Raw genomic sequence first — 56209 nt, 5'->3', positions numbered from 1 at the left:
GCCGGATGATCTCGGCGACGCGCTCGCGTAAGGTAATGCCGCGCCGCTCGGCGTATTCGCGGGTCGGATCGGCCTTGGCATAATCGCTCGCCATGTCCTTGCCGCGCTCGCGCGACAGCGTGCGGGTGAGCCGCCCCTGATCGGCGAAATCGTCGCGGCCATAGTGGAGGTCCATGCCGTCGCGGTGGCGTGACAGCGCAACATAGGCCCCGTGCGCGTCCATCCCCGGCGTGGCGAGGACATGGGCGCGATCCACGGTCATGCCCTGCGCCTTGTGGATCGTGGCGGCGTAGCCGTGGTCGAGGTCAGCATAATCCTTCAGGTCGAACGACACCGCATGGCCGGTGTCGGTGCGCACCGTCATCGCCTTGCCATCGACCTGCTCGATCGTCCCGAGCGTGCCATTCTTAACGCCCAGACCGCGTTCGTTGCGCAGGAACATCACGCGGTCGCCGCTGGCGAAGTCGCGAGCACCGCGCGTCACGGTGAGGAACACGTCGTCGCCGAGTTCGCCCGCCTGCCGCATCAGCCCGCGCGCGGTCTCGTTGAGGTCGCGGACCTCGGCATTGGTATGGGTGAGGATGATCCGCGTCGCGTCCGGGCTCGCGCGACGCTCGCGGTCCCAGCGCTCGGCCAGTTCGCTTCGCGCCGCCTCGCGCGTAGCAGCGGCATGGACCATGTCGTGCTCGGCATAGGCATGGACGGCCTGACCGGTGCGACCGGTGGCGAGATGGCGGGTGGCGTCGCGCTGCCAGCCTTCGCGTTGGCGGCGGACCTTGGTAATTTCGATACCGCCATGCCGCTCGTGGATGGCGCGGAACGCCGCGCCGGCCTCGATCGACTGCAACTGCTGCGGGTCGCCGACCAGCACCACCTTCGCGCCCGCCTCGGCGGCATGGGACAGCACGCGCTCCATCTGGCGGGTGCCGACCATGCCGGCCTCGTCGATCACCAGCACGTCGCGGGCGGAGAGCATGTCGCGGCCCTGCGCCCAGCCATGTTCCATGCTGGCGATGGTGCGCGACGCGATGCCGGAGCCATTCTCCAATCCTTCGGCCGCGATCCCCGACAGGGCCGCGCCGCGTACGTTGCGGTCGGCCAATTCCCATGCCTCGCGCGCCACGCCCAGCATCGCGCTCTTGCCGGTCCCTGCATATCCCACGACGACGCTCAAGCCGCGCTCGCCCGTGACATGCTCGAACGCCGCGCGCTGCTCGCCCGTCAGCACCAACCCGCCCACATCCGCGCGCGCCAATGCGGCAGCGCGCTGGTTCTCATCCACGCGGTGTGGCGCGCGCTCGGCCATCAACGCGGCAGCGCGCTGCATCCTCTGCTCGGCCTCGATCATTTCGCGACTGGTGAAGCGCTCGTCGCCACGCCCGTCCGCGCCCAGCACGATCAGGTCCGGCGAGGCGCGCACCGCCGCCGTCGCCGCGTCGAACTGAGTCTGCCCGTCGCTGTGCCGGTGGACGAACATCGCGAGGTCGCGCCGGGTGAACGTCGCCTGTTGGTGCGTGATCGCGTCGAGCGCGACGCGCGGCTCGGCGATGATCCGTTCGCCATTGCGCCGCGCGATTTCGCGGTGCTGCTCGATTCGCTCGGACTCCAAGTCACGCGCGCCCATCCGCGACGCGGCCGGGCCGATCTTGTCCTGCGGTTCGAGGTCGATCCCCTGCGCGTGCAACGAGCGGTGATCGATGCGGGCGTCGATATCGAGTTCGGCCAGGCGGGCGTTGACGTGATCGGCCCAGCGTTCGCGCCACTGCTCGACCAATTCGGTGCGGTTCCAATCGCGCACCTTCTGCCCGAACCCGTCCGGCCCGGCCTCGCGCATCGTCAGCATGACATGCGCGTGCGGCTTCGGCTGGCCGTCGCTGCCGATATCCCAATGGACGTTGAGGTCCGCGATCATGCCGCGCGCGACGAACTCCGACGCGGCGAAGTCGCGCGCCAGCGCGATGCCGTCCGCCTTGCTCATCTCGCGGGGAATCGCGAACTCGACCTCGCGGGCAAGCTGCGCGTCCTTGCGCTTCTCTTGCCGCTCGACATCGTTCCACAGCCGTTCGCGGTCGCGCCATTGCTCGGGCGCGTTCGCCGGCAACAGGATTTCGCTATGCTCGACGCCGGCCTTGGCGCGGAAGTCGTGGTCGCGGTCCAGCCGCTCGTCGTGGAGCAGGTCGCCCGCGCGGTAGGCGGCAGCAGCGACCGCGCTGCGCCCGCTCGACCGGCTGATGACCTGCACGCTGAAATGGTAGATCGCCATGGCGGCGACACCATCTACACTTCTGAGCGCACGTCGGAACGACGTATAAGCGCGCCCTTCCTGATAAAATCCGGGAAGGGATCGGGTGGTGTCAGTCAGTCCCGCTGTCTCTACTGCGCCAACGTCACGGCTCCATTATCATCGTCGTACTACATCAACAATGGAGACCGTTATGCGCAAGGCGCGTGACTATGATTCAGAGCTCAAAGCGCTTGCCGACAAGGCGCGACAACTAAAGGACCGCCGCTTGCGCCAGCTCGGCGAACTGGTCGCCGCGACGGGCGCCGATGCACTCGACGCCGACCTGCTCGCGGGCGTCCTGCTCCAAGCCGTGGCGACCAGGGATGACGCGACGAAGGAGGCGTGGCGCGCGGGCGGCGCGGCCTTCTTTCGCAGCCGGCAGCGCAAGACTGCGCCGGCACCTCAACGTCAGCCGGGCAGCACTCTACCGCTCGACGGTGGCGCGGCATCGGCTTGAGGCAGGAAAGGCACGCACCGACATGCGCGACTGGCAGGTCAAACGACGCGAGCGGACACGCCACCTGATCGAACTCGGCGGCCTCGTCGCGAAGGCCGGTCTGGTCGATCTCACCGACGATGATCGCGCCACGCTCTACGGCGCGTTCCTCACCCTCGCCGACAGGCTGCGTGGCGACGAACGCGCCACCGCGCTCACTCTGTGGCAGCGCCGGGGCAAGCGGGCGTTCAACATGGAAGGAGAAGTGGGCGGCCCCCCGCCTGCTAGGGCGTAATGGAGATCGGATTGCAGCGGCTACCAGCCCCATTCGCGTGTGATCCCAGTCGCACGAGTTGCAGCGTGTCGTCGTCGGGCTTCCGGTAGATCAGCACGAGATCAGGCTTGACGTGGCAGTCGCGATGATCGCGCCAGTCGCCGGTCAGCGCATGGTCGCGGTGGCGCGGCTCCAGCGGATCGTCGTTCGCCAGCGTCTCAATCACCGGGAACAGGTCGGCGTCGAGCTTGACCCGATGCTGCTCCTTCTTCTCCCGCTTGTAGTCGCGCTCGAACTGGCGGTGCGCTCAATTGTCCGCATCGAGGTCGGCCATCAGCGCCGCCATCGTGCCGACGCGCTTGGTCTTGCCTTCGCGCGCCTCGCGCATCGCGGCGATGGTCGTGGCGTTCGGCACCAGCGGCTCGAACGGCAGCGCCTTCGCGTGCGACGCGGGTCAGCATCAGACGCACCGCATCCGACACGGTAAGCCCCATCGCCGCCAGCACGGCGGCCGCCTCCTCCTTCACGGTCCCGTCGATCCGGAATTGCCACAGCGGCGTCACTGTCAACAGCAGGGGAGGCAGACGCTCCCGCTTGACAGCATATCCCATTCAGTCCGACCATATGCGCGCTTCATCACCACCGCGCGGGCGTCCTTGTGAAAGGCTCGTCCCATGAACGACTCGACCTGACGACGATCGAGCGCCAGCGGATGCGCTCGATGGCAGGTGCTTCACGGCGTCGTTCTGACACAAGGTGAGACGAAAGTTTCGCCGATTTCGCGCAGAATGATCGTCCGCCCATTGCCGCCGGTAGCTGCCTATTGCCGCCGATCCCCGCCGGTCACCCGACCTGTCGCACCCGACATAGCCCAACAGCGCTCAAGTGGTTCCTTGTCTTCGACGGCCATGCCGCCGATCCTGCCTTCTTGTCAGCGCCACGCGTCATCTGGAAAACCGACATGCAGAACCTAGACCGCATCATTCGCTTGAGAACCGTACTTGCCCGCACCGGACTGTCCCGATCGACACTTTACCGCAAGATCGCGGACGGTACTTTCCCCCGCCAGTTGTCGATCAGCACTCACGGTGCCGGTTGGCGGGAGTCTGCGGTCAATCGCTGGATCGCCGACCCCGCCGGGTACCGCGAAGACCAAACCGCCTGATGCGCCTGTCGCCACGTCCTCGTATTTGCTGGCGAGGGCGTGGTGACGGCATCGGCTGCGAAATTTGGGCGCGCAGCGTTTATGGAGTGGCAAGTTCGAGCGGCCTGAAAGCAGGATTTATCGTGGGTCGAAAATAAAACGACGCAAAACGTCTATCACTCCCTTCCGGTTTAACGCGTTACTTGCCTCGAACAATCCAGCTCTTCCTATAGTCCGTATCGGATGTACCACTTCGAGTATCGCTCCATATGCGCGATCTCGCGTCATGAAATCGTCGATCATTATCATGCAACCGGCATTGACGTGCAGAAAAGCCGTCATAAGCGTCGCGACGCGAAAGCGACCATCGATGAGGATAAAGTCGGGTGTGAAGTCGCTCGGCATCTGATCCCAGATGCCGAGCGAGTAATTCGGCCACTTCACCCGATCACATGAGGTTGTCGGATATCCCCAAGCGCCGGTGTTCCCGATATCTGCGACCAAGACATCAAGCCGTGATTTTGTCAGAACACGGTCTCGATACGTCCGGACAAGCTCCGCATATGCTCTGCTGGTCTCCACGCTCACGATATGTGGAACATTGATGTCCATGGCGAGGCGTGTGCTGCCTCCGCTACCGAACTCCAGATAGTTTCGTGAACCCCGAAGCAAATCCGCGAGTGCGAGGACTTCCGCCTCCGGCATGAAGGGCCGATCGGGGAGGGTATCTTCGCTGCCGCCCGGTTGGCTCTCTTCAGCCACCGGTATCTCCATCGGCATGACGGGCGTGAATTTCCGTGATCTGTCCGCCATCGATCTGGAAGAGGCGGTTCGCGCGCTGGATCGTCTCGGGACGATGAGCGATCACGATGCGGGTGCAATCGAGAGCGCGCACCGCTTCGCCGACATTGCGTTCCGTTTCGATATCGAGATGGGCAGTCGCTTCATCGAGGAACAATGCGGCAGGCTGACGGTAAAGGGCGCGCGCCAGCACTACCCGTTGCCGTTGCCCACCTGAAAGCACCGATCCCATGTCGCCGACCGCTGTGTGATATTGCATCGGCATTTTCTCGATATCGTCATGAATGCTGGCTGCTTTGGCGACCGTCACGATGCGAGCATTGTCGGGTTCGGGGTCGAACAGGCATATGTTGTTTGCCAATGACCCGGCGAATAGCGTGTCATCCTGGGCGACGGAGCTGATCTCCCGTCGCCAGCGGGCAACGCCATAAACGCCCAGGGGCTGGCCCTCGATCAGGATTTCTCCGGCGGTAGGATGAAGCAGACCCATCATCATCTTCATCAACGTCGTCTTGCCCCCCCTGAAGCCCCGACCAGCGCGATCATCTCTCCGGGTGCGATACGAAGGTTGATCCCCCGAATGATCTCCGGTTCGTGGGGAGCGTAACGGAAGCGGACGTTTCGAAGCTCGATCGATACCGGATCCCGATGGTCGGCGGGCGCAATCAACCCCCTCGGCGGAGATAACGCCTCGGGATGGCTGAGCGCGATATCGCCGATCCGCGACAAGTGCATATCGAGGAGTCTGAAGCTGACCGCCTGTTGCAACAAGCTGGTGCCTGCGGCGATGAACTGTTGGCGATAGGCTTGCAGGGCGAATATCATTCCCAGCGACAGCGTGCCATTCATGGCAAAACGGATGGCGATGTAAACGAACAGAACACGTTCGAGACTGAGTACAAGCTCCTCGCCAGCGGTGAAGCCCGCCGTGATCCGTCCGGCCTTGATCTCGGCATTCGCGACATCGGCCTTCATCTGCTGCCAGAGCCGCTGGCGATTTCCTTCTTCGCCGAACGCCTTGATCGTGGCGGCACCGCGGATCGTCTCGATGAACGCACTGGACTCGCGGGCGCTGGCGGCGATGAGATCGATATTGGCCTGCTTCAGAACCGAGAAGAAGGCGAAGCGCAAGCCGACGGTCAATGCGAGAGCGAGCACCGCAAGCGCGGCGAGTGCCGGCGAGTAGAGGAACATCAGCCCAAGCGTCAGGAGGGCCATGATCCCATCGACCAGTGACGCGATCAACCCCTGGCTCAGGATATCCGATATGGGCTTCGTCGAGCCGAAGCGCGATACGATATCGCCGACATGTCGTCGTTCGAACCAGGGCAGCGGCAACCGCAGAAGATGCCGGAAGAGGTTGACCGTAACCTGATAGGACAGCGACGTCCCAAGACGGATCAGGACCAGCGATCGTACCCACGAGGTGACCATCGAGATGACGGCGAGTCCGGCGAATGCCATGTCGACCGGCGACGCTGCCGATCGGGATGTCAACGAGATATTCGTGTATTCCTATCGAACGGTTCCGGCCAAGAGCCCTTTCTGGGCCGCTCTGTCTACGGCAGGCTGTCCGGTTCGCATTTTCATGGATAACCCTTCGCCAGAGCATCTTGCCCAATGGGCAGTGGCTGGTCACATTGTAGAGCCTCGACCGCTTTCATTCGAGCGGATCGCAAGGCAGGCCAAGATGGTCGTCTGTCACGGGGGGCATGGGTTCATCTCTTCGTCCATGATGGCCGGCTTGCCCACCTGTGCTGTCTATTCCGATCTTGAAAAGCGCCTTAATGGCGAGGCCGTTGTACGCACTGGTACAGGCGCGGCAGTCAATCTGTTTGGCGTGACGGCGAATGAAATCGCCAACGCAATTCATGCGGTTTATAATTATGATATTTACTCGCAACGCGCGAGAACCATTTCGAATGAGATTGATCGCAGGCAATATCCCAGTTTGCTATCGGCGTTGGAAAGCGCGTGGTACAGCCTTTAGGAACAAGTCACTCAGTACGATTTTCATCGTCCGATATGGCCCATTTTCGTCAAAATTGGTTTGCGCGCTCGCAAGTGATGCTTTCCGCCGCGTCCGAATGGTCGATCCGGCATATCCAGATACGCGGCGGAGTCGGGTTAGGCTGCTCTCTTCGTAATCTCCCTGAATACGCCTGTGACTACCTTCTGCTCTTGACGCAGCGAATCGAGATGGTCGGACCAATGCTGCATCATCCGCACCCGCTCATCCCAATATTCCCCCCGCGTATAGGCGCGGCGGACGGCATTGTTGTCGCAATGGGCCAACTGGCGCTCGATCGCGTCAGGGTGCCAAAGCCCCATCTCGTTGAGCAACGTCGCTGCCATCGCCCGGAAGCCGTGGCCGGTCATTTCGTCCTGCGCGAAGCCCATCCGACGCAAGGCGGCGTTAATGGTGTTCTCCGACATGGGCCGATCGACCGAACGCAGCGACGGGAATAGGTAGCGGCTGTAGCCGGCGTCATGCTCGATGGTGGCGAGGATCGCCAGCGCCTGCCGGGAGAGGGGGACGGTATGCGCGCGCCGCATCTTGGACTTGTGCGGCGGGATCGTCCACAGCGCCCTGTCCAGATCGAAGTCCGCCCATTCGGCGTGGCGAAGCTCACCGGGGCGGACGAACACATGGGGCAGCAGGCGCAGCGCCGCCTTGGTGTTGGCGAAGCCCTCGAACGCCTCAATCGCGCGCAGCAGGCCGCCCGCACTTTCGGTGCTGGTGATCGCAGCGCGGTGGACCGGCTGGGGGGCGATCAGCGCCCCGCGCAGGTCCGCCGCCACGTCGCGCTCGGCGCGGGCCGTCGCGATGGCGTAGCGGAATATCTGGCTGCATGTGCTGCGCAGGCGCTTGGCCGTCTCGTACTTGCCCTTGCCCTCCATCTTGCGGAGCATGACAAGAATTTCTTGGGCGGTGATCGAGGCGATGGGGCGTTTGCCGATCGACCCATTGATAAAGGCCAGCAGCCAGCGCAGTTTCCTCATCGTGACGGCGGAACGGCCTTCGCGCTCGACCTTCGCCAGCCATTCGTCGGCCACGGCCTTGAAGCTGTTGGCGGCGGCGACAGTCGCGGCAAGCCGGTCCAGCCTGGCCTTCTCGGCGGGATCGTCGCCCTTCGCCAGCACCTTGCGGGCGGCGTCGCGCTGCTCGCGAGCATCGGCAAGTCCAATGTCAGGGTAGACGCCGAACGCGAGCGTCTTCTGTTTGCCGAGGTGACGGTAGTTCATCCGCCAGTAGCGCCCACCGTTGGGCGTCACGTAGAGGAACAGGCCGTCGCTATCGGTCAGTTTATAGGGCTTTTCCCGGCCCCTGGAGTTCTTGATGGCAGCGAAGGTGAGTGCCACGATGGTATCTCCGGCTCGGGGAGGGCCGCGCTACCATCAGACATACCATCAGCATGGTGGTATCCGGTGGTGCGAGACCGCTCCGCATGGGATACCTGTACCACGAAAAACCGCAGATTTCCGCCGTTCCCGGCACCATCTGGAACCCTCTGGGAGAGGATTTTGGTGACCCCTACGGGAATCGAACCCGTGCTTCAGCCGTGAAAGGGCCGCGTCCTAACCGCTAGACGAAGGGGCCGTCAGGCGTGGAGGTGCGCCTAGAGGACTTGTCGGACTCCGTCAAGCGGTCAATCGACCCATGCCGCATCATCTACATGCAATTCTGCAACATTGCGGCCGGACCAGTCATCGAGCTTGGGGCGCCCGGCCAACCACAAGGTGCGCGAAGGGCCGGCGCTGAGAAGCGCCTGGCCGAGCGCGGAGGCGGCGGAGCGCCAGGCCATCGCCTTCAAACGCGCGCCGTCGGGACCTGCCACAATAGCGCGGACATGATCGGTTCCGACCAGGTCGGCGCGGATGACGCGGAACGGGCCGGCCGCCACGCGGGGAGCAGGCCAGCCGACGCCGTAGGGGCCGCCAGCCTCCATCGCCTCGACAAGGGCAGCATTGACCCCGGCCGGGGACAGAACCGCATCCAGAAGCAGGGCGCGACCCTCGCCGGCCCGGTCCACCGCGTCGCCCAGGCGTTCCTCGAGAAATACTGCCAGATCGTCCAGCCGGTCCTCGGCGATCGTCAGGCCGGCGGCCATGGCATGACCGCCACCCGCGGTGAGGATGCCCTGTTCCTTGGCGGCCAGGATCGCAGCGCCGAGGTCGACGCCGGTGATCGAGCGGCCGGATCCCTTGCCGATGCCGTTCTCGTCCAGCGCAATGACGACGGCAGGTCGGCCAAGCTTTTCCTTGAGGCGGCCGGCAACGATGCCGATCACGCCGGGATGCCAGCCGTGTCCGGCCACGACGGCCACGCGGCTGCCGGTTGCGGCAAGCGTCTCGGCGGTCGCCTGAACACCAGCCTCGATCTGGCGGCGCTCATCGTTCAAGCGATCGAGTTCGATCGCGATCGCCTGTGCCTCGGCGGGATCGCGTGTGGTGAGCAGGCGCACACCGAGATCCGCCCGGCCGACCCGGCCTCCGGCGTTGATACGCGGCCCGAGTGCGAAGCCGAGATCGGCGCAGGTCGGCGCACGGGTAAGCCGCGACGCCTCGATCAATGCGGCGACGCCAGGATTGCGGCGCTGGGCCATGACCTTGAGCCCTTGTGCCACAAAGGCCCGGTTCAGGCCGCGGAGTTGCGCCACATCCGCCACGGTGCCGAGCGCAACGAGATCGAGATGGTCGATCAGGCGTGGCTCGGCACGGTCCCCGAAATGGCCACGCATGCGCAGCGTTCGGATCAGCGCCGCGGCGAGCAGGAAGCACACCCCCACCGCTGCCAGATGGCCATGGGCTGCGCCCTCGCCCTCGTCGAGGCGGTTCGGATTGACAAGGGCATGGGCATGCGGAAGCGCGGCGGCGCATTTGTGGTGATCGATCACCACGATGTCGATCCCGGCGTCGCGTGCCACGGCCAGGGCGTCGAAAGCTTGCGCGCCGCAATCGACCGTGACGATCAGCGATGCGCCTTCGTCCTTCAGTCGAAGAAGCGCAGGTCCGGACGGACCATAGCCTTCCAACAGACGATCGGGAATATAGGGGCGGGCTTCCAGCCCGAGATCGCGCAGCACGAGCAGCAGCAGGGCGGCAGAGGTCGCGCCATCGACGTCGTAATCACCAAAGATCGCGATCGGCTCGCCCGCCTGTACGGCATCGGCGAGCCGCTCCGCGGCCCGGTCCATGTCGCGGAACATCGAGGGATCGGGCATGAAGCCGCGAATGGACGGCGATCGATGGTCGTCCAGCGCTTCGGGTGGGCATCCCCGCGCGAGCAGTAGTTGCGTGACGAGATCGTCCGGGGCCATGCCGTCGCGACCGTCCGCCGCGGTGGCGCGCCACTGCCAGGGCTGGCCGAGGATCGAGGATGCGATGTTGAGAACGTGGGTCATGGCCGGCGGGCTGGCCCTGACCGGACGACGGGCATTTGGCAGGATGGGAACGTCACGCGAACGCTTTGCCATAAGCGGCGCCGACGCGACAGGGGTTTCGCGCCATCGATCCCCCCGTAGACGTCCGTCGGCTGAACACCGTGACCGCTCAGTCCGACAGCGGCTCCAGCAACACGGTCGTGCCTTCCACATGGGCGATCCTCAGCCGGGCGCCGGCTTCCGCATCGGGGCCGCGCGCCGGCCATTCGCCGTCGCCGATACGAGCGCGACCCTCGCCGCCGCGGATCGGGGTGGTGACGGTCGCGATCTGGCCGATCATCCGCGCCGCGCGATCGTTGAGGCGCGGGTCCGTCGATTCGACCGGATAGTCCCGGTACCAGCGCCGCCCGATCAGAACGGCGACACCGCTCCATAGACCAAAGGCACCCAGTTGGGCCGCGATGGGCAGGTCGGGGAGTGCCCAAGCGAGTGCTGCCGTTATGCCTGCCGCAATGGCCAGGAAGATGAGGAAGACGCCGGGGACGAACAGCTCGGCGATGGCGAGAACAAGCCCCGCCGCCGCCCAGATGCCCGGCGCCCCGATGTCGCTCCCAATCATGTGCGCGGCACCGTGACGTTGCCGGACCGGTTCGCCTTTTCAGGCGTGGAGGCCAGTGCTTCCTTGGCGAGTTCGCCGATGCCGCCGAGCGTGCCGATCAGCTGTGTCGCCTCGACGGGGAACAGGATCGTCTTGGCATTGGGACTGGTGGCGAACTTGCCCACCGCCTCGACATATTTCTGTGCGACGAAATAGTTGATCGCCTGCGTGCCACCGGCGGCGATCGCCTCCGACACGACAAGCGTCGCCTTGGCCTCCGCCTCCGCGGCGCGCTCGCGGGCTTCGGAGTCGCGATAGGCGGATTCGCGCCGGCCCTCGGCCTCCAAGATGCGGGCCTGCTTCTGCCCCTCGGCGCGCAGGATCTCGGAAGCACGCGAGCCTTCGGCCTCCAGGATGTTGGCGCGCTTTTCCCGCTCCGCCTTCATCTGGCGGGCCATGGCGTCGACGATATCGCGGGGCGGGCGGATGTCCTTGATCTCCACGCGCGTGATCTTGACGCCCCAGGGGGTGGTCGCATGATCGACGACGTTGAGCAGCCGCGCGTTGATCTCGTCGCGCTTCGACAAGGTTTCGTCCAGATCCATCGCGCCCATCACGGTGCGAAGATTGGTGGTCACCAGGTTCAGCAGCGCAACATAGAGGTCGGAGACTTCATACGCCGCCTTGGGCGCATCGAGAACCTGGAAGAAGACGACCCCGTCGGTCGAGATCATCGCATTGTCCTTGGTAATGATCTCCTGCCCAGGAATATCGATCACCTGCTCCATCATGTTCACCTTGCGGCCGACCCGGTAGAAGAAGGCGGGATAGAAGTTGAAACCGGGCGCCGCGGTGGTCGTGTAACGGCCGAAATGTTCGATCGTATATTGATAACCCTGCCGGACGATCTTGATCGACGACATCAGGTAGAAGAGCACCAATAGCAGCGCCAGTGCGGCGATCGTCAGTCCCATCTCGGTTGCTCTCCCTGTTGGCCGTGGCGGTACGGTATAGCACGCAGCCGAAGGGCGCGCGAGCGACGCGCGACAGGCTTGCGGCGAGCCATGTCATTCCACCCTAGCGGCCGCGCGCCTCTTTGGTTACATGGCCCGCCACTTGTTCCCCTCGCAGGAAATGGCAGCCCCCATGGACATCCGCCTCGGCCTCACCTTCGACGACGTGCTTCTCGTACCGCAGGAGTCCGACGTCCTGCCGAGCGGCGCCGACACGCGGACGCAACTGACGCGCGAGATCGCACTGAACATCCCCGTCCTGTCCGCCGCGATGGACACGGTCACGGAGGCTGACATGGCGATCGTGATGGCGCAGCTCGGCGGGATCGGTGTGCTGCACCGGAACCTGACCGTCGAGGAACAGGTGGCGGCGGTGCGGCAGGTGAAGCGCTTCGAAAGCGGCATGGTGGTCAATCCGATCACGATCGCCCCGGATGCGACGCTGGCCGACGCACAGGCGCTGATGGCGCGGCACCGGATCAGCGGCATCCCCGTGGTGGAATATGACGGCCGGCTGGTCGGCATCCTGACCAACCGCGACGTGCGCTTTGCCGGCAATCCGCAGCAGCCGGTGTCCGAATTGATGACGAAGGACAATCTGGCGACCGTATCGGTCGGCGTCGGTCAGGAGGAAGCCCGCCGTCTGCTCCACCAGCGTCGGATCGAGAAGCTGTTGGTGGTGGACGACGCCTATCGCTGCGTCGGCCTGATCACGGTCAAGGACATCGAAAAGGCGGTGACCTACCCCGACGCCACCAAGGACGCCGCCGGGCGGCTGCGCGTCGCGGCTGCGACCACGGTCGGCGAAAAGGGCTATGCCCGCACGCGCGCTCTGGTCGAGGCCGAATGCGACTGCGTCATCATCGATACGGCGCATGGGCATAACCGGGATGTGGCGCGGGCGGTCGAGCAGGTGAAGAAGCTGTCGAACACGGTGCAGGTGATTGCAGGCAACGTGGCGACGGCAGAGGCGACGCGGGCGCTGATCGATGCGGGGGCGGATGCGGTGAAGGTCGGCATCGGGCCGGGTTCGATCTGCACCACGCGCGTGGTGGCCGGCGTCGGCGTGCCGCAGCTGACCGCGGTGATGGGTTGCGCCGAGGAAGGGCACAAGTCGGGCGTGCCGGTGATCGCCGATGGCGGCCTGCGCACCTCGGGCGATCTCGCCAAGGCGCTGGCGGCCGGCGCGTCGACCTGCATGGTGGGATCGCTGCTGGCGGGCACCGAGGAGGCGCCGGGCGAGACGTTCCTGTATCAGGGGCGGGCGTACAAGTCGTATCGTGGCATGGGGTCGGTCGGTGCGATGGGGCGTGGTTCGGCGGATCGCTATTTCCAGGGCGATATCAAGGACCAGATGAAGCTGGTGCCCGAAGGCATCGAGGGGCAGGTGGCGTTCAAGGGCCCGGCTCGCGACGTGATCCACCAGCTCGTCGGCGGGATCAAGGCGGCGATGGGCTATACCGGTTCGGCGACGATCAAGGACCTGCGCGAGCGGGCGCGCTTCGTGCAGATCACGGGAGCCGGGCTGAAGGAAAGCCATGTCCACGACGTGACGATCACCCGCGAGGCACCGAACTATCCCACGCGCTGATCCGGAGACGAAGGCATGACCCCGGCCGCACGAACACAGGCGGCGATCGAGCTGCTGGATGCGATCATCGGCGCGGCACAATCCGGCGGTGCGGCGGCGGACACGCTGATCGCGCGCTATTTCGCCGAGCGGCGCTATGCCGGATCGAAAGACCGGCGCGCTGTGCGCGAGCGGGTCTATGCGGCGATCCGTGCCGCCGGCGACGTGCCGGCGTCGGGGCGCGCGGCGATGGTGGCGCTGGCGGATGCCGATGCGGAACTGGCCGCGACCTTTGACGGGTCGCGCCACGGCCCGGCGCCGATCGCGGCGGACGAGGCGCGCGCGGCAGGCGGCGTGGCGCCGGCCTGGCTGGAGGCCGCGCTGCTGGCATCGGGGCTGGAGCGGCAGGCGTTGCCGGCGCTGGTCGAGCGGGCACCCCTCGATGTGCGGGTCAACCGGCTGATCGCGACGCGCGACGACGTGCTGCCCGCCTTTCCCGATGCGGCACCGACGCCCTTTGCCGAACACGGTCTGCGCCTGCCGACAGGGAGTGCGGTGGAGGCGAGCACGCCATTCGCCGAAGGCGCGATCGAGGTGCAGGACGAGGGCAGCCAATTGGTCGGCTCGGCGCTGCAAGCGGTGCCCGGCGAACGCATCGTCGATCTGTGCGCGGGCGCGGGCGGCAAGACGCTGGCCTTGGCGGCGGCGATGGACAATGCGGGCGCGTTGCTGGCGTGCGATATCGATCGGGCGCGGTTGCAGCGCCTGCCGCAACGCGCGGCGCGGGCGGGGGTGACGATCGCGGAAACGCGACTGATGAACCCGGCCCGCGAAACCGAGGCGCTGGCGGACTGGCTGGGGCTGGCGGACGGCGTACTCGTCGATGCGCCTTGTTCGGGGACGGGCACCTGGCGGCGCAATCCGGAGGCGCGGTGGCGGCTTACCGCCGAGCGGCTGGCCCGGTTGCAGGCGACGCAGGCGCATGTGCTGGACGTGGCGGCGGCGCTGGTGCGGCGGGGTGGACGGGTCGTCTACATCGTCTGCTCGCTTTTGGACGAAGAAGGCACGGACCAGGTTGCGGCGTTTCTGGCGCGCCACCACGGCTGGCGCGCGGAAGAACCGTCGCTCCCCGCCGGGCGGGGGCATGGCCAGGGCTGGCGACTGGACCCGGCGGCGGACGGCACCGACGGCTTTTTTGTCGCGCGGTTGCGGGCCCCATGCTAGCGTTCCGTTCCGTGCCCCAGTTGGAGACGATCATGCGCTTCTCGTCCTTCACCCTCGCAGCGGCGCTCGCGGTGGTGTCGGTATCGACCTCGCTCAGCGGGCAGCGGCCCGATGACCAGATCGATGCGCGCTCGTTGCAATTGCTGGCGGAAGGACGTGCGTTGCGCGCCGCCGGCAATCTTGATGGGGCGACCGATGTGCTGGAAACCGCGGTGACGGTCGATCCGCGCAATCGGGCAGCCTTTGTCCTGCTGGGTGAACTGGCGACGCAGCGCGACCTGCCGGGCAAGGCGATCCGGCTGTACCGTGAGGCGCTGTTGCTGGAGCCGAACGACCGGTCCGCGCTGGAAGGGCAGGGCGAAGCGCTGGTGAAGAAGGGCGCGGTAACGCGGGCCAAGGAAAATCTGGCGAAGCTGCGGACGCTCTGCAAGGGCGAGTGCAGCGAAGTGACGACGCTGGCCGCGGCGATCGCCAAGGGGCCGCCGGTGACGACCGCGGCGGTGGAAAGCAAGGCGGCGGTCGCCAAGCCCTGACTTTTGGGGCGTTTACCCGCATCGGCTGATTACGGTCGAGCGGGCTTGCTAGAGCCGGAACGGGTGCTTGTATGCGGCACTGTTTCGTGCGGCAACGCGTTTTTCGATACACCGTCTCGACACGCGGCTTTGCCGCTACTCGACGGTTACTCGAGACGAACGGGTGGGGCCCGACGAGCGGGCAGGTGGGCTGAGCAAGCCCCGGCCTGCCTCAGCCCAGTGCGCGGGCCAGTGCGATAAACTCTGCGACCGACACGGTTTCCGCCCGGCGGGTGGGGTCGATGCCGGTCGCCTCCATCGCGGCGTCGGCACCCGCGACGGCCTTCAGGCTTTGGCGCAGCATCTTGCGGCGCTGGCCGAAGGCGGCGGCGGTCAGGCGTTCGAGCGTGCGGAAGCGGATGCCCTCCGGCGCCTCCTGCGGAACGAGGTGAACGACCGCGGACATGACCTTTGGCGGTGGCGTGAAGGCGGAGCGATGGACCGGCATCGCGATCTTCGCGCTGCATCGCCACTGTGCCAGGACGGCCAGCCGCCCGTAAGCCGATGTATCCGGCATGGCGACGATGCGCTCCGCGACCTCTTTCTGGAACATCAGCGTGCAGGATTGCCACCAGGGCAACCACGCCGACGACAGCCAGCCGACGAGCAGCGCCGTGCCGACATTATAGGGGAGGTTGGAGACGATGTGCGGCTTGGTCGTAAACAGCGCGGAGGTATCGACCTGCAGCGCGTCGCCCTCGATCACCTTCAGCCGATCGGGAAATGCCTCGGCCAGTTCGGCAAGCGCCGGGATGCAGCGGCGGTCGCGCTCGATCGCGGTGACGCGGGCGCCGGCCTGAAGCAGCGCGCGGGTAAGGCCGCCGGGGCCGGGGCCGATTTCCAGCACTTGCGCTTCAGACAGATCGCCGGGAATGGCCGCGATGCGGGCGAGCAACTGGCCGTCGAATAGGAAATTCTGGCCAAGCGCCTTTGACGCGGCGAGGCCGTGGCGTGCGATTACGTCGCGCAAGGGGGCAGGGGATGCAGCGGTGTCATGTCAGAGACCGAGGCGCGCCCGGTGTGCCGCCGCTTCGCTGGCCATGCGGATTGCCGCGATCATCGCGCCGGGTTCTGCCGCATCCATGCCGGCGATGCCGAAGGCGGTGCCGTGGTCCGGCGAGGTGCGCACGATCGGCAGGCCGAGCGTGATGTTCACGCCTTCATCGAAATGGAGCGTCTTGAGCGGCACGAGCGCCTGATCGTGATAGCAGCACAGCACCGCGTCATAGCGGGCACGGGCGCGCGGGTGGAACAGCGTGTCGGCGGCGAGCGGGCCGGTGATGTCGATCCCCTCTGCCTGCAACTGCGCGATCGCCGGCTCGATCACGTCGATTTCCTCACGCCCGATCGCGCCGCTTTCCCCGGCATGGGGATTGAGCCCGGCGACCGCGAGGCGAGGCTCGGCGATGCCGAAGTTGCGGAACAGACCGCGCGCGGTGGCACGTGCCTTGGCGAGCACGAGATCGACGGTGATGAGGCCGGGCACCTGGGCAAGCGGCACATGCGTGGTCATCGGCACGACGCGCAGCGAAGGGCCGGCGAGCATCATCACCGCATTGGCACCGGCAATGCCGCAGCGTTCCGCCACGAACTCGGTCTGTCCCGGATGGGTGAAGCCGATCTGATAAAGCTGCGCTTTCGATACCGGTCCGGTCACCAGCGCGCTGGCGGCGTTGGAGCGGACGAGGCCGACCGCCAGTTCGAGCGCATGGAGCGCGCAGCGGGCACCCTCCACATCCGGGCGACCGGGCGTGATCTCGCCCGCGTCCTCGACCGACAGGACGGGCAACGCGTCGGGAAAGGCGACGACGGCGGAGCGGATATCCTGCACCACCGTGATCGGCCCGTTCCAGACGCGGGCGATGGCCCGGTCGTCGCCCACCGCCACGAAGGGCGGCAGGCCGTGTTCGTCACGCGCGGCCCAGGCCTTGGCGATGATCTCCGGCCCGATGCCGGCAGGATCGCCCATCGATACGGCCAGGGGCGGGATCACGCCGTCAGCGCCGATCAACGATATTCCACCACGGCGTCGCGGCGGAGATCGCGCATCTTCTGCTGCGCGCGCAGATTGACGCGCTGCTGTTCCAGTTGCTGCTGGACCTGATCGGGGCGGGGCAGCGAGCCGGTGGCGGGGGGATCGTCGCGACCGCACAGCACAAGGGCGCGCACGCCGCTCTCGGCCGAGCCGAAGGGCGGGGTCGACTCGCCGATCTGCATCTTCAGCAGAATGTCCTGCAACTGGGGCGGCAATTGCCGGGCCGGCACGCCGTCATTGTCGACGACCTCCGCACCGATCGTCGCCGCGGTCTTGTTCACGTCGCCGCAGCCGCGGATCGTCTTGGTCACCTCGGCGAACTTGGCGGCGCGGGCGGTGGCCTGTGCCTGGGTCGTGCCGGCAGGGAACTTGATCGTCAGCTGCTTGAGTGCCAGACGCGCGTCGCGCGGGTCGGAGGTCAGCACCTGGCGCTTGTCGACGAGGTACAGGATCGAGAAGCCGCCGGGGATCTCGATCGGGCCGGCGACCTGACCGATCTGCATCGACTGGGCCGCCTGGGCGAGCTCGGGCGGCAATTGCGCGGCACGCACCCAGCCCAGATCGCCATCGACGCCGCGTGTCGACGCCTCCGAGAAGGTGCGGGCGAAATAGCCGAAGGGCTGCTGCCCCTTCTGGATCTCGGCCAGGATCTGGCGGGCATTGGCGAAGACCTGCGCCGAGGTCGCCTGGTTGGCGGACAGGTAGATTTCGCGGAGGTTGAACTCCTCGGTGCCCTTGGCGGCTTCGAGGCGGTCGAGGATGCCCTTCACCTCTTCCTCGCCGACATTGACGAAGGGTTCGACGCGCTTGCGCAGATAGCGGCTCCACGCCAGCTCGCCCTCGATCTGACGCTTCAGCGAACGCTCTGACGAGCCCACTTCGCGCAGATACTTGTTCATTTCAGCCGGCGTGCGGTTGAAGTTGCGCGAGACGCGGACATAGCTCTGGTTGATCTCGTCGGGCGTGACCGCGATCTCGGCGCTCTTGGCCTCCTGGATCTGCAGCGTCTCGTCGATCAGCTGGCGCAGCACCTGGAGACGCAGGCGCTCCTTTTCCTCGGCGGGCAGGTTGCCGGCCTGGTTGGCGGCCATGATCAGGCCCATGCGCTGGTCGACGTCGGTGCCGGTCAGCACCGTGTCGTTGACCACCGCGGTCGGCTTGCGGACATTGGGATCGAGCTTGCCGAAGATCTGGAGGTTCGACGGAATGTCGAGGCCGCCGGTCTCCGGCACCGACCGGTCGGGCACCGTCTGCGCAATGGCGCCGGTCGCGGCCGCCGCCAGCATCAGGAGAACTGCGCCGCGCATGCCGCGAACGTTGGAACGAATTGGCTGCTTCACCGTGTCTGCTATCCTTATCGCACCCAGGCAGACGCCCTTACCCGCAAGGTACGTCGCAATTGTGACGCGCTTTGCCTGCATCTTGCTGAATAGCGGCTTAGCGGCCGAGATTGGTGAACGCCAGCGTCAAGGAGTAGCTGTTGCCGCTGCGCGCGTCGCCGGTGTTGTTGTAGAAACGCTGCCACGCAAAGCCGAGCCGGACGCAGTCGTCCTCATATTGGAAGCCGACGCGGTGGCGGACGGGATCGAAGCCGCTGGCGGTCGACAGGGGGTCCTCGCGCCGGTTGGTCAGATCGATCACCGCCGAGCCGAAGGCGGACCAGAAGCGGGCGAACTGGACCCGGCCGGCGACACGGGCTTCCTCGCGGTCCTGCAGATCCTCGATGGCGGGGAAGATGTTGCGGTCGAGCCGGAGATAGCCGATCTGGGCATAGGTCGCGCGCGAGCCGACGACCGCGTCGATCTCGTTGCGGCGAACGGCGAAATTGTCCTTGTCCAGCCGGTAGCGGTGGATGACCGAGACCAGATCGCGGAAGCGCAGCTCGGTGCGCCCGACAAAGTCCGACCAGCGATCCGACAGGCCGGTACCGTCGTAAAAGATCGTCGGGCGGCTGTTCAGGCGGTAGCTCTGGCCGATCACCGTGTTGATGGTGAAGCCGGGCAAGGTGAGCGCCCATTCGCCGCCATAGGTGACGCGGGTCGAATCCTCGAACCGGTCATAGCCGGGGAAACGGTTGAGTGCGAAGAGGTTGGAATCCTCCAGGTCGACGGCGCGGGCATCCTCGTTGGGGATTTCGATATTCTTCAGCTTGGGGCTGGCGACCACCTGCACGCGCGGGGTGAAACGCTGCGTCCCGCCGAACAACTCGCCGATGAACGGCCACTTCACGTCGGCGGCCACCGCGCCGATCGCGCGGCCCTGGAACCCCTCCATGCCGCGATAGATGAGCGGGCTGCTGGCGATGTCCTGCGCATTGTACGCATCGGCGCGGCCATAGGCGGTCAGCGTCACCTCCTGCCCCCAGTTGGTCAGGCGGCGCAGGTCCCAGCGGGCGCTGGCAAAGGCGCGCTGCGTGTCCTGCCCGTCCGACCGGCTGATCGCGAGCGAGTTCAACTGGACCTGCACCTTGCCGCCGACCAGCCCGTCGTCGAAACGGTAGCGCCAGTCGATCTCGGGCAGCGCGATCGGTTGCAGCCCCTGCCGGTCGTTCACCCGCAGCGTCTGCACGTACCAGCCAGTCAGCGCGAAATAGCTGTTGGTGCCGATCCGCTGGAGGCTGGCGGTGGTGCGCAGCCGGTCGTCGCGGGAAATGTCGTAGCGGCGCAGGAAGGTACGGTCGCTGGCCAGGCGCAGCGATCCGCTGAGGCTCCATTCCGGCGAGAACTGGTAGCGCCCGGTGCCGTCCAGATAACCGCGAAGTGCCATCGAGGTGTCGGTCGGGTTGGCGGTGGTCAGGTCGTCGCTGCGCCGGCTGACGGTGGCATAGCCGGTGACGCGGAACGCACCCTGCGTGTCGAGCGACTCGTAGGTCGCCTGCATCATCGGCAACACGTCGCTGAACACGTGCGGCGCGACCATCAGGCCCTTGTTGGGGGCGAGGCGCCAGTAATAGGGGGTCACCACCTCCAGGCCGTTGACCCGGTCGAGGCGGATGTCGGGCGCCAGAAAGCCGCTGTCGCTGCCCTCACCGATCGGAACCGACAGCTTGGGCAGCGGCACCGCGGGCAGGCCGAACAGGTTCATCCGCGCCCCGCTGAAATAGACGCGCTGCCGTTCTGGGCGATAGGTGACACGAACCGCGGTGATCTTCCACGACGGGTTCTTGGGGCAACCCTCCGAGGTCTGCACCGCGCAGGGCGTATAGGCGGCGCGATCGAGGTTCAGCGTGCCGTCCTCCTGCCGGGTGCCGCGCACCGCGGCAAGCCGGCCGCCCTGTTCGAGAACGACCAGCATGTTGTCGACCACGCCGCCTTTCAGCGAGTCGGTCAGCTCGATCTGGTCGCCATAGGCAATGTCGCCTTCGGGATTGGTGATCGCAACATCGCCGTCCGCCACGACCTTGCCGGTCTTGCGGTTCCAGGTGACCGTGTCGGCGCGCAGCCGCTGCCCCTGGCGCGCCATGCGCACGTCGCCGGTGGCCGTGACGATGTCGGCCTCGGTGTCATATTCGAGCTGCGCCGCGCTGAACCGCACCTGATCCTCGGGCGTCGGCGCGCCGGGCGAGGCGGGGGCTACCGTGCCCTCGGCCGGTGGGGGAACGGCACGATCCTGCAGATCCTGCCCCGCAGCCGGCATGGCCGCCAAAAGGACGAGTGGGAGGGAGCAGCCAGCCAGGAGGTCGATACGCAACACGATTCAGTCGGTTCCATCTCTTGGCAGCATCGAGACGGAGCCGCCCTGACCGGCCCCGTGGCAAGCGACGCCTATCGCAAACCCGGAGCGCTCCTGCAATCGTGCGCTTGCCGTTAGGCGCAGACGCCCTAGATGGAGGCGCATCTTCAACGAAAGGTCCCCCATGCAGATCGCATTCGCCTCTTCCGTACCGAACGAGGGTGTTCTCGTCCTTCCCGTGGCGACGGACGGCGTCGCGCAGGTGCGTTCGGATGCGGCGGGCGAGGGGCTGGCGGCGTTGGCCGCGACCGCGGCCGAGGCTGGGCGCTTCAAGGGCGAGGCGGGCACGCTGGTCGAACTGTTCGTGCCGCGGGACGGCGCGGTGCGGCAGGTGGTCCTGGCGGGCGTCGGCGCCGGCAGCGAGACGGAATGGGCCAAGGCGGGCAGCGCGCTGTCCGCGCGGCTGCTGACCTCCGGCACCACCGCCCTGACGGTCGATCTGGGGGGCGCGCAGGCGACCCCGGCGGCCGTGGCGGCGTTCGCGACGGGCGCGGTGCAGCGCGGCTGGCGCTACGACGTCTATCGCACCACCCAGAAGGAGACGGCCAAGCCGACGCTGGGCACGGTGACGCTGGTGAATGCGCCGGATGGCGCCGAGGCGGCATGGGAAGTAGGCCTCGCGCTCAACGGCGGGCTGGCGCTGACCCGTACGCTCGTCACCGAGCCGCCGAACAAGCTGTACCCGGAAAGCTTCGTGGAGCGCGTGCTGCGCGAGGTGGAGGGGCTGGGCCTCGAAGTCACCGTGCTCGACGAGGACGCGATGCGCGACCTGGGCATGGGCGCGCTTTTGGGCGTGAGCCAGGGCTCGACGCGCGAGGCGCGGCTGCTGGCCCTGAAGTGGAACGGTGCGGGCGAGGGCGATCCGGCGCTGGCGCTGGTCGGCAAGGGCGTGACGTTCGACACCGGCGGCATCTCGATCAAGCCGGCCGCCGGCATGGAAGACATGAAGTGGGACATGGGCGGCGCGGGGGCCGTGGCCGGTGCGATGAAGGCGCTGGCCGGCCGCAAGGCGAAGGCCAACGTCATCGGCGTAATGGGCCTGGTGGAAAACATGCCCGACGGCAACGCCCAGCGCCCCGGTGACGTCGTGACGTCGATGTCCGGGCAGACGATCGAGGTCATCAATACCGACGCCGAAGGGCGGCTGGTGCTGTGCGACGCGCTGACCTGGGTGCAGAAGACGCACCGCCCCAGGACGATCATCGATCTCGCCACGCTGACCGGCGCGATGATCATCAGCCTGGGTCACGAACATGGCGGCCTGTTCTCCAACGACGATGCGCTGGCGGACAAGCTGCTGGCGGCGGGCAAGGCGAGCGGCGACACGCTGTGGCGCTTCCCGCTCGGCGATGCGTACGACAAGCTGATCGAAAGCCATATCGCGGACATGAAGAATGTCGGTCCGCGCGGCGCCGGATCGATTACCGCGGCACAGTTCCTGAAGCGCTATATCGACGAGGGTGTCGCCTGGGCGCATCTGGATATCGCCGGCATGGTGTGGGCCGACAAGCCCGGCACCTATCATGACAAGGGCGCGACCGGATACGGCGTGCGGCTGCTCGACCGGCTGGTCGCCGAGCATTTCGAAGGCTGAATGGGGGAGCGGCGTCGATGCAGGTGGACTTCTACCATCTGACCGCGGCGCCGCTCGACCGCGTGCTGCCGGCGATTGCCGAAAAGGTGCTGGCCGGCGGCGGGCGATTGCTGGTGGTGTCCGGCGATGCCGAACAACGCGGGGCGCTCGACCGGGTGCTGTGGCTCCATCCGGCCGAAAGCTTCCTGCCGCATGCCCAGGCCGGCGACGGCGACGACCATGCGCAGCCGGTGCTGATCGCGGGTGACGTATCGCCGGCCAATGCCGCCCGGCACGTGGCATTGGCGGACGGCATCTGGCGTGACGAGGCGCTGGCGTTCGACCGGGTGTTCCACTTTTTCGACGAGGATCGCATCCGCGACGCGCGGGGCGCATGGAAGGCGCTGGCCGAACGCGAGGGGGTGCAGCGCCGCTATTGGAAGCAGAACGAGGCGGGGCGCTGGGAACAGGCGGCCTGAGCCACCCTCAAGCGCGGTTGCCAAGCCGGCGCGGGACGATTAGGGCGGCGCCACTTTTTCCCCGACCATCACAGGAGCAGCGTGACCGCCATGGCCGCGAACCGTACTTTCTCGATCATCAAGCCCGACGCCACCCGCCGCAACCTGACCGGTGCGGTCACCAAGATGCTGGAGGAAGCCGGCCTGCGCGTCGTCGCCTCCAAGCGCATCCAGATGACCAAGGAGCAGGCCGAGGGCTTCTACGCGGTCCACAAGGAGCGTCCGTTCTTTGCCGATCTGGTCAGCTTCATGATTTCCGGCCCGGTCGTCGTGCAGGTGCTGGAAGGCGAGAACGCCGTGCAGCGCAACCGCGACATCATGGGCGCGACCAACCCCGAGAATGCCGAGCCGGGCACGATCCGCAAGGAACTGGCCGAGTCGATCGAGGCGAACTCGGTGCACGGCTCGGACTCGGACGAGAATGCGGCGATCGAGATCGCCTATTTCTTCAAGCCGGAAGAGCTGGTCGGCTGATGCACTGGCGGCTGCGACGGGCGGCGGCGGCGGATGCCGATGCGCTCGCGATGGTCGCAGCCGCCAGCTTTCTTGAGACCTTTGCGGGCGTGCTCGCCGGACCGGACATCGTCCAGCATTGTGCGGTGAACAGCGCGCCCGCCAAGTTCGCCGCCTGGGCGAACGACCCCGCCAGCGCCGTGACGCTGGCCGAGCATCCCGAGGGTGCCGCGCCCATGGGCTATTCGGTGCTCACCGTGCCCGATCTGCCGATCCCGTCGGAGCCGGGGGATATCGAGCTTCGCCGCATCTATGCCCTGTCGGTTACCCGTGGCACCGGGCTGGGGGCAGCGCTGATGACGCGCGCCATCGCCGATGCGCGAGCGTTGGGCATGTCTCGGATGCTGCTGGGGGTGCTGGGCCGTAACCGGCGCGCGCGGGACTTTTACGAGCGGCAGGGCTTCGCGCTGGTGGGCGAGCGGCGCTTTCTCGTCGGCGAAACCTGGTATGACGATGTCGTCTACGGGCGGGCGATCTAAGCGCTTTTTCCCTGTAGGGACGTGGCCTTACGGTGCCGGCTTTTCCCGCGCCCAGATTGCGTCGAGTGCCTTCTGGTCGCCGCCCTTGCGATGCAGGCGCAGGTCCTCCAGCTTCAGCGTGCGGCCGCGCAGCATGCGACCTTCGGTGCGCCAGATGATGTCGTAGATGCCGGTCAGGCGGTGCGGTTCGTCGCCGGCGAAATATTCGACGGTCAGGAGGATGGGCAGGCGCCCGGTCTTGCGATCGTCGCCGCCATCCGTCGCCTTGAGCAGGGGATCGGCAAACCAGTCGGCCTGGATTTCATGGCCTGTCATCTCGACCCGCGGCTGGATGCCGAGCGCTGTCGGGAACCGCACAGCTATGTCGCCAAGGCTATGCGTGTCATCCTTCAGCAGCATGAGCATATTGCCTTCTTCCGAGGCGACCGCCCGAACGACGAAATGTGCCTTGCCCGCCTTCTCGTCGGCCGCCGCCGCTGCGCGGGCGGCCCGATCAGCGCGCTTGTCGGACCAGTTGGTGTAGAGCGTCAGCCCGGCGATCAACAGGCCGATGACGGCGACCGCCTCCGCCAGCGTGATCCAGCGGCGGCGGGTGCGGGCCTGATCGGGTGTTTCGCCGCTCACCGGCCGCCGGCCTCCAGCAGGCGGGCAGGGGCGGTGAGTTCCCAGCCACGCGCCACCCGGTCCTCGATCAACGTCGCATCGCCATTTTCTAGGCGATGCCAGCCATCGTCGGCCCGCACCTCCACCGTCTCGCCATCGCACCGGACGAAGGGCGTGCCATCGACCAGGAAGGCGACCTGGCGGTCATCCGCACCTTCCTCGACCTCTGGCAGCAGCAGCGCGACGGAACGGACCTTGGCGAGAATGTCGGTCATGAGCGGACGAACTCCGATAATATCCGGGGGTACAGGCGATGTTCCTCGATCAGCACGCGCGCGGCAAGGCTGTCGGCATCGTCGCCGGGATGGATCGGTACCTCGGCCTGCCCCAGCACCGCTCCCGCGTCCAGCTCCTCGGTCACCACATGCACCGAACAGCCCGCCGCTGCATCCCCCGCCGCGATCGCCCGCGCATGCGTATCCAACCCCTTGTATTTGGGGAGAAGCGAAGGATGAATGTTGACGATCCGGCCGCGCCAGTCGCTGACGAAGCGATCGGACAGCAGGCGCATATAGCCGGCGAGCGCGACGACCTCGACCTCCGCATGGCGGAGCATCGCGGTCATCTCCGCTTCGAAGGCAGGTTTGCCGATGCCTTTCGGGGAAAGTGAAAACGTCGCGATCCCCTGTTCGGCCGCCCAGGCGAGACCGGGCGCGTCGGGCTTGTCGGAGGCGACCAGCGCGACCTCATAGGGGCAGTCGGCCCCTTGCGCCGCGCGGACCAGCGCCTGCATGTTCGAGCCGCGGCCCGACAGCAGGATGCCGACCTTAACCCGCATGCGTGCCCGTCCAGTCCGCCTTCGCGCTCCACGTGCCTGCCGATCCGCGCACCGTGCAGCCGCGGGCACCGTGTTCGATATGGCCGATCCGCTCGACCGTCTCGCCGGCATCGGCCAGTGCCTCGGCCACCGCCTCGGCCTCCTCGGCGGCCACCACCACGGCCATGCCGATGCCGCAGTTGAAGGTCCGCGCCATCTCCTCCGGCTCGATCCCGCCCTGCGCCTGCAGGAACGCCATCAGGCGCGGCTGCGCCCAGGCGTCTGCATTGATCACGGCATGCGCCTCGGCGGGCAGAACACGCGGAATATTCTCCAGCAAGCCGCCGCCGGTGATATGCGCGAGACCCTTGATCCGGCGCTCGCGCAGCAGCGGGAGCAACGACTTCACGTAGATGCGCGTGGGCGCCATCAGCGTGTCAATCAGGAGGCGGTTCTGGTCGAAGATGGCGGGGCGGTCGAGCTTCCAGGCTTTGTCCGCGGCGAGTCGGCGTACGAGCGAGTAGCCGTTCGAGTGGACGCCGGAAGAGGCGAGCCCCAGGATCACGTCACCGCGCGTGATATCACGCCCGGTCAGCACGTTGTCCCGTTCCACCGCGCCAACGCAGAAGCCGGCGAGATCATAATCGCCGCCCGCGTACATGCCGGGCATTTCCGCGGTTTCGCCGCCGATCAGCGCACAGCCGGCCTGCTTGCACCCTTCCGTGATCGAGGCGACGACACGCTCGGCAACTGCATTGTCGAGCTTGCCGGTGGCGTAATAGTCGAGGAAGAACAGCGGCTCGGCACCCTGCACGATCAGGTCGTTGGCGCACATCGCGACCAGATCGATGCCCACGCCCTCGTGCCGGTCGTGCTCGATCGCCAGCTTCAGCTTGGTGCCGACGCCGTCATTGGCCGCGACCAACAGCGGATCGGTGAAGCCCGCGGCCTTCAGATCGAAAAAGCCGCCGAATCCGCCGAGATCGGCATCGGCGCCGGGGCGGCGCGTCGCCTTGGCAAGCGGGCCGATGGCGCGAACGAGCGCGTTGCCGGCGGCGATGGAAACGCCGGCATCGGCGTAGGTGTAGCTGGGCGTGCTGTCGGTCATCCGCGCCCGTTAGCCACATCGCGCTTGGATTTCCACGTCTGGTTCGCCAAAAGGCCGCGATGCGCCTGCGTGCCCCCGTTCTTCTCGCCTGCTGCGTGGCCGTCATGGGTCCGGCGGCCGTCCTCGCCCAGATGGAGGGGCAGGACCGCGGCGTCGCGCCCGTTGCCAACACCGGTGACTACGAGGTGAGCGGCGTCAGCGTCGACGTGGCGGGCAAGACCGCAGAGGCCGCGCGGCTGGGTGGCTGGCGCGTGGCGCAGCGCAAGGCGTGGGTCGTGTTGTCGCGCCGGCTGGGCGGCGGCGGTGCGATGGTGTCGGACGGAACGCTCGATTCGATCGTGTCCGGGATCGTCGTGGAGAACGAGCAGATCGGCCCGACGCGCTATGTGGCCAAGCTGGGCGTGACCTTCGACCGGACGCGGGCCGCCTCGATCCTGGGCATCTCCGCCTATGCCGACCGGTCGCTGCCCATGCTGGTGGTGCCGATGCAGATCTCGGGCGGCGTGTCGCAGGTGTTCGAGGGGCGTTCGCCCTGGCAACAGGCCTGGGCGCGGTTCCGCACGGGCAACAGCACGATCGATTATGTGCGGCCGGCGGGCACCGGCCCCGACGCACTGCTGCTCAATGCCGGGCAGATCGGCCGGCCGGGTCGAGGCTGGTGGCGGACGATCATCGACCAATATGGCGCGTCGGACATCCTGATCCCGACGGTTCGCCTCTATCGGCAATGGCCGGGCGGGCCGGTGATCGGCGTTTTCCAGGCACGCCACGGTCCCGACAACCAGCTGTTCGGTACCTTTACCTTGCGCGTCGGCTCGTCCGCCGGGCTGGCGCAGTTGCTGGACACCGGCGTGCAGCGGCTGGATGCGATGTATCAACGCGCGCTGTCGAGCGGGGCGCTGCACCCCGACGCCAGCCTGAGCCCGCCGCCGGCGCCCGAGCCGGTGATCGACGACGATGCGCTGGGCGACGAGCCGATCGAGGGGCTGGACGCCGCAATCGCCGCGACCACGGGGGCGGGCATCGCGGTGACCGTGCAGTTCGACACGCCGAGCGCCAGTGCGGTCGCCAATACCGAAAGTCTGGTGCGCTCGATCCCCGGCGTGCGGCAGGCGGCGACCTCCAGCCTGGCGCTGGGCGGCGTTTCGTTGATGCGCGTGACCTATGACGGCGACCCCGCCGCGTTGCGGACGGCGCTGGAAAGCCGCGGCTATCAGGTGATCGGCAGCGGCACGACGCTGCGCATCCGCCGGGCCGCACAGATACCGACGCCGGCGGTGCCGGCCGATAACGGAATTACCGGATGAGTCAGATGGCCCTTCCGCTGGCATGGCCGGCGGACCCGCGTTCGGACGCGTTTCTTATCACCCCCTCCAACGCGCATGCCGCGCAGATGCTGGACCGTTGGGAAGGCTGGCCGACGCGCACCGCCGTGCTGACCGGGCCGCGCAAATCGGGCCGGTCGCTGCTGGCGCGCATCTTCGCGGCGCGCAGTGGCGGGACGATCATCGACGATGCCGAGCGTTTGCCCGAAGCTCAGATCTTTCACGCCTGGAACCGGGCGCAGGCGGAAGGACGGCCGCTGGTGATCGTCGCGGATGCCGCGCCACCGGTCTGGGCGGTCAAGCTGCCCGATCTCCGCTCGCGCCTCGCCAACTCGACACTGGCGGAAATCGACGCCCCCGACGACGAACTGATTCCGCTGCTGCTGGACCAGTTGTTCACGCGCCGTGGCCTGTTCGCTGGCCCCGACCTGATCGAATGGCTGGCGACGCGGATCGAGCGCAGTCATCTGGCTGTCATACGCACCGTCGATATGCTCGACCAGCAGGCCATGGAACGTCAGAAGCGTTTGTCCATTCCCCTTGCACGAGCCACCCTGACGGAGGCCGGCCTGATCGCCGACCCCTGACCCGACAAGCGAGACCCGATGACCCGCCCCGCGCATATAGCCAAGATGGCCGAACCGGACGACGATCCCTTCGTACCGGAGCCGAGCGGGCGGTACTTCAACCGGGAGCTGTCCTGGCTCGCCTTCAATCGCCGCGTGCTGGAGGAGGCCTGCAACAGCGCGCATCCGCTGCTCGAACGGTTGCGCTTCCTGTCGATCTCCGGGTCCAATCTCGACGAATTCTTCATGGTCCGCGTCGCAGGGCTAAAGGGCCAGCAGTCGCAGGATGTCGGCCAGCGTTCCGTCGACGGATTGACGCCGGGCCAGCAGTTGAGCGGCATCGTCGCGGAGGCGGATGCCCTGCTCGCCAGTCAGCAGGCGGTGTGGGGCGACCTGCGCCATCTGCTGGATGATGCAGGCATCTTCGTGCTGCGCCGCGATGCGATCGATGGCGAGGCGCATGGCTGGCTGGAGACGCATTTCCGCGAGCAGATCTTTCCCATATTGACGCCACAGGCGCTGGACCCGGCGCATCCTTTCCCCTTCATCCCCAACAAGGGGCTGTCGATCATCTTCGACCTGACGCGTTTGTCGGACGAGGAACCGATCATGGAGCTGGTGATGCTGCCAGCCACCATGCCGCGCTTCGTGCGGTTGCCGGGCGAACCGTCGCGCTACATCTCGATCGAGGCGATCGTGCGGCGTTTCTCGGCGCAGCTTTTTCCCGGCTATGTCGTGAACGGGTCGGCCACCTTCCGGGTGCTGCGCGACAGCGATATCGAGATCGAGGAAGAGGCGGAGGATCTGGTCCGCTACTTCGCCAACGCCATCAAGCGTCGCCGCCGTGGCCGCGTGATCCGGCTGGAGATGGAGACGGGCATTCCCGACAGCCTGTCCGCGGTGTTGCGCGACGAACTGGGCGGGTCGGACGCGATCATCACCGAGAGCGGCAATCTGCTTGGTATCGGCGACCTCGATATGCTGGTCGACGAGGATCGGCCCGATCTGAAATTCCCCTCCTTCTCGCCACGTTTTCCTGAGCGTATCCGGGAATTTGCCGGCGATTGTTTCGCCGCGATCCGCGCCAAGGACATCGTCGTCCATCACCCCTACGAGACGTTCGAGGTGGTGATCGCCTTTCTGAAACAGGCCGCGGCCGACCCCGATGTCGTCGCGATCAAGCAGACACTGTACCGGGCGGGTAAACAGTCTGCGATCATCAATGCGCTGATCGCCGCGGCCGAGGCGGGCAAGTCGGTGACCGCGATCGTCGAGTTGAAGGCGCGGTTCGACGAGGAGCAGAACCTGTATTGGGCGGCTGCGCTGGAGCGCGCCGGCGTGCAGGTCGTCTATGGCTTCATCGACTGGAAGACGCATGCCAAGGTGTCGATGGTGGTGCGGCGCGAAGGCAATGCGTTTCGTACCTACTGCCATTTCGGCACCGGCAATTATCATCCGGTGACCGCACGCATCTACACCGATCTGAGCTTCTTCACCGCCGATCCGGCGCTCGGGCGCGATGCGGCACGGATGTTCAACTACATCACCGGCTATGTCGAGCCGACGCATATGGAGCGCGTCAGCCTGTCGCCGCGCGATCTGCGCGCCAACCTGATGGCGATGATCGATGACGAGATCGCCAATGCACGCGCCGGTAAGCCGGCGGGCGTGTGGGCCAAGATGAACTCGCTGGTCGACCCGGCGATCATCGAGAAGCTGTACGAGGCGAGTGCGGCGGGCGTGGAGATCGACCTGATCGTGCGCGGCATCTGTTGCCTGAAGCCGGGTGTAGAGGGGCTGTCCGACCATATCCGTGTGAAGTCGGTCATCGGGCGCTTCCTGGAGCACAGCCGGATCTGGGCGTTCGGCAACGGCAAGGCGCTGCCCAATGACGGGGCGAAGCTGTTCATCTCGTCGGCGGACTGGATGCCGCGCAACTTCGACCGGCGCGTCGAATATATGCTGCCGATCCTGAACCCCACGGTACACGACCAGATATTGGATCAGGTGATGGTCGCGAACCTGCTGGATAATGAGCAGAGTTGGGAATTGGAGCCGGATGGCCGCTACGTCCGTGACGAACCGGGGGACAGACCGTTCAACCTGCATCGCTATTTCATGACGAACCCCTCGCTTTCCGGGCGCGGCGCGGCACTGGAGTCGCGTGATGCCGTTCCAACGCTTTCGCTCCGCCGGCAGCGCTGAGCCGATGACCAAAGCCGCAAGTTACGCGGCGCCCGCACCGGCGCCGCGAACCGCCATTATCGACATCGGATCGAACTCGGTCCGCCTGGTCGTCTATCAGGGGCATGCGCGGTTACCCGCGATCCTGTTCAACGAGAAAGTCATGGCGGGGTTGGGCCGGGGACTGGCCGCGACCGGCGCGATCGAGCCGGGGTCGCTCGCCAAGGCGCAGACGGCCCTGCGCCGCTTTGCCGCGCTGGCCCGCGAGATGAAGGTCGACACCGTCCGCACGGTCGCCACCGCGGCGGTGCGGGACGCGGCCAACGGCCAGCAACTGATCGACTGTGCGCACGAACTCGGCCTGAAGGTCGAACTGTTGTCGGGCGAGCAGGAGGCCAAGGGCGCGGGCGAGGGCGTGCTGTCCGCCATTCCGGAGGCGGACGGGATCGTCGGCGATCTGGGTGGGGGCAGCCTGGAACTGGTGCGGGTGCGTGGCGGGCAGGTGGGCGGCCGGGTGTCGTTTCCGCTCGGCGTGCTGCGCATTCCGGCGCTGCGCGAAAAGGGGAGCAAGGCGTTCGAGCGGCATATCGCGCGGCTGGTGGACGAGGCCGGATGGGAGGGCGCGGGCAGGGGCCTGCCCTTCTATCTGGTCGGCGGATCGTGGCGCGCACTGGCCCGGCTGGACATGGGGCTGGCGGAATATCCATTGCCGATCATCCATCATTACGCGCTGACGCCGACCGACGTGGCGCGGCTGGGGCGGACGATCCCGCATCTGAGCAAGCCGCGGCTGCGCGGCGTGCCGGGGCTGTCGTCCGGGCGTGCGGCGACGCTGGCGGATGCGACGGCGCTGCTGGGCGTGTTGTTGCGGCATCTGGGGAGCAGTACGACGATCGTGTCGGCCTATGGTCTGCGCGAGGGGTTGTTGTTCGGTGCGTTGGACGCGGAGACACGGGCGCTCGACCCGCTGATCGTGGGCGCGCGGGAGGAAGGGCGCTTGCTCGGCCGTTTTCCCGAGCATGGCGACCTGTTGCAGGGCTGGATCGCGCCGCTGTTCCCCGCCGACGCGACCGCCGACGCCCGGTTGCGCCATGCGGCATGCCTGCTGGCCGATGTCGGCTGGCGTGCCAACCCCGAGTTCCGGGCCGAGCGCGGGGTGGAGATCGCGCTGCATGGCAATTGGGTGGGGATCGACGCGGTCGGCCGCGCGATGCTGGCGCAGGCGCTGCACACGAGCCTGGGCGGTGGGCTGGACGTGCCGCATCCGCTGGCGCAGTTGGCGAGTCCGGCGCAGTTGAAGGCGGCGACGCTCTGGGGGCTGGCGATCCGGCTGGGGCAGCGGCTGAGCGGCGGGCTGGCGGGGCCGCTAGAGCGGTCGTCGGTGACGCTGTCCGAAGAGGCGGTGACGCTGGCGCTGCCGGCGCAGGACACCGGCTTCTACGGCGAGGCCGTCGAACGACGCCACGGCGCGCTGGCCAGCGGCCTGGGGCGCCGGGCGGTGCTCGCCCAGCCTTGAGCGGCGTCGCTCAGCCGCAGCGCAGGCGGGTGACGATGCCGCTCGCGTCGGTTTCGACGTTCAGCCGATCGGTGCGATAGTCCATCGTCACCATCGTATCGGGCCCGATGACCCGCAGCGCGCGTGCCCCGGTCCGCTTCAGGACTGCGGCTTCGCCGGCCGGGGCCCAGGGCTTGCCGACAAGGTCCTGCGCACGATCGGCGCGGCATGCGCCACCCTCGGGCGTCGTCGCGCATCCGGCGAGCAGCAGCAGGGCGACCAGCGACCGGGCGATCATTCGGCTTCTCCCTCGGTGCGGACCATCTTCAGCTTGCCGTTCTTCACCACAAAGCCCAGCCGCCCCTCGACCAGATCGAGCGCATCCCGGCCGAACTGGTCGAAGCGCCAGCCGGTGAGCATCGGCAGGTCCTCGCGCACGCCGGCGGCGAGCAGTTCCAGCTCCTCCGACCGGGCGAGCAGGCGCGAGGCGACGTCGATGTCACGCGCGCGGATCTTGAGCAGCAGCTTGAGCAGGTCGGCGACCAGCGAGCCCTCCTTGCCGAGACCGGGCTTGCGATCGTCGCGCGGGGGCATCTCGTCGGCGGGAAGCGGCTCGGCCCCCTCGATCGCGGCCATCAGGCGGCCGCCGATATCGTTGCCGGCCCAGGTGGCGGACAGGCCGCGGACGCGGGCCAGATCGGCCTGCTTGCGCGGCGGATGCCCGGCAAGGTCGCCCAGCGTCTCGTCCTTGACGATACGGCCGCGCGGCAGATCCTTAGCCTGTGCCTCCAGCTCGCGCCAGCGGGCGAGCGCCTTCAGCCGGCCGAGCACGTCCGGCTTGCGGCCGGAAATGCGCACGCGCTTCCACGCCAGATCGGGATCGTTGGCATAATGGGCGGGGTCGGCGAGCCGCTCCATCTCCTGGTCCAGCCAGGCGCCGCGCCCGGTTTTTTTCAGGCGCTCCAGCATCTTGGGGAAGATGCTCGACAGATGGGTGACGTCGCCGATCGCATAATCGACCTGGCGCTGGTCGAGCGGGCGGCGCGACCAGTCGGTGAACCGGGCGCCCTTGTCGACCTGAATGCCCAGCCAGCTGTCGACCAGGTTGGAATAGCCGATCTGCTCGCCCTGACCCAGCGCCATCGCCGCCACCTGCGTGTCGAACAGCGGGTGCGGCGTCTTGCCGGTCAGGTTGTAGATGATCTCGATGTCCTGGCCCCCGGCATGGAAGACCTTCAGCACATCCTCGTTATTGACCAGCAGGTCGAGCAGCGGGGTCATGTCGAGCCCCGGCGCCATCGGATCAATCGCGGCGGCCTCGTTGGTGTCGGCGATCTGGATCAGGCAGAGTTCGGGCCAATAGGTGCTTTCGCGCATGAACTCGGTGTCGACGGTGACGAAGTCGGCATCGGCGAGGCGGGTGCAGAGATTGGCGAGCGTCGCGCTGTCGGTAATCAACGGGTGTACGTGCATCCGATTGCCCATAGACGGCTCGCGCGGGTTGACAAAGAGGGGCCGGACAGGAAAGCGGCCGGCTTTCCACTTTGCTTGTCAGAGATCGCGATCATGCACGCCTATAGAACCCATAATTGTGCCGCGCTGGCCGCTCCCCAGGTCGGCGAAACCGTGCGCCTGTCCGGATGGGTGCACCGCAAGCGCGATCATGGCGGCGTGCTGTTCATCGACCTGCGCGATCATTACGGCATCACGCAGATCGTGGCGGACAGCGACTCGGCGGCGCTGCCGGTGCTGGAGGCGGTGCGCGTCGAATCGGTGGTGACGATCGACGGCGTGGTGAAGGCGCGATCGGGCGGCACGGTGAACGCGAACCTGGCGACCGGCGAGATCGAGGTGTTCGCGCGCGGCGCGACCGTACTGTCGGCGGCCGAGGAATTGCCGATGCCGGTGGCGGGCGAGCAGGAATATCCCGAGGACATCCGCCTGCGCTACCGCTTCCTGGATCTGCGCCGCGACACGCTGCACGCCAACATCGTGCGCCGTACCAAGGTGATTTCCGAGATGCGCCGCCGCATGGAAGCGGTGGGCTTTACCGAATATTCGACGCCGATCCTGACCGCATCGTCGCCGGAGGGCGCGCGCGACTTCCTGGTGCCGAGCCGCATCCATCCGGGCAAGTTCTACGCGCTGCCGCAGGCGCCGCAGCAGTACAAGCAGTTGCTGATGGTCGCGGGCTTCGACCGCTATTTCCAGATCGCACCCTGTTTCCGCGACGAGGACCCGCGCGCCGACCGCCTGCCGGGTGAATTCTACCAGCTCGACCTGGAGATGAGCTTCGTCACGCAGGAAGAGGTGTGGGAGACGATGGAGCCGGTGATCGGCGGCATCTTCGAGTCCTTTGCCGATGGCCGCACCGTGACGCCGAGCGGCGAGTTTCCGCGGATCGCCTATGACGAGGCGATGCTGAAGTACGGCAGCGACAAGCCCGATTTGCGCAACCCGCTGATCATCACCGATGTGTCCGAGCATTTCACCACCTCGGGCTTCGGCCTGTTCGAGAAGATCGTGGGTTCGGGCGGCGTGGTGCGCGCCATCCCGGCACCGGCGACCGCGGACAAGAGCCGCAAGTTCTTCGACGAGATGAACGAATGGGCGCGCGCCGAGGGGCATGCCGGCCTTGGCTACGTCACCCGCAAGGGCGGCGAGTTCGGCGGGCCGATCGCCAAGAACCACGGCACCGAAGGCATGGAGGCGATCTACGTTGCGCTGGGGCTCGGACCCGATGACGGGCTGTTTTTCGCGGCGGGCAAGGTCGAGCAGGCGGCCAAGCTGGCCGGCGCGGCACGCACCCGCGTCGCCGATCAGCTGGGACTGATCGAGAAGGACGCGTTCCGCCTGTGCTGGATCGTCGATTTCCCCTTCTATGAGTGGGACGAGGACGCCAAGAAGGTCGAGTTCGCGCACAACCCCTTCTCGATGCCGCAGGGCGGGATGGACGCGCTGGGGGGGCAGGACCCGCTGACCATCAAGGCCTATCAATATGATCTGGTCTGCAACGGCTACGAGATCGCATCGGGATCGATCCGCAATCAGAGCCCCGAGCTGATGGTCAAGGCGTTCGAACTGGTCGGCCTGTCCAAGGCGGACGTGGAGGAGCGCTTCGGCGGCCTGTACCGCGCGTTCCAGTATGGCGCCCCGCCGCACGGCGGCATGGCGGCCGGCGTCGACCGGATCGTCATGCTGGTATGCGGCGCGCAGAATTTGCGCGAAATCTCGCTGTTCCCGATGAACCAGCGTGCCGAGGACCTGTTGATGGGTGCGCCCAGCCTGCCGTCGAACGCACAGATGCGCGAGCTGAGCCTGCGCACGACGGCGACCGGGCCCGAGGTCGACAAGACGGTGGCGCCCAAGGCGGGCTGACCCGTCAGGCGCGGCGATGCTGGACGATCAGTTGCAGCCGGCGGCGGCGCCCCGGCTGGTCCGCAGCCTGGGCGTCATGGGCGTGCTGTTCCTGACGCTGTCCGTGGCGACGCCGGCATCGTCGGTGTTCGTGATCGTGCCGGGGATGTTGCAGGTCGCCGGCACCGGTGCGGTGTGGGCGATGATCCTGGCCGCGGTCGTGTGCGTCGCCACCGCGTTCATCTATGCCGAATTGTCGTCGGCATGGCCGGTGGCGGGTGGCGAATATGTCGCGGTGGCGCGCACGCTGGGGCCGCTGGCCGGCTTCGTGATGCTGGGCGTCAACGTCTTCAACAACCTGCTGTTTCCACCGGTGGCCGGACTGGGGATCAGTGCGGTGCTGGCCACCGTGATGCCGGGCCTGCCGGCGGTGCCGGTGGCGGCGGCGGTGGTCGCGGCCTCCACGCTGGTGGCGTTGCTCAACATCCGGGTCAATGCGCTGGTGACGGGTGCGTTTCTGGCGATCGAGGTGCTGGCGATCCTGGTCGTGGTGGGACTGGGGTTCGCCGACTGGGTGCAGGATGCCACACGCTTCCTGACCGCGCCGATGATGCCGGCGGCGAACGGGCTGGTGCCGGCCAGTCCGGCGAGTATCGGGCTGGCGGCATCGATCGCGATCTTTGCGCTCAACGGCTACGGCGCGGCGGTGTATTTCGGCGAAGAGATGCTGGATGCGCCCCAGCGTATCGCCAAGGCGATCCTCGCGGCACTGATACTGACGCTGGCGTTCGAGGTGGTGCCGGTGATCGCGCTGCTAGTCTCGGCACAGGATCTGGGCGGCGTGCTGCGCCACGACGATCCGTTCGGGCAGATGGTGACGGCCCGGGGCGGCAGCGCGCTTGGCGCGGCGATGGCGCTGGGGGTGGTGGTGGCGATCGTCAACGCGATCATCGCATGCATCCTGGCCTGTGCGCGCTTCTTCTACGGCACCGCGCGGGATCGCAGCTGGGGCGCGCCGGTCGACCGCTGGATGGCGAGCATCCACCCGCGGCTGGGATCGCCGGTCATCGGTACGCTGGTCGTTGGCGGGGTCGGGGTGCTTTGCTGTTTCCTGCCGCTGACGCTGCTCCTGGTGCTGAGCGGAACCGGGCTGGTGGCGATCTATGCGGGCATCGCGCTGGCCGCGATCGTCGGGCGGCGGACGGGGGCGACGGCCCATGCGCCGTACCGGATGCCGCTCTATCCGCTGGCGCCGATCATCACCCTGGTGGCGCTGGGCTATATCGTCTGGACGAGCTGGCTGGACCTGGAGGAAGGGCGCCCCGGCCTGTTGATGACCGGGGCGCAGATCGTCGGCTCGGCGGCCTATTACTGGTTCGTGCTACGCCGCCGAGGGAGTTGGCCGTTCCAGGGGCCGGTGCAGGACTGAGATATCAGGCCGCCTCGGTCCAGGCGGGCTTGAACGCGCCATCGTCTTCCATGACGTGCAGGATGCCGTCGGCGATCGCGAAATAGGCGCCGCGCAACTTCAGCGTGCCGGCGTCCTCGCCCTTGGTCACGAAGGGGAAGGTGCGCAGATTCTCGATCGAGGTGCGCACCGCTTCCAGTTCCATCGCGCGGGTCGCCTCGGCACCCTCCAGATGCTCGGCCTGCACCTTTTCGCGCGCGCCGTCGAGCAGATGGACCCAGTCGGCGATGAAGCCGCCTTCACCCGGCTTGGCATCGGCAAAGCCCTGGGTCAGCGCCGCCTGGCAGCCGCCGCACTTGCCATGGCCCATCACCACGACTTCCTCGACCTTGAGCTGGGTCACCGCGAATTCGAGCGCGGCCGACACGCCGTGATGCCCGCCACCGGTCTCGAAGGGGGGGACGAGCGCGGCGACGTTGCGCACCACGAAGATTTCGCCGGGCAGCGTGTCGAATACCTGTGCCGGATCGACCCTGCTGTCGGAGCAGGCGATCACCATCACCTTGGGGCTCTGGCCTTCCTTCAGCTCGGACCAGCGCTCGCGCTGACGACGCCAGTCGGCGGTGCGGAAGCGGCGATAGCCATCAACGAGGTCGGAAAAGTCGGTCATGATCACTCCCGGATTTGTAACGCATGATGGCGAACACGTTAGGACCGAAGCGGTTCCGAACCGATCCCGGGACGGGTCGCCATTGTGTCTCGCCGATCACATCGCTATTTCGCAATGCATGAACGAGATGACCCCGTTGGCCGCGCCGCCGCGCGCGCGCAAGCCCGATTGGATCCGTGTGAAGGCCCCGACCTCGGTCGGCTTTGCGGAAACCAAGCAGCTCATGCGCCGCCTGAACCTGGCGACGGTCTGCGAGGAGGCGGCCTGTCCGAACATCGGCGAGTGCTGGACCAAGAAGCACGCGACGGTGATGATCCTGGGCGATACCTGCACCCGCGCCTGCGCCTTTTGCAACGTGAAGACGGGGATGCCGCGCAAGGTCGATCCGCTGGAGCCCGAGCATGTCGCGGTCGCGGCGGCCGAGATGGGCCTGCAGCACATCGTCATCACCAGCGTGGACCGTGACGACCTGCCCGATGGCGGCGCGTCGCAGTTCGTGAAGGTCATCCAGGCGCTGCGTCGCAACACGCCCTCGACCACGATCGAGATCCTGACCCCCGACTTCCGCAACAAGGCGCAGGCCGCGGTCGAGTCGATCGTCGAGGCGCGGCCGGACGTGTACAACCACAATCTGGAAACCGTCCCAAGGCTTTATCCGACGATCCGGCCGGGCGCGCGTTATTACGCGTCGCTGCGTCTGCTGGAGAGTGTGAAGCGGCATGATCCGTCGATCTTCACCAAGTCGGGCGTGATGCTGGGGCTGGGCGAGGAGCGGCTGGAGATCCATCAGGTGATGGACGACATGCGCTCCGCCGACATCGATTTCCTGACCATGGGACAGTATCTGCAACCGACGCCGCGCCACGCCAAGGTCGCCGAGTTCGTGACGCCCAAGGCGTTCGACGCATATGCTGCGATCGCGCGGGCCAAGGGGTTCCTGCTGGTGGCGTCCTCGCCGTTGACCCGGTCGAGCTATCATGCGGGCGACGATTTCGCACGGCTGCGCGATGCGCGGGCGGCCAAGCTGGCCGCGGTCAGGCCCCAGGAGGTGAGGGCGTAACGCGCATGCCCAAGCACAGCGAGACGCGCCACCTTCCCTATACGCCGGAGCAGATGTTCGACATGGTGGCCGATATCGGCCGCTATCCGGAGTTCCTGCCTTGGGTATCGGCGATGCGGGTCCGGTCGGACAGCGACACCGAGACGGTGGCGGACATGATCGTCGGCTTCAAGGGGCTGCGCGAGACGTTCACCAGCCGCGTCGCCAAGCAGCGGCCGCACAGCATCAATGTCGATTATATCGACGGGCCGCTCAAATATCTGCGCAACGAATGGCGCTTCCGGGCCGAGGAGGGCGGCTGTGCGGTCGACTTCTCGGTGGATTTCGCGTTCAAGAACCGCGTGTTCGAGATGCTGGCCGGCCAGGTGTTCGGCACCGCGCTGCGCCGCATGATCGGTGCGTTCGAAGACCGGGCCCGCAAGCTTTACGGCAGCAACAGCTCCAGCGCGCACAACGCTGCCTGAGCGCGGATACCGCCGCGGCCGATATCGCCGAAGCTGCGGCGGACGGAATGAACATCGTCCGGATCGCCGCCACGCTCGGCACGGCCGAACAGGACGGTGCCCACCGGCTTCTTCTCGGTGCCGCCACCGGGCCCGGCGACGCCGGTGATCGACACGGTGACATCGGCGGTGCTGTGCTTCAGCGCGCCCTGCGCCATCGCCCAGGCGGTGGCGACGGATACCGCGCCAAAGGTTTCCAGCACATCCGCGCTCACCTTCAGCAAGGTCATCTTGGCGTCGTTCGAATAGGTGACGAAGCCCAGATCGAACACGTCCGACGCGCCGGGCACCTCGGTCAGCGCGGCGGCCACCAGACCGCCGGTGCAGCTTTCCGCTACCGCGATCCGGCGACCGGCGGTACGGTTTTCCTCGATCACGCGGGTGGCGAGTGCGACGATCTCGGGGGGAAGCAGCGTGTCCATCAGCGATTCCCTTGCGTGCAGAGCGGCAGGTCGGGCACGGCGACCTGCCGGCCCTTGGCCTTTTCGCTTTTCAGATATTGCAGCGTGGCGACGACCACCCCTGCGCTGTTGCGCGCCGGCAGCGGCTCCAGCAGGGTGACCAGCCGGTCGATCGTGCCGCAATCCTTGAGCGCGATGCGCCCGACGATGACCGGCACCAGCAGCGAGGTGAGCAGCGGGCGCGCATAATCGGATTGCAGCAGTGCATCGACCGCAGGGTCGGACAGCTTGACGATCGCGCCGCGCGCCGTCGGCCAGGCCGCATCGGCCGCCGCCTTGTACTTGGCGACGAAGGGGCCGTCGTTGCGGCGGATCAGGCTGGTCGCGGGCAGGCGGGCGCCGCAGACCCGGCCGGTTTCGTGAATGATGTCCGGCATCGCGACCAGGGTCATCGCCTCCGCCTCCGGACCGGTGATGCAGCCGGTCTGCGCCTGCGCCGAGGTGCCGGCCGCCAGCGCGGCGAGCGCGAACAGTGCGGCGATCCTCACGCGGCGGCACCCGGCAAGCGCACGGTCGCCACGGCTTGTGCCGCGATGCCCTCGCCACGGCCGGTGAAGCCCAGCCGCTCGGTCGTCGTCGCCTTCAGGCTGACCCGGTCCGGCGACAGCGCCAGCAGGTCGGCGATCCGCGCGACCATCGCGGCGCGGTGCGGGCCGATCTTGGGCGCCTCGCAGATGATGGTCAGGTCGACGAAATCGATCCGGCCGCCCTTCTCCGCGATCAGCTTTGCGGCATGTTGCAGGAACTGGCCCGACTCGGCGCCGCGCCATTGTGGGTCGCTTGGCGGGAAATGCGTGCCGATATCACCCGCGGCGATCGTGCCGAGCAGCGCGTCGGTCAGCGCATGGAGCGCGACGTCCGCATCGCTATGGCCCGACAGGCCCTGATGATGCGGGATCAGCACGCCGCCGAGCCACAATTCCTCGCCATCCTCCAGCCGGTGGACGTCGAAGCCCATGGCGGTGCGGGTTTCCCAGGCGAGGCGGGCATCGGCCGCATCGAAGTCTTGCGCGTAGGTGACCTTGTCGAGCATCATATCGCCCTGCACCAAGACGACGCGTCCGCCAAGCCGCCTGACCATCTGCGCGTCGTCGGTCGCTTCCTCCTGCGCCGGCCAGGCGGCATGCGCGGCGAGTAGGCGTTCCAGATGAAAGCCTTGCGGCGTCTGGATGCGGGCAAGGTCGGTGCGCGGCACGATATCGCCCAACAGGTCCGGCCCGCGCGCCAGCGTGTCGGCAACCGGCAGGACGGGAACCGCCCCGTCCGCCTGATCCAGCGCCGCCAGGACGCGGTCGATCACCGCGGGCGGCAGGAAAGGGCGTGCGGCATCATGGACCAGCACGCGGCCGACGCCGCGGTCGGCGAGATGGCGCAGCCCGTTGGCGACCGATTCGCGCCGGCTGCTGCCGCCTGCGACCAGTTCGGCACCCGGCAGGATCGCCGCCGCGCGATCGCGTTCGTCGGCAGAGACGACGACCAGCACCATATCGATCCCGGCATGCGCCGCCACCGCGTCATAGGCGCGGCGCAACATCGGCGTGCCGGCGATCGGCCGATATTGCTTGGGCAGGGCGCCGCCGGCGCGCGTGCCGCTGCCGGCGGCTACGATCAGGGCGGCGGTGAGGGAGGAACCTGTCATGTCCGTCCCTCTAGGCGGGAATGAGCGCGGTTTGAACCTTGCCCGCAAGCGTGAATTGGAGTAGGTGCTGCCCGTTTTTCAGGCACATCCCATGCGCACGCTCAACCCCATCCAGGTCGGTCCGGTGACGATCGACAGCCCCGTCGTTCTGGCGCCGATGACCGGCGTCACCGACATGCCGTTCCGCACGCTGGTGCGCCGCTACGGCTCAGGCCTCAACGTGACCGAAATGATCGCCAGCCAGGCGGCGATTCGCGAAACGCGGCAGTCGCTGCAGAAGGCGGCATGGCATCCGCTGGAGGAGCCGGTGTCGATGCAGCTTGTCGGCTGTACGCCCTATGAGATGGGCGAGGCGGCGAAGCTGAACGCGGATCGCGGTGCGGCGATCATCGACATCAACATGGGCTGCCCGGTGCGCAAGGTCGTGAACGGCGATGCGGGTTCGGCGCTGATGCGCGACCTGAAGCTGGCGGCCGCGATCGTCGAGGCGTGCGTCAAGGCGGTGGACGTGCCGGTCACGCTCAAGATGCGGATGGGCTGGTGCCATGACAGCCTGAACGCGCCCGAACTGGCCCGCATCGCCGAAGATATCGGCTGCAAGATGATCACGGTGCATGGCCGCACCCGCAACCAGATGTACAAGGGGTCCGCCGACTGGCGCTTCATCGCCAAGGTGAAGGAGGCGGTGTCGATCCCGGTCGTGGCCAATGGCGACATCTGCTCGATAGAGGATGCGCAGGCGGCACTGGACCAGTCCGGCGCGGACGGGGTGATGATCGGTCGCGGCGCCTATGGCCGGCCCTGGCTGCTTGGGCAGGTGATGGAGTGGTTCCGCAGCGGAACGCGGGTGCCCGATCCTTCGCTGGACGAGCAATATCGCGCGGTTGCCGAACATTACGACGCGATGCTCGACCATTATGGCACCGAGACGGGCGTCAACATGGCACGCAAGCATATCGGCTGGTACACCCGCGGGCTGCACGGATCGGCCGAGTTCCGCAACAAGGTGAACCAAGAGCCGAACGCCGCCACCGTCAAGGCGATGCTGGCGGATTTCTACCTGCCCCAGATCGAGCTTGCCGCCGCTGCCTGACCCTTCGCGACACGGCCGCCCCGGCTTCGCCGCGTTGTTCGCGGCGCTGCCGGTGGCGGTGATCGTGATCGATCCCGACGATCGCATCGCGCATGCCAATGCGCTGGCCGAACAATTGCTCAATCTATCGGAGCGCCTGATGGTCGGGCAACCGCTGGACGCGATCCTGCCGCCGCCGGGCGAGGGCAGCGCGCGCGATGGCCATGGGTTCGCGATCTACGATACCGAGATCGCCACGGCGCGAGGCCACAAGATCCGCGTCGATTTCGTCGAGGCGCAGGTGCCCGACCATGCCGGGTGGCGGGCGATCACCCTGCACAGTTCGGCGACCTCGCGGCGGCTGGGGCATTCGGCGGACCGCGCCGCCGGGGCTCGCGCGGCGGTGGGGGCGGCGGCGATGCTTGCGCATGAGATCAAGAACCCCCTGTCGGGCATACGCGGTGCCGCGCAACTGATCGGTGCGGGCGAACTGACCACGCTGATCACCACCGAGGTCGACCGGATCGCGGCGCTGATCGACCGGATGCAGGATTTCAGCGACACCCGGCCGCTGCCGAGTGCGCCCGAGAATATCTATCCGCTGCTCGCCCATGCGCGCCGGGTCGCGCTGGCCGGCTTTGCCCGCGGCGTGATGGTCGAGGAACGCTACGACCCGTCGCTGCCGCCGGCCAGCGTCAATCGCGATGCGCTGCTCCAGATCGTCATCAATCTGTTGAAGAACGCCCGCGAAGCCGTTCACGGCACGCGCAATCCGCGCATCGTGCTGACCACCGCCTATCGCCATGGCATGGCCGTCAGCGCCGCGCCCGGTCGTCCGCGCCTGCCGCTGCCGATCGAGATCTGCGTGATCGACAACGGTCCCGGTGCGCCCGCCGACATCGCCGATCACCTGTTCGATCCCTTCGTGTCCGGGCGACGCGAGGGGCAGGGGCTCGGCCTTGCGCTCGTCGACAAGCTGATGCGCGACATGGGGGGTATCGTTCAATATGCCCGGGAAGGATCGCCGGAGATGACCGTGCTTCGCCTGTTGCTGCCAAGGGCCGGGGCATGAGCCACGTCCTCGTCGTGGACGACGATGCGGCGATCCGCACCGTGGTGGGGCAGGCGCTCCGCCGCTGCGGCCATGACGTCACCAGCGTCGCCACGCTGGCGCAACTGGATCGTGCGCTGGCCGGTGGCGCTCCCGACATACTGGTCACCGACGTCGTCCTGCCCGATGGCGACGGCATCGACCATATCCGCACCGTGGCCGAACGCTACCCTGCGCTGCCGATCATCGTGCTGTCTGCCCAGAATACGCTGACCACCGCGGTACGCGCCGCCGAGGTGGGTGCGTACGAATATCTGCCCAAGCCGTTCGATCTGGACGCGCTGACGCAGGCGGTGGCCGGCGCACTGGCGCGGGGCGGCGTCTTTGCCGATGACGGGCCGGGCGAGGAGGAGCAGGCGCTGCCCCTGATCGGGCGGTCGGCGGCGATGCAGACGGTGTACCGGGTGATCGCCCGCGTCGTCTCCAACGACCTGACCGTGCTGATTTCGGGCGAGTCCGGGACTGGCAAGGAACTGGTCGCGCGCGCGATCCACGATCTGGGTCCACGTCGCGCCGCGCCCTTTGTCGCGATCAACATGGCGGCGATCCCGCGCGAACTGATCGAGGCGGAGCTGTTCGGGCATGAACGCGGCGCCTTTACCGGGGCGGCCCAGCGCAATGCCGGTCGGTTCGAACAGGCGGCGGGCGGCACGCTGTTCCTGGACGAGATCGGCGACATGCCGATGGAGGCGCAGACCCGGCTGCTGCGCGTGCTGCAGTCCGGCGAGTTCACCACGGTTGGCGGCGCGCGGACGATCCGCACCGATGTCCGCATCCTTGCCGCGACCAATCGCGAGCTGGCGCAACAGGTACAGTCCGGGCAGTTTCGCGAAGACCTGTTCTACCGCCTAAACGTCGTGCCCATCGCCCTGCCATCCTTGCGCGAACGGCGGCAGGACGTGCCCCTGCTTGCGCGTCACTTCCTCGATCTGGCCGCCGCGCAGGGCCTGCCGCGCCGGCGGATCGATGCCAGCGCGGTCGACCTGCTGGTCGCGCATGATTGGCCCGGCAATGTGCGCGAACTGGAGAACCTCATGCGTCGCCTGGCGGTGCTTGCCCGCGACGAGGTGATCGACGCCGACGCCATCCGGGCGATGATCGGCCGTCCGCAGGCCAGCGCGGCCAGTGCCGTCGCCGATCCCGATCTCGCCGTCGCCATCCGCCAACTGATCGATCGCATCGCGCGCGAGCGGCCCGAGGCATTGGACGACGGCACGCTGTACGACCGCGTGATCGGCGAGGTGGAGCGCCCCCTGATCGAGGCGATGCTGGCCCGGCATGGCCATAACCAGTTGCGCGCGGCACGGGCGATGGGGATCAACCGGAACACGCTGCGCAAGCGGCTCGATACGCTCGGCATCCCGGTGCGCGGAACGGATGGTACGGCGAGCGGCACTTAAACCTGCATTATGTGTCTTGCGTGCCACGGATGACGTTGTACGCTTGCAACGATGATCGCGCCTGCGACGCCTGTCGATGACGAAATGCTACCGCGCTCCCGCTTCTCGGTCACGCCCGTGGTCGAATTGCTGGTGGTTCTGGTCGCGATCGTGTTCGGCATCGTCACCTACCGAATCCTGGCGCAGCACCACGACTCGCGCGGGCTGATCTCGCCGCCGGTGATCGCCGGCCTGCTGGCGCTCAACCTCGCACCGGGTATCGCCCTGATGATGCTGATCGGCCGGCGGGTGGCGATGCGCCGCGCGGCCCGGTCGGCGGTGGGTGGCGGCGGGCGCCTGCACGTACGCCTCGTCGCGATCTTCTCGCTGACCGCCAGCGTGCCGATCGTGCTGACGGTCATCACGGCGTCGGTGATGTTCCAGTCCTCCGCCGAATTCTGGGTGTCCGACCGGGCGCGCAAGGCGTTCGGCGACGCGATGACGATCGTGCGCGAGTCGCAGCAGCAGATCATCACCCGGTGGATCAACGCGTCGTCAGCGATGGCCAAGGATATCGGTGCCGAGCTGCCGACGATCGAGCAGGATCGCGAGCGGTTCCACGATTATCTGAGCCGCCAGACCGTGTTTCGCGACCTGGAGGAAGCGGTGCTCTTCTCCTACGATCGCAAGAGCGGCTTTCGCTATTACGACTATTTCAACCAGCCTTCGGACGAGACGTTCCGCACGCTGGTGACCGAGGAGATGATCGCGCAGGCCCGGCGCAAGAACAGCCAGGAAGTCGGCATCAACGAGCAGCGGGTGTGGGTGGTGACCCCGGTCGTCGATCGCCCCGACATATTCCTGTATGTCGGGACGCATGTGAACGCCGCGTTCCTGAGCAACCAGCATTTCGCCGCCGAAGACGTGGTGAAGGATTATCAGGCGCTCCAGGGGCGGGCACGGTCCCTGCAACTGAAGTTCAATCTGGCGTTGTTCGCGGTCGCCTTGCTGATCGTCGGCATCGCCGTCTGGATCGCTCTGGCGGTGGCCGATCGACTGGTCCGTCCCGTCGGCGAACTGGTCGATGCGGCGCGCCGGGTCGCAGGGGGCGACATGAGCGCCCGCGTGCCCGATCCGCGCACCCGCGACGAAGTCGGCACATTGGCCAACGCCTTCAACCAGATGACGAGCCAGCTGGAGCAGCAGAATACCGAACTCGTCACCGCCAATGCGCAACTCGACAACCGCCGTGCGCTGATCGAGGCGGTGATGGCGGGCGTTTCCGCCGGCATCGTCGCGACTGGCCGGGACCGGACGATCCGGATCGCGAACAGCTCGGCCGATGCGTTGCTGGGCGTCGATGGTGGCGGGCTGATCGGGCGGCCGGTGGCGACGATTGCGCCCGAACTGGATGCCGCGATGGACGAGGGCCGCCGCGAGTCGATCGTACAGATTTCACGTAAAGGCGAGATGCGCACGCTGGCGGTGCGCATCACGCGCACCGATGACGGCCCGATCCTGACCTTTGACGACATCACCCAGCAACTGCTAGATCAGCGCCGTGCGGCATGGTCCGACGTCGCGCGGCGGATCGCGCACGAGATCAAGAACCCGCTGACCCCGATCCAGCTTGCCGCCGAGCGTCTGCAACGGCGCTATGGCAAGACGGTCGAGCCGGACGACCAGACCTTTGGCCGTCTGACCGAGACGATCATCCGGCAGGTCGGCGACCTGCGGCGGATGGTGGATGAATTCTCGTCCTTCGCGCGCATGCCCAAGCCCGTCTTCCGCGAGGAGCCGCTGCTCGATACCGCGCGCCAGGCATTGTTCCTGCACGAGGTCGCCCACCCCGCGATCCGCTTCCAGTTGATCCACGAAGATCCCGCCCCGATGCTGGTCTGCGATCGTCGCCAGATCGGCCAGGCGTTGACGAACATCGTCAAGAACGCGGTGGAAGCCATTGAGGCGAAGCCGGAGTCTACCGGCGACAGCGTGACCATGACGCTTGCCGAAGATCCCGGCCGGACGGTCACGATCATCGTCGCCGACACCGGTATCGGCCTGCCCGCCGAGCGCGACCGAATCGTCGAACCCTATATGACCACCCGGGCGCGCGGCACCGGGCTCGGCCTCGCCATCGTCAACAAGATCATTGAGGAACATGCTGGAACAATGACCTTTTCGGACAATCCGGACGGCGGCACGATCGTCACCATGACCTTCGACGCGGGCGCCCTTGCCGCGCTCGACCAGGGGGGTACCGAACTCGAACCGGCGGGCGAAGGTCCGCTGACCGCTCTCACCCGCAGCCGGACCTGAACCATGGCCTTGGACATCCTCGTCGTCGACGACGAACTCGATATTCGCGAACTGGTGGCCGGCGTGCTGGAGGACGAGGGCTATGATGCCCGCGGTGCCGCCGACAGCGATTCCGCCCTTGAAGCGATCGCCGCGCGGCGACCGTCGCTCGTCCTGCTCGACGTCTGGTTACAGGGATCGCGGCTCGACGGACTGGAACTGCTCGACGAGATCAAGCGACGGGACAGCTCCATTCCCGTGCTCGTGATTTCCGGCCACGGCAACATCGATACCGCGGTGGCCGCGATCCGCCGCGGCGCGGTCGATTTCATCGAAAAGCCGTTCGAGGCGGAGCGCCTGCTGCTGATGGTGGCGCGCGCGACGGAGACGGAGCGGCTGCGTCGCGAGGTCGCCTCGCTGCGCGCCAGTGCCGGCCGCGACACCGATCTGACCGGCAGCTCCAGCGCGATCAACGGTGTGCGCGCGACCCTGAAGCGGGTGGCCGCCACCGGGAGCCGGGTCCTGATCATGGGCCCCGCCGGGGTCGGCAAGGAGGTGGCCGCGCGCCTGCTCCATGGCTGGTCGAACCGCGTCCAGGCGCCCTTCGTCATCGTCAGCGCGGCGCGGATGACGCCCGAGCGGGTCGAGGACGAACTGTTCGGGGTGGAAGAGGGCGGTGACCTCGTCCGCACCGGCCTTCTGGAACAGGCGCATGGCGGCACGCTGTTCCTCGACGAGATCGCCGACATGCCGATCACGACGCAGGCGCGGATTCTGCGCGTGCTGACCGACCAGAGCTTTACGCGGGTCGGCGGCACGCGGGTGGTGAAGGTCGATGTGCGTGTGGTATCCGCCACCGCCCGCGACCTGACGCACGAAATTGCCGAGGGGCGTTTCCGCGAGGATCTCTACTACCGGCTGAACGTCGTGCCGGTGACGCTGCCGTCCTTGTCCGAGCGGCGGGAGGATATCCCCGCGCTGGTCCATCATTTCATGGCGCATTATGCGGCCGAGCGCCGTGTGCCGACGCCGGAAATCGCATCCGATGCGATGGTTGCGCTGCAATCCTATGACTGGCCCGGCAATGTCCGGCAGCTTCGCAACGTGGTGGAGCGGACGATCATTCTGGCGCCGGGCGACCGGATCGGGCGGATCGACCTCGATCTGCTGCCGGCCGAGGTGCTGGGCGGTGGCGGCGACATGGGCGCGGGCGGGGCGACCGCGATCATGGGATCGCCGCTGCGCGAGGCGCGGGAGAGTTTCGAGCGCGAATATCTGCGCGTCCAGATCCGCCGCTTTTCCGGCAACATCTCGCGCACCGCCAGCTTCATCGGCATGGAGCGCTCCGCCCTCCACAGGAAGTTGAAATTATTGGGGATCACCGACTCGCGCGACGAGTAATCCCGCGGCTGCACTGGACGAAGCCGGTGTCGATCCATAGATTGGCACCGGCACCCGATCCACGGGTGACGATCCCGACGCCGGGGAACGGCGCTCATGCGGGCACAGACCCGCCAAGAACAAAGGCTTGACCTACATGGCCGACAAGCAAGGGTCGTTGCAGGACCTGTTTCTGAATGCATTGCGCCGCTCGAAGGCGCCGGTGACCATGTTCCTCGTCAAGGGCGTGAAGCTTCAGGGCATCGTGACATGGTTCGACAATTTTTCGGTGCTGCTGCGCCGTGATGGCCAGTCGCAGCTGATCTACAAGCATGCCATTTCCACGATCATGCCGTCCGGTCCGCTGGATGTCGCCGCGATCGTCGACGGCATGGGCGAAGGCCAGAAGAAGCAGCCGCTGTTGCAGGAAATCTTCCTGAACGCGGTAAAGAAGTCGGAAGATCAGGTGACGATGTTCCTGATCAACGGCGTGATGCTTCAGGGCCAGATCGCAGGGTTCGACCTGTTCTGCATGCTCCTCCAGCGCGAAGGCATGGCGCAGCTCGTCTACAAGCATGCCGTATCCACCATCCAACCGGCGCGGCCCTTGAACCTCGCCGAAGAACAAGCGGGAACAAGCGAGGATTGAGCACCGGATTTGATCGGGATCGCGGGGAATTTTCCCGCGGGGCACGCACCATCGTGGTGTTGCCCGACCAGGGCGATGCCGTGCGCGACAATGACGCACGGCTGGACGAGACGGCCGGGCTCGCGCTTGCCATCGGCCTCGACGTGGTCGAGCGCATGGCCTTCCGGGTCCGCGCCGCAAAGCCCGCAACGCTGATCGGCAGCGGTCAGGTCGAGCAGATCGCGCAGGAGGTTCGCATGGAGGAGGCCGGGCTCGTCGTGTTCGACGCCAGCCTGACGCCCGTGCAGCAGCGCAATCTGGAAACTGCGCTGGAAGCGAAGGTGATCGACCGCACCGGCCTGATCCTGGAAATTTTCGGTGAGCGTGCGGCCACCGCCGAAGGCCGGTTGCAGGTCGAACTGGCGCATCTGGATTATCAGGCGGGCCGGCTGGTGCGAAGCTGGACCCACCTTGAGCGTCAGCGCGGCGGCTTCGGCTTTCTTGGTGGTCCGGGTGAAACGCAGATCGAGGCCGACCGGCGCCTGATCCGCGATCGCATGGCCCGGCTCCGCAAGGAGCTGGAACAGGTCAGCCGTACCCGCGGCCTCCACCGTGATCGCCGTCAGCGCGCGCCGTGGCCGGTAATCGCGCTGGTCGGCTATACCAATGCCGGAAAGTCGACGCTGTTCAACCGGTTGACCGGTGCCGGCGTCATGGCGGAGGACCTGTTGTTCGCAACGCTGGATCCGACCCTGCGCCAGATCCAGCTACCGGGCATCGACAAGGCGATCCTGTCCGACACCGTGGGTTTCGTGTCCGACCTGCCGACCCAGCTCGTCGCCGCGTTCAAGGCGACGTTGGAAGAGGTGGTGTCGGCCGACATCCTGATCCATGTCCGCGACATCGCCCATCCCGATGCGGAGGCACAGCGCGACGATGTCGAGGCGGTGTTGAACGAGATCGGCGTCGATCCCGAAACGCCGCGCTTCGAGGCCTGGAACAAGCTCGACCTGCTCGACGAGGATGCGCGAACCGAGGTGCTGGGCAAGGCGGAGCGGCTGGACCGCATCGTGGCAATTTCGGCACAGGCGGGCGAGGGCGTCGATACGCTGATCCAGACGGTGGCGGCGGCACTGACCGCGGGGCACCGGCGATATCAGATCACGCTCGACGCGGGCGACGGCGCGGGGGCGGCATGGCTGCATGCCCATGGCGAGGTGCTCGACCACCGCATCGAGGGGATGCACGCCGATTACGACGTGCGCCTGTCCCCGGCCGATTATGATCGGTTCACCCGCCGCGACGCTTGACCGCCTGCCACAGCGCTTCCTTGCCCTCCAGATCCAGCGCGGCAAAGCTCTCCCCGGCTTCGCTCTCCATCGCGCGGAAGCGTCGTTCGAACTTGGCGTTAGCGTAGCGCAGCGCCGCTTCGGCATCGACGTTCAGGTGGCGCGCCCAGTTCGTCACCGCGAACAGCAGGTCGCCGACTTCCTCCTCCAGCGTGTCGGGGGAGGCGTCGGCGATCTCCTGCAACTCCTCATCGATCTTGGCGCGCGGACCCGCCGCATCGGGCCAGTCGAAGCCGACGCGCGCCGCTCGCTTTTGCAGCTTTTCCGCGCGCATCAGGGCGGGCAGGCCCAGCGCGACGCCGTCCAGCGTGCCCCGCGCCGCCTTGGCCTTGCGTTCCTCGGCCTTGATCTGTTCCCACAGGTGATGGCCACCCTCTGCGACATCGCCGAAGATGTGCGGGTGGCGCCGCTCCATCTTGTCGCTGATCGCGGCGACCACGTCGTCGAAGTCGAAGGCCCCGATATCCTTGGCGATCTGGGCATGGAACACGACCTGCAGCAACAGGTCGCCGAGCTCGTCCCTCAACTCGTCCATATCCCCGCGCCCGATCGCATCGGCTACCTCATGCGCCTCCTCAATGGTGTACGGCGCGATGCTCGCAAACGTCTGCATCTTGTCCCACTCGCATCCCGCCTCCGGATCACGCAACCGAACCATGATCGAAAGAAGACGCTGGATCGCTGACATGACCATTCTCGGGTTGTTGGGTGAAGGAGCCGCGGCAAAAGGTGATGGGGATCGGGTGGCGGATGGATGCGAGCGTCGTGGCTTGGGGGCGACGATTGCTGTTGTAGCAGCGGGTGGGGCGGGGAGCTATCCGTAAGTGGCGTATCGGGGCCGGGGATGTGGGTTCGTGGTTGTTGTGGCTTAACATCTGGTGGTGAAGAAGACCCATCTTCGGACAAGGCGACGGACATAGCGCGGTGGGTCGATTCCCGCGGGTGCGGGGGAGCCTCGATCTTGGCACCGCTCCGCCTGCACAACTCGGGTCGACCCCCGCGGGTGCGGGGAGCCCAGGCCGCTTGCGCGAACGTCGATGCATTCGAGGGTCGATCCCCGCGGGTGCGGGGGAGCCAACCGGCCCGACATGTTCGAGGACGGCATCGAGGGTCGATCCCCGCGGGTGCGGGGGAGCCGCGCTGGAGGCAGCGCAGATACTGTCGACCGTGGGTCGATCCCCGCGGGTGCGGGGGAGCCCTGGAAACTGATAAGGAACTTGGCGACGAGGCGGGTCGATCCCCGCGGGTGCGGGGGAGCCGGGTGGCGACCCAGCACCTGGCGCCGATAGCGGGGTCGATCCCCGCGGGTGCGGGGGAGCCTTGCGGCCGAGCGGCCGGCCTCGATCAGCTCGGGGTCGATCCCCGCGGGTGCGGGGGAGCCTTCTTGCCCGCTGCGTACCGATTGCGCCGTCTGGGTCGATCCCCGCGGGTGCGGGGGAGCCAGCTGTTGCCCGGCATAGTGCCAGCTATTGAAGGGTCGATCCCCGCGGGTGCGGGGGAGCCTGCAAGCGGCGCTACCAGCCGACGCTCGAAGACGGTCGATCCCCGCGGGTGCGGGGGAGCCCCCGGTCAGCATCGCCTTCGGATCGCCGAGCGGGGTCGATCCCCGCGGGTGCGGGGGAGCCGAAGCGACGGAGCTGCTGGAGGCGCAAGTTCGGGGTCGATCCCCGCGGGTGCGGGGGAGCCGGGTTCTCCACTGGCGTGCAGCGTCAGGCTGAGGGTCGATCCCCGCGGGTGCGGGGGAGCCGCCCAGCAACAGCCGACGCCACGCGAGTTTCAGGGTCGATCCCCGCGGGTGCGGGGGAGCCCCCATGCGGCAGGACGCGGTGCGATCCGGGTCGGGTCGATCCCCGCGGGTGCGGGGGAGCCTTGAAGGGCGCGACGATCAGTGCGTTGATGTCGGGTCGATCCCCGCGGGTGCGGGGGAGCCACATGGCGGTTAAGCCGGGCGGCACAATAGATGGGTCGATCCCCGCGGGTGCGGGGGAGCCTGCTTCGTGTAGGTCGGGACGAATCGCATCTTGGGTCGATCCCCGCGGGTGCGGGGGAGCCGGCTCGCGCGGGGGCGCGGCCGGAGGTGGGTTGGGTCGATCCCCGCGGGTGCGGGGGAGCCATCGTCCCTGGTGGACCGATCTCGATCGACCAGGGTCGATCCCCGCGGGTGCGGGGGAGCCGCCGGATAAGGTCGATGCGGGCCTCTCGCATGGGGTCGATCCCCGCGGGTGCGGGGGAGCCGAGGTTGTTCATGCGATGCCGCATGATTTGCAGGGTCGATCCCCGCGGGTGCGGGGGAGCCCGCACCTCGTCCGGGCTCATCGTCATGATCGTGGGTCGATCCCCGCGGGTGCGGGGGAGCCCCCTGGAAGTCGGCACCAAGGTCCGCGTTCGAGGGTCGATCCCCGCGGGTGCGGGGGAGCCTGAAACGGCGTACCGGGGATGACGCCCGCTTCGGGTCGATCCCCGCGGGTGCGGGGGAGCCGCGTTCGCCTGATGCCGAGGGAGGAGCCCGAGGGGTCGATCCCCGCGGGTGCGGGGGAGCCGAAGCCGCCGGTCCGCATCCGGAGGATGTCGAGGGGTCGATCCCCGCGGGTGCGGGGGAGCCACCTGCCCGTTGAGCTTGCCCGTCTTGACGAGGGGTCGATCCCCGCGGGTGCGGGGGAGCCATCGCCTCCTCCAGCACCGCGAGCGCGACGAGGGGTCGATCCCCGCGGGTGCGGGGGAGCCGGCCTTCATTCGTCAGCCCACCCGAACAGCTTGGGTCGATCCCCGCGGGTGCGGGGGAGCCCTCGTGCGCGAGATCATGGGCATGGTGAACGAGGGTCGATCCCCGCGGGTGCGGGGGAGCCACGTATATGGGTGCTACCGCACTGGAACCTAAGGGTCGATCCCCGCGGGTGCGGGGGAGCCACGCGCGATCGGGCGGCGTCGCGCGGGAACGGGGGTCGATCCCCGCGGGTGCGGGGGAGCCGACCGGCCGAACCCCGATCAAGGCGCCATGGAGGGTCGATCCCCGCGGGTGCGGGGGAGCCGGCGTAATGCGGTCGCCCATCAATACAGCCGCGGGTCGATCCCCGCGGGTGCGGGGGAGCCGGCAAGGTGATGCCGCTCGATGCCGGGATGAAGGGTCGATCCCCGCGGGTGCGGGGGAGCCTGGAGCAAATCGACGGCGACGACTCACTCTTAGGGTCGATCCCCGCGGGTGCGGGGGAGCCCCCCATAATCAACACGACGGTTCTCACGCGCGGGGTCGATCCCCGCGGGTGCGGGGGAGCCCGTAGCTGATGCGGACCCGCATCGCATCAACGGGGTCGATCCCCGCGGGTGCGGGGGAGCCGAATCGGCGTAGTAGGCTCGGGCTTCGATCATGGGTCGATCCCCGCGGGTGCGGGGGAGCCCGTGGTAGGTTTCGACTTTAATGTCCATGAGGGGGTCGATCCCCGCGGGTGCGGGGGAGCCGTGATCGCGCCCGCGACCCGCGCAGTGGCGCTGGGCCGATCCCCGCGGGTGCGGGGGAGCCCACAGCATCCAGCCGACGAGGATCAGCGTGAGGGGTCGATCCCCGCGGGTGCGGGGGAGCCGTAAAGCTGCCGAAGTGCCGCGGCATGGGTCAGGGTCGATCCCCGCGGGTGCGGGGGAGCCCCAGTGTCGTAGCGCATGCTCTCGCCCGGCGTGGGTCGATCCCCGCGGGTGCGGGGGAGCCTTCCGCACTCAAGGCCATCATCATGCTCCTTAGGGTCGATCCCCGCGGGTGCGGGGGAGCCGCCGGCGGCAAACACTGGCGGATGAATTACACGGGTCGATCCCCGCGTGACGTCCCCCCTGTTTTTTCATCCATGTTGAGTGAGAGTTTTCCGGCCCTTTGAAGCCTGCGGGCAAGGAGCTGGAACATGAAGAAGTCGAGGTACACGGAAGAGCAGATTGCGTTTGCGCTGAAGCAGGCGGAGATGGGCACGCCGGTGGCCGAGGTCATTCGCCGGATGGGCGTGTCGGAGCAGACGTTCTACCGCTGGAAGAAGGTGTATGGCGGGCTGGGCGTCGGCGAGCTGCGGCGGGTCAAGCAGCTCGAGGACGAGAATCGTAAGCTCAAGCAACTCGTCGCGGATCTGAGCTTGGACAAGCATATCCTGCAGGACGTGCTCGCAAAAAAGCTCTGACGCCTGGGCGACGGCGCGAGATCGTCGCGCACGTCCAGGCGTCCCATGGCGTCAGCGAGCGGCGTAGCTGCCTCGCGCTCGGCGTCGACCGCTCGTCGGTGCGGTACGTGTCGCACAAGCCTGACCAGGCGCCGCTGCGGTTGCGCATCCACGATCTGGCGGCGGCACGGGTGCGCTACGGCTATTTCCGGATCTACATCCTGCTACGCAGGGAAGGCTGGCTGGTGAACCATAAGCGCGTCTATCGGCTCTACCGGGAAGATGGGCTGAGCCTCCGGCTCAAACGTCCTCGGCGCAACGTCAGCGCTGCGAACCGCGAACGCCAGCCCGCAGCGTCGGCGCCTAACGAGATGTGGTCGATGGACTTCGTCTCGGATGCCTTGTTCGATGGCCGACGGCTGCGGGCGCTGACGGTGGTCGATGCCTTCACCCGTGAAGCGCTGGCGATCGATGTCGACCAGGGCATCAAGGGTGAACAGGTCGTGGCGACAATGACGCGGATTTCGGCGACACGTGGTGCGCCCAAGACCATCCGGGTCGACAATGGTCCGGAGTTCATCTCGAAAGCACTGGACCGATGGGCGTACGAGAACGGCGTCACGCTCGACTTCTCGCGGCCGGGCAAACCGACCGACAACGCTTTTGTGGAGTCGTTCAACGGCCGCCTGCGTGACGAGTGCCTGAACAGCCACTGGTTCCTGTCACTGGCGGACGCAAGAACCAAGATCGAGGCCTGGCGGCGGGACTATAACGAGAGCCGTCCTCACACGGCGCTTGGCTGGCTGACGCCAGCCGAATATGCTGCATCCGCCGGGGTTAACCCCGGCGGATGCAGTCCGGAAGCTCGCATCAAATCCGGATGAGAAACCGGGGGACCGTCAATAAGTGTCGGGGGGTTGACAGCGAGCGCGTCACTCACCATCCTCACGTAGTACATATGAGGATTGTGAATTGCGGCATAGATTGCTCGATCTGTCAGACGGACAAACGGTGCTTTCCGGCGCTATGGCAGGGCGCCGGTTGTTGAGCATTCTCATCGCGGACACCCCTGCGGCGGAGGCTCCGACTCCTGCGTTTCTCGATTTCACCGGCATTGAGGTCGCTACCGCTTCATTTCTGCGCGAAACGGTAATCGGGTTTCGTGACTATGCCCGACTTTCGCTGCCCAATGTCTACCCTGCTGTCGCCAATCTTGCCGCCCCCGTCGCCGAGGAACTCGACTTCTTCGTCCGCGCGCGCGGTGATGTGCTTTGGAGCTGCGAACTTGACTCCAACAATCAGATCAACACGGCTCGTCTAATCGGTGATCTCGATCCAGCCCAGCGAGCTACCTTCGAGGCTGTGAGGGAAGTTGGCGCGATTACTGCGCCCGAACTCGCCACGCGGTTCGCTGATGCGCAGATTGGACCAACTGCGTGGAACAACCGGCTGTCGGCGCTTGCCAGTAAAGGACTTCTGATCGAACGGCGACAAGGCAAGTCTAAGTCGTTCA

General features: G+C 67.1%; 51 protein-coding genes, 1 tRNA gene, 2 pseudogenes and 1 CRISPR repeat array (2 of these 55 only partly in view). Of the genes and pseudogenes, 28 read left to right on the top strand and 26 right to left on the bottom strand.

Features of this window, described 5'->3' with window-relative positions:
* Window positions 1–2263: the 5' portion of a Ti-type conjugative transfer relaxase TraA gene (traA, locus tag NPJ82_RS10215; protein ID WP_342657283.1), read on the bottom strand. The gene continues 734 nt to the left of window position 1, outside the view; only the first 2263 of its 2997 coding nucleotides appear in the window; it begins with the start codon at window positions 2261–2263; the stop codon falls past the left edge of the window.
* 172 nt (window positions 2264–2435) lie between these two features.
* Here traA and NPJ82_RS10210 point away from each other — a divergent pair, with 172 nt between their 5' ends.
* Together NPJ82_RS10210 and NPJ82_RS10205 are read left to right on the top strand one after the other, a co-directional pair.
* Window positions 2436–2741, top strand: a complete 306-nt coding sequence (locus tag NPJ82_RS10210; protein WP_342657282.1) for a conjugal transfer protein TraD — start codon at window positions 2436–2438, stop codon at window positions 2739–2741.
* A gap of 22 nt (window positions 2742–2763) precedes the next feature.
* Window positions 2764–3015, top strand: a complete 252-nt coding sequence (locus NPJ82_RS10205; protein WP_342657281.1) for a conjugal transfer protein TraD — start codon at window positions 2764–2766, stop codon at window positions 3013–3015.
* Here NPJ82_RS10205 and NPJ82_RS10200 read toward each other — a convergent pair.
* Window positions 3005–3315, bottom strand: a pseudogene (locus NPJ82_RS10200) (type II toxin-antitoxin system YafQ family toxin). The gene NPJ82_RS10205 and the pseudogene NPJ82_RS10200 sit on opposite strands and share 11 nt — an antisense overlap.
* Window positions 3302–3605: pseudogene (locus NPJ82_RS10195) on the bottom strand (type II toxin-antitoxin system RelB/DinJ family antitoxin). Before NPJ82_RS10195 ends, NPJ82_RS10200 begins: the two co-directional pseudogenes overlap by 14 nt.
* A 350-nt stretch (window positions 3606–3955) precedes the next feature.
* On the opposite strand from NPJ82_RS10195, the gene NPJ82_RS10190 reads away from it, so the two are divergent.
* Window positions 3956–4159 carry an AlpA family phage regulatory protein gene (locus NPJ82_RS10190; protein WP_342657280.1) on the top strand — a complete coding sequence of 68 codons (204 nt, stop codon included), beginning with the start codon at window positions 3956–3958 and terminating at the stop codon, window positions 4157–4159.
* A gap of 117 nt (window positions 4160–4276) precedes the next feature.
* On the opposite strand, the gene NPJ82_RS10185 is transcribed toward NPJ82_RS10190, so the two are convergent.
* The 3 genes from NPJ82_RS10185 to NPJ82_RS10175 are packed head-to-tail and all read right to left on the bottom strand — an operon-like array spanning window position 4277 to window position 6403.
* Window positions 4277–4900 (bottom strand): hypothetical protein, encoded by a 624-nt coding sequence (locus NPJ82_RS10185; protein WP_342657279.1) that lies wholly within the window; start codon window positions 4898–4900, stop codon window positions 4277–4279.
* Window positions 4893–5441: an ATP-binding cassette domain-containing protein gene (locus NPJ82_RS10180; RefSeq protein WP_342657278.1), complete on the bottom strand. Its 549-nt coding sequence runs from the start codon at window positions 5439–5441 to the stop codon at window positions 4893–4895. Before NPJ82_RS10180 ends, NPJ82_RS10185 begins: the two co-directional genes overlap by 8 nt.
* Window positions 5441–6403, bottom strand: coding sequence for an ABC transporter transmembrane domain-containing protein (locus NPJ82_RS10175; RefSeq protein ID WP_342657277.1), 963 nt, complete (start codon window positions 6401–6403; stop codon window positions 5441–5443). Before NPJ82_RS10175 ends, NPJ82_RS10180 begins: the two co-directional genes overlap by 1 nt.
* On the opposite strand from NPJ82_RS10175, the gene NPJ82_RS10170 reads away from it, so the two are divergent.
* Window positions 6402–6929 (top strand): nucleotide disphospho-sugar-binding domain-containing protein, encoded by a 528-nt coding sequence (locus NPJ82_RS10170; RefSeq protein ID WP_342657276.1) that lies wholly within the window; start codon window positions 6402–6404, stop codon window positions 6927–6929. The two genes, NPJ82_RS10175 and NPJ82_RS10170, sit on opposite strands and share 2 nt — an antisense overlap.
* Window positions 6930–7066: 137 nt before the next feature.
* On the opposite strand, the gene NPJ82_RS10165 is transcribed toward NPJ82_RS10170, so the two are convergent.
* From NPJ82_RS10165 to NPJ82_RS10145, 5 genes are all read right to left on the bottom strand, one after another.
* A complete protein-coding gene (locus NPJ82_RS10165; RefSeq protein WP_342657275.1) occupies window positions 7067–8302 on the bottom strand; it encodes an integrase arm-type DNA-binding domain-containing protein in 1236 nt (411 codons plus the stop codon).
* 163 nt (window positions 8303–8465) lie between these two features.
* A tRNA-Glu gene (locus NPJ82_RS10160) sits at window positions 8466–8540 on the bottom strand.
* Window positions 8541–8589: 49 nt separating this feature from the next.
* Window positions 8590–10344 (bottom strand): single-stranded-DNA-specific exonuclease RecJ, encoded by a 1755-nt coding sequence (gene recJ, locus NPJ82_RS10155; RefSeq protein WP_342657274.1) that lies wholly within the window; start codon window positions 10342–10344, stop codon window positions 8590–8592.
* Window positions 10345–10492: 148 nt separating this feature from the next.
* A complete protein-coding gene (locus NPJ82_RS10150) occupies window positions 10493–10942 on the bottom strand; it encodes an NfeD family protein (protein WP_342657273.1) in 450 nt (149 codons plus the stop codon).
* On the bottom strand, window positions 10939–11895 hold the full coding sequence (locus NPJ82_RS10145; RefSeq protein WP_342657272.1) for an SPFH domain-containing protein: 957 nt from the start codon (window positions 11893–11895) through the stop codon (window positions 10939–10941). Before NPJ82_RS10145 ends, NPJ82_RS10150 begins: the two co-directional genes overlap by 4 nt.
* Window positions 11896–12067: 172 nt before the next feature.
* Here NPJ82_RS10145 and guaB point away from each other — a divergent pair, with 172 nt between their 5' ends.
* The 3 genes from guaB to NPJ82_RS10130 are packed head-to-tail and all read left to right on the top strand — an operon-like array spanning window position 12068 to window position 15261.
* Window positions 12068–13525: an IMP dehydrogenase gene (guaB, locus tag NPJ82_RS10140; RefSeq protein ID WP_112383593.1), complete on the top strand. Its 1458-nt coding sequence runs from the start codon at window positions 12068–12070 to the stop codon at window positions 13523–13525.
* Between the two features lie 15 nt (window positions 13526–13540).
* On the top strand, window positions 13541–14728 hold the full coding sequence (locus NPJ82_RS10135; RefSeq protein ID WP_342657271.1) for an RsmB/NOP family class I SAM-dependent RNA methyltransferase: 1188 nt from the start codon (window positions 13541–13543) through the stop codon (window positions 14726–14728).
* A 32-nt stretch (window positions 14729–14760) separates the two neighbouring features.
* Window positions 14761–15261: a tetratricopeptide repeat protein gene (locus NPJ82_RS10130; protein WP_174236672.1), complete on the top strand. Its 501-nt coding sequence runs from the start codon at window positions 14761–14763 to the stop codon at window positions 15259–15261.
* Between the two features lie 211 nt (window positions 15262–15472).
* Here the strand turns inward: NPJ82_RS10130 and rsmA are convergent, their stop codons facing one another.
* The 4 genes from rsmA to lptD form a co-directional block, all read right to left on the bottom strand.
* The gene (rsmA, locus tag NPJ82_RS10125; RefSeq protein WP_342657270.1) at window positions 15473–16270 is read right to left on the bottom strand and encodes a 16S rRNA (adenine(1518)-N(6)/adenine(1519)-N(6))-dimethyltransferase RsmA; all 798 of its coding nucleotides are present in this window, start codon (window positions 16268–16270) and stop codon (window positions 15473–15475) included.
* 27 nt (window positions 16271–16297) lie between these two features.
* Entirely contained in the window at window positions 16298–17269 is a 972-nt protein-coding gene (pdxA, locus tag NPJ82_RS10120) for a 4-hydroxythreonine-4-phosphate dehydrogenase PdxA (protein ID WP_342658996.1), read from the bottom strand.
* 38 nt (window positions 17270–17307) lie between these two features.
* Window positions 17308–18642: a peptidylprolyl isomerase gene (locus NPJ82_RS10115; protein WP_112383597.1), complete on the bottom strand. Its 1335-nt coding sequence runs from the start codon at window positions 18640–18642 to the stop codon at window positions 17308–17310.
* Between the two features lie 130 nt (window positions 18643–18772).
* The gene (lptD, locus tag NPJ82_RS10110) at window positions 18773–20971 is read right to left on the bottom strand and encodes an LPS assembly protein LptD (protein ID WP_342657269.1); all 2199 of its coding nucleotides are present in this window, start codon (window positions 20969–20971) and stop codon (window positions 18773–18775) included.
* Window positions 20972–21191: 220 nt separating this feature from the next.
* On the opposite strand from lptD, the gene NPJ82_RS10105 reads away from it, so the two are divergent.
* The 4 genes from NPJ82_RS10105 (at window position 21192) to NPJ82_RS10090 (ending at window position 24150) form a co-directional block, all read left to right on the top strand.
* Entirely contained in the window at window positions 21192–22661 is a 1470-nt protein-coding gene (locus NPJ82_RS10105; protein ID WP_342657268.1) for a leucyl aminopeptidase, read from the top strand.
* 17 nt (window positions 22662–22678) lie between these two features.
* Window positions 22679–23119 (top strand): DNA polymerase III subunit chi, encoded by a 441-nt coding sequence (locus NPJ82_RS10100; protein WP_342657267.1) that lies wholly within the window; start codon window positions 22679–22681, stop codon window positions 23117–23119.
* Between the two features lie 90 nt (window positions 23120–23209).
* Entirely contained in the window at window positions 23210–23632 is a 423-nt protein-coding gene (gene ndk, locus NPJ82_RS10095) for a nucleoside-diphosphate kinase (RefSeq protein WP_112383601.1), read from the top strand.
* On the top strand, window positions 23632–24150 hold the full coding sequence (locus tag NPJ82_RS10090; protein ID WP_342657266.1) for a GNAT family N-acetyltransferase: 519 nt from the start codon (window positions 23632–23634) through the stop codon (window positions 24148–24150). The genes ndk and NPJ82_RS10090 overlap by 1 nt, the downstream gene beginning before the upstream one ends.
* A 27-nt stretch (window positions 24151–24177) precedes the next feature.
* Here NPJ82_RS10090 and NPJ82_RS10085 read toward each other — a convergent pair whose 3' ends face one another.
* Genes NPJ82_RS10085 through purM form a run of 4 tightly spaced genes read right to left on the bottom strand, consistent with a single transcriptional unit; the run spans window position 24178 to window position 26678 of the window.
* Window positions 24178–24774, bottom strand: coding sequence for a hypothetical protein (locus NPJ82_RS10085; protein ID WP_342657265.1), 597 nt, complete (start codon window positions 24772–24774; stop codon window positions 24178–24180).
* Window positions 24771–25028: a hypothetical protein gene (locus tag NPJ82_RS10080; RefSeq protein WP_342657264.1), complete on the bottom strand. Its 258-nt coding sequence runs from the start codon at window positions 25026–25028 to the stop codon at window positions 24771–24773. The genes NPJ82_RS10085 and NPJ82_RS10080 overlap by 4 nt, the downstream gene beginning before the upstream one ends.
* Window positions 25025–25591, bottom strand: a complete 567-nt coding sequence (gene purN, locus NPJ82_RS10075; protein ID WP_342657263.1) for a phosphoribosylglycinamide formyltransferase — start codon at window positions 25589–25591, stop codon at window positions 25025–25027. The genes NPJ82_RS10080 and purN overlap by 4 nt, the downstream gene beginning before the upstream one ends.
* Window positions 25581–26678, bottom strand: a complete 1098-nt coding sequence (gene purM / locus NPJ82_RS10070) for a phosphoribosylformylglycinamidine cyclo-ligase (RefSeq protein ID WP_342657262.1) — start codon at window positions 26676–26678, stop codon at window positions 25581–25583. Before purM ends, purN begins: the two co-directional genes overlap by 11 nt.
* A gap of 59 nt (window positions 26679–26737) precedes the next feature.
* On the opposite strand from purM, the gene NPJ82_RS10065 reads away from it, so the two are divergent.
* Genes NPJ82_RS10065 through NPJ82_RS10050 form a run of 4 tightly spaced genes read left to right on the top strand, consistent with a single transcriptional unit; the run spans window position 26738 to window position 32269 of the window.
* Window positions 26738–27985 carry a heavy-metal-associated domain-containing protein gene (locus NPJ82_RS10065; RefSeq protein WP_342657261.1) on the top strand — a complete coding sequence of 416 codons (1248 nt, stop codon included), beginning with the start codon at window positions 26738–26740 and terminating at the stop codon, window positions 27983–27985.
* Window positions 27982–28590: a chromosomal replication initiator DnaA gene (locus NPJ82_RS10060; RefSeq protein ID WP_112383607.1), complete on the top strand. Its 609-nt coding sequence runs from the start codon at window positions 27982–27984 to the stop codon at window positions 28588–28590. Before NPJ82_RS10065 ends, NPJ82_RS10060 begins: the two co-directional genes overlap by 4 nt.
* Window positions 28591–28608: 18 nt before the next feature.
* The gene (locus NPJ82_RS10055; protein ID WP_342657260.1) at window positions 28609–30774 is read left to right on the top strand and encodes an RNA degradosome polyphosphate kinase; all 2166 of its coding nucleotides are present in this window, start codon (window positions 28609–28611) and stop codon (window positions 30772–30774) included.
* Window positions 30775–30778: 4 nt separating this feature from the next.
* Window positions 30779–32269, top strand: a complete 1491-nt coding sequence (locus tag NPJ82_RS10050) for a Ppx/GppA family phosphatase (RefSeq protein ID WP_342657259.1) — start codon at window positions 30779–30781, stop codon at window positions 32267–32269.
* A gap of 10 nt (window positions 32270–32279) precedes the next feature.
* Here the strand turns inward: NPJ82_RS10050 and NPJ82_RS10045 are convergent, their stop codons facing one another.
* A complete protein-coding gene (locus NPJ82_RS10045; protein ID WP_342657258.1) occupies window positions 32280–32546 on the bottom strand; it encodes an I78 family peptidase inhibitor in 267 nt (88 codons plus the stop codon).
* Window positions 32543–33721, bottom strand: a complete 1179-nt coding sequence (rnd, locus tag NPJ82_RS10040; RefSeq protein WP_149683426.1) for a ribonuclease D — start codon at window positions 33719–33721, stop codon at window positions 32543–32545. Before rnd ends, NPJ82_RS10045 begins: the two co-directional genes overlap by 4 nt.
* Window positions 33722–33814: 93 nt before the next feature.
* Here rnd and aspS point away from each other — a divergent pair, with 93 nt between their 5' ends.
* Window positions 33815–35626: an aspartate--tRNA ligase gene (gene aspS, locus NPJ82_RS10035; protein ID WP_342657257.1), complete on the top strand. Its 1812-nt coding sequence runs from the start codon at window positions 33815–33817 to the stop codon at window positions 35624–35626.
* A gap of 16 nt (window positions 35627–35642) precedes the next feature.
* Window positions 35643–37034 (top strand): APC family permease, encoded by a 1392-nt coding sequence (locus NPJ82_RS10030; RefSeq protein WP_342657256.1) that lies wholly within the window; start codon window positions 35643–35645, stop codon window positions 37032–37034.
* A 4-nt stretch (window positions 37035–37038) separates the two neighbouring features.
* Here the strand turns inward: NPJ82_RS10030 and NPJ82_RS10025 are convergent, their stop codons facing one another.
* Entirely contained in the window at window positions 37039–37683 is a 645-nt protein-coding gene (locus tag NPJ82_RS10025; protein ID WP_149683424.1) for a carbonic anhydrase, read from the bottom strand.
* Between the two features lie 118 nt (window positions 37684–37801).
* On the opposite strand from NPJ82_RS10025, the gene lipA reads away from it, so the two are divergent.
* On the top strand, window positions 37802–38743 hold the full coding sequence (gene lipA, locus NPJ82_RS10020; RefSeq protein ID WP_342657255.1) for a lipoyl synthase: 942 nt from the start codon (window positions 37802–37804) through the stop codon (window positions 38741–38743).
* Window positions 38744–38748: 5 nt separating this feature from the next.
* The gene (locus tag NPJ82_RS10015) at window positions 38749–39207 is read left to right on the top strand and encodes a type II toxin-antitoxin system RatA family toxin (protein WP_112383612.1); all 459 of its coding nucleotides are present in this window, start codon (window positions 38749–38751) and stop codon (window positions 39205–39207) included.
* Here the strand turns inward: NPJ82_RS10015 and NPJ82_RS10010 are convergent.
* Genes NPJ82_RS10010 through NPJ82_RS10000 form a run of 3 tightly spaced genes read right to left on the bottom strand, consistent with a single transcriptional unit; the run spans window position 39168 to window position 41346 of the window.
* Window positions 39168–39668 carry a CinA family protein gene (locus NPJ82_RS10010; protein WP_112383613.1) on the bottom strand — a complete coding sequence of 167 codons (501 nt, stop codon included), beginning with the start codon at window positions 39666–39668 and terminating at the stop codon, window positions 39168–39170. The two genes, NPJ82_RS10015 and NPJ82_RS10010, sit on opposite strands and share 40 nt — an antisense overlap.
* Entirely contained in the window at window positions 39668–40195 is a 528-nt protein-coding gene (locus NPJ82_RS10005; protein WP_342657254.1) for a hypothetical protein, read from the bottom strand. Before NPJ82_RS10005 ends, NPJ82_RS10010 begins: the two co-directional genes overlap by 1 nt.
* Complete coding sequence (locus tag NPJ82_RS10000) at window positions 40192–41346, bottom strand: bifunctional 2-C-methyl-D-erythritol 4-phosphate cytidylyltransferase/2-C-methyl-D-erythritol 2,4-cyclodiphosphate synthase (protein WP_342657253.1); 1155 nt, start codon at window positions 41344–41346, stop codon at window positions 40192–40194. The genes NPJ82_RS10005 and NPJ82_RS10000 overlap by 4 nt, the downstream gene beginning before the upstream one ends.
* A 91-nt stretch (window positions 41347–41437) precedes the next feature.
* On the opposite strand from NPJ82_RS10000, the gene dusB reads away from it, so the two are divergent.
* From dusB to hflX, 7 genes are all read left to right on the top strand, one after another.
* Complete coding sequence (gene dusB / locus NPJ82_RS09995) at window positions 41438–42439, top strand: tRNA dihydrouridine synthase DusB (RefSeq protein ID WP_149683422.1); 1002 nt, start codon at window positions 41438–41440, stop codon at window positions 42437–42439.
* Window positions 42423–43490 carry an ATP-binding protein gene (locus NPJ82_RS09990; protein WP_112383616.1) on the top strand — a complete coding sequence of 356 codons (1068 nt, stop codon included), beginning with the start codon at window positions 42423–42425 and terminating at the stop codon, window positions 43488–43490. Before dusB ends, NPJ82_RS09990 begins: the two co-directional genes overlap by 17 nt.
* Window positions 43487–44929: a nitrogen regulation protein NR(I) gene (gene ntrC, locus NPJ82_RS09985; RefSeq protein ID WP_149683420.1), complete on the top strand. Its 1443-nt coding sequence runs from the start codon at window positions 43487–43489 to the stop codon at window positions 44927–44929. Before NPJ82_RS09990 ends, ntrC begins: the two co-directional genes overlap by 4 nt.
* Window positions 44930–45013: 84 nt before the next feature.
* Window positions 45014–47227, top strand: coding sequence for an ATP-binding protein (locus tag NPJ82_RS09980; protein WP_112383649.1), 2214 nt, complete (start codon window positions 45014–45016; stop codon window positions 47225–47227).
* 3 nt (window positions 47228–47230) lie between these two features.
* Window positions 47231–48607: a sigma-54 dependent transcriptional regulator gene (locus NPJ82_RS09975; protein ID WP_342657252.1), complete on the top strand. Its 1377-nt coding sequence runs from the start codon at window positions 47231–47233 to the stop codon at window positions 48605–48607.
* Window positions 48608–48743: 136 nt separating this feature from the next.
* The gene (gene hfq, locus NPJ82_RS09970) at window positions 48744–49235 is read left to right on the top strand and encodes an RNA chaperone Hfq (RefSeq protein ID WP_112383619.1); all 492 of its coding nucleotides are present in this window, start codon (window positions 48744–48746) and stop codon (window positions 49233–49235) included.
* Window positions 49232–50524, top strand: coding sequence for a GTPase HflX (gene hflX, locus NPJ82_RS09965; protein ID WP_342657251.1), 1293 nt, complete (start codon window positions 49232–49234; stop codon window positions 50522–50524). The genes hfq and hflX overlap by 4 nt, the downstream gene beginning before the upstream one ends.
* On the opposite strand, the gene mazG is transcribed toward hflX, so the two are convergent.
* The gene (gene mazG, locus NPJ82_RS09960) at window positions 50505–51257 is read right to left on the bottom strand and encodes a nucleoside triphosphate pyrophosphohydrolase (protein ID WP_342657250.1); all 753 of its coding nucleotides are present in this window, start codon (window positions 51255–51257) and stop codon (window positions 50505–50507) included. The two genes, hflX and mazG, sit on opposite strands and share 20 nt — an antisense overlap.
* 232 nt (window positions 51258–51489) lie before the next feature.
* A CRISPR array of direct repeats spans window positions 51490–54385; the repeat unit is 29 nt; unit sequence GGGTCGATCCCCGCGGGTGCGGGGGAGCC.
* A gap of 65 nt (window positions 54386–54450) precedes the next feature.
* Here mazG and NPJ82_RS09955 point away from each other — a divergent pair.
* A protein-coding gene (locus NPJ82_RS09955) for an IS3 family transposase (protein WP_164727745.1) occupies window positions 54451–55580 on the top strand; the annotation gives its coding sequence in 2 pieces (ribosomal slippage) (window positions 54451–54703 and window positions 54703–55580; 1131 coding nt in all).
* A gap of 160 nt (window positions 55581–55740) precedes the next feature.
* On the top strand, window positions 55741–56209 hold the 5' portion of the coding sequence (locus tag NPJ82_RS09950) for a hypothetical protein (protein ID WP_342657249.1). Its footprint extends 23 nt past the window's final position; the window shows 469 of its 492 coding nt (coding positions 1–469); it begins with the start codon at window positions 55741–55743; its stop codon lies beyond the right edge, outside the window.

It is taken from the genome of Sphingomonas sp. NY01, assembly GCF_038809135.1.
GTDB lineage: Bacteria > Pseudomonadota > Alphaproteobacteria > Sphingomonadales > Sphingomonadaceae > Sphingomonas > Sphingomonas carotinifaciens.
Note: the sequence above shows the minus strand (reverse complement) of the source record. Positions and strands in the feature narration are given on the sequence as shown.

What these genes read in the sequence shown, in the direction of transcription:
- NPJ82_RS10210 (WP_342657282.1), top strand. Translation starts at nt 2,436, where the DNA reads ATGCGCAAGGCGCGTGACTATGATTCAGAGCTCAAAGCGCTTGCCGAC.
- NPJ82_RS10205 (WP_342657281.1), top strand. Translation starts at nt 2,764, where the DNA reads ATGCGCGACTGGCAGGTCAAACGACGCGAGCGGACACGCCACCTGATC.
- NPJ82_RS10190 (WP_342657280.1), top strand. Translation starts at nt 3,956, where the DNA reads ATGCAGAACCTAGACCGCATCATTCGCTTGAGAACCGTACTTGCCCGC.
- NPJ82_RS10180 (WP_342657278.1), bottom strand. Translation starts at nt 5,441, where the DNA reads ATGAAGATGATGATGGGTCTGCTTCATCCTACCGCCGGAGAAATCCTG.
- NPJ82_RS10170 (WP_342657276.1), top strand. Translation starts at nt 6,402, where the DNA reads ATGTCGACCGGCGACGCTGCCGATCGGGATGTCAACGAGATATTCGTG.
- NPJ82_RS10175 (WP_342657277.1), bottom strand. Translation starts at nt 6,403, where the DNA reads ATGGCATTCGCCGGACTCGCCGTCATCTCGATGGTCACCTCGTGGGTA.
- recJ (WP_342657274.1), bottom strand. Translation starts at nt 10,344, where the DNA reads ATGACCCACGTTCTCAACATCGCATCCTCGATCCTCGGCCAGCCCTGG.
- NPJ82_RS10150 (WP_342657273.1), bottom strand. Translation starts at nt 10,942, where the DNA reads ATGATTGGGAGCGACATCGGGGCGCCGGGCATCTGGGCGGCGGCGGGG.
- NPJ82_RS10145 (WP_342657272.1), bottom strand. Translation starts at nt 11,895, where the DNA reads ATGGGACTGACGATCGCCGCACTGGCGCTGCTATTGGTGCTCTTCTAC.
- guaB (WP_112383593.1), top strand. Translation starts at nt 12,068, where the DNA reads ATGGACATCCGCCTCGGCCTCACCTTCGACGACGTGCTTCTCGTACCG.
- NPJ82_RS10135 (WP_342657271.1), top strand. Translation starts at nt 13,541, where the DNA reads ATGACCCCGGCCGCACGAACACAGGCGGCGATCGAGCTGCTGGATGCG.
- NPJ82_RS10130 (WP_174236672.1), top strand. Translation starts at nt 14,761, where the DNA reads ATGCGCTTCTCGTCCTTCACCCTCGCAGCGGCGCTCGCGGTGGTGTCG.
- pdxA (WP_342658996.1), bottom strand. Translation starts at nt 17,269, where the DNA reads ATGGGCGATCCTGCCGGCATCGGGCCGGAGATCATCGCCAAGGCCTGG.
- NPJ82_RS10115 (WP_112383597.1), bottom strand. Translation starts at nt 18,642, where the DNA reads ATGCGCGGCGCAGTTCTCCTGATGCTGGCGGCGGCCGCGACCGGCGCC.
- lptD (WP_342657269.1), bottom strand. Translation starts at nt 20,971, where the DNA reads ATGCCGGCTGCGGGGCAGGATCTGCAGGATCGTGCCGTTCCCCCACCG.
- NPJ82_RS10105 (WP_342657268.1), top strand. Translation starts at nt 21,192, where the DNA reads ATGCAGATCGCATTCGCCTCTTCCGTACCGAACGAGGGTGTTCTCGTC.
- NPJ82_RS10100 (WP_342657267.1), top strand. Translation starts at nt 22,679, where the DNA reads ATGCAGGTGGACTTCTACCATCTGACCGCGGCGCCGCTCGACCGCGTG.
- ndk (WP_112383601.1), top strand. Translation starts at nt 23,210, where the DNA reads ATGGCCGCGAACCGTACTTTCTCGATCATCAAGCCCGACGCCACCCGC.
- NPJ82_RS10090 (WP_342657266.1), top strand. Translation starts at nt 23,632, where the DNA reads ATGCACTGGCGGCTGCGACGGGCGGCGGCGGCGGATGCCGATGCGCTC.
- NPJ82_RS10080 (WP_342657264.1), bottom strand. Translation starts at nt 25,028, where the DNA reads ATGACCGACATTCTCGCCAAGGTCCGTTCCGTCGCGCTGCTGCTGCCA.
- purN (WP_342657263.1), bottom strand. Translation starts at nt 25,591, where the DNA reads ATGCGGGTTAAGGTCGGCATCCTGCTGTCGGGCCGCGGCTCGAACATG.
- purM (WP_342657262.1), bottom strand. Translation starts at nt 26,678, where the DNA reads ATGACCGACAGCACGCCCAGCTACACCTACGCCGATGCCGGCGTTTCC.
- NPJ82_RS10065 (WP_342657261.1), top strand. Translation starts at nt 26,738, where the DNA reads ATGCGCCTGCGTGCCCCCGTTCTTCTCGCCTGCTGCGTGGCCGTCATG.
- NPJ82_RS10060 (WP_112383607.1), top strand. Translation starts at nt 27,982, where the DNA reads ATGAGTCAGATGGCCCTTCCGCTGGCATGGCCGGCGGACCCGCGTTCG.
- NPJ82_RS10055 (WP_342657260.1), top strand. Translation starts at nt 28,609, where the DNA reads ATGACCCGCCCCGCGCATATAGCCAAGATGGCCGAACCGGACGACGAT.
- NPJ82_RS10050 (WP_342657259.1), top strand. Translation starts at nt 30,779, where the DNA reads ATGACCAAAGCCGCAAGTTACGCGGCGCCCGCACCGGCGCCGCGAACC.
- NPJ82_RS10045 (WP_342657258.1), bottom strand. Translation starts at nt 32,546, where the DNA reads ATGATCGCCCGGTCGCTGGTCGCCCTGCTGCTGCTCGCCGGATGCGCG.
- rnd (WP_149683426.1), bottom strand. Translation starts at nt 33,721, where the DNA reads ATGCACGTACACCCGTTGATTACCGACAGCGCGACGCTCGCCAATCTC.
- aspS (WP_342657257.1), top strand. Translation starts at nt 33,815, where the DNA reads ATGCACGCCTATAGAACCCATAATTGTGCCGCGCTGGCCGCTCCCCAG.
- NPJ82_RS10030 (WP_342657256.1), top strand. Translation starts at nt 35,643, where the DNA reads ATGCTGGACGATCAGTTGCAGCCGGCGGCGGCGCCCCGGCTGGTCCGC.
- NPJ82_RS10025 (WP_149683424.1), bottom strand. Translation starts at nt 37,683, where the DNA reads ATGACCGACTTTTCCGACCTCGTTGATGGCTATCGCCGCTTCCGCACC.
- lipA (WP_342657255.1), top strand. Translation starts at nt 37,802, where the DNA reads ATGAACGAGATGACCCCGTTGGCCGCGCCGCCGCGCGCGCGCAAGCCC.
- NPJ82_RS10015 (WP_112383612.1), top strand. Translation starts at nt 38,749, where the DNA reads ATGCCCAAGCACAGCGAGACGCGCCACCTTCCCTATACGCCGGAGCAG.
- NPJ82_RS10010 (WP_112383613.1), bottom strand. Translation starts at nt 39,668, where the DNA reads ATGGACACGCTGCTTCCCCCCGAGATCGTCGCACTCGCCACCCGCGTG.
- NPJ82_RS10000 (WP_342657253.1), bottom strand. Translation starts at nt 41,346, where the DNA reads ATGACAGGTTCCTCCCTCACCGCCGCCCTGATCGTAGCCGCCGGCAGC.
- dusB (WP_149683422.1), top strand. Translation starts at nt 41,438, where the DNA reads ATGCGCACGCTCAACCCCATCCAGGTCGGTCCGGTGACGATCGACAGC.
- ntrC (WP_149683420.1), top strand. Translation starts at nt 43,487, where the DNA reads ATGAGCCACGTCCTCGTCGTGGACGACGATGCGGCGATCCGCACCGTG.
- NPJ82_RS09980 (WP_112383649.1), top strand. Translation starts at nt 45,014, where the DNA reads ATGCTACCGCGCTCCCGCTTCTCGGTCACGCCCGTGGTCGAATTGCTG.
- NPJ82_RS09975 (WP_342657252.1), top strand. Translation starts at nt 47,231, where the DNA reads ATGGCCTTGGACATCCTCGTCGTCGACGACGAACTCGATATTCGCGAA.
- hfq (WP_112383619.1), top strand. Translation starts at nt 48,744, where the DNA reads ATGGCCGACAAGCAAGGGTCGTTGCAGGACCTGTTTCTGAATGCATTG.
- mazG (WP_342657250.1), bottom strand. Translation starts at nt 51,257, where the DNA reads ATGGTCATGTCAGCGATCCAGCGTCTTCTTTCGATCATGGTTCGGTTG.